The following is a 57,671-nucleotide window of genomic DNA, read 5'->3' on the forward strand; positions in this document are numbered from 1 at the left end:
CTGTCAGCTTGGACAGTTTTTCAGTCGGATTTACGTATGGATTGCGAAAAATGAAGATACCGCTAAAGGCCATTATCGTCATTGCCTTCTGTTCCGGCACTGTTATGTTTATTTCCATGCTGATCGGAAGCTTTCTCACAAAGTTTTTTCCCGTGTATGTGACTGAGAAGCTCGGCGGGCTAATATTGGTTGGAATCGGCGTATGGGTTTTATATCAATTTTTCAGGCCGGCAAAAGACAAAGACTACTTATTGCATGAAAAAACGCTGCTTAATTTAGAGGTTCGGTCATTGGGCATTGTGATCCATATTTTGAGAAAACCAATGAGTGCGGATATCGACAAATCTGGTGTGATTAATGGGATTGAAGCGGTGTTATTGGGATTCGCCCTGTCGATTGATGCCTTCGGAGCAGGTATGGGAGCAGCCATTCTCGGTTTTTCTCCCATTGCGATGAGCATAACCGTCGCGATTATGAGTTCGCTGTTTGTGTCAGTCGGCATCAATGCCGGCCATATTCTGTCTAAATGGAGATGGATCGATAAAATGGCGTTTTTGCCGGGGCTTCTGCTGATCACGATCGGGCTCTGGAAATTGTAAAAAGGAGTGGATATCTTGACCTTAGTCATTGGTTTAACGGGAGGAATAGCAAGCGGCAAAAGTACGGTTGCCAATATGCTGATAGATAAAGGAATCACTGTCATAGATGCGGATATCATTGCAAAACAAGCGGTAGAAAAAGGGATGCCGGCCTACCGGCAGATCATTGACGAATTTGGTGAAGACATTCTGCTCGAAAATGGTGATATAGACAGAAGAAAGCTTGGGGCGCTGGTCTTTACAAATGAACAGAAGCGTCTTGCTTTGAATTCAATTGTTCATCCTGCGGTCAGAGAGGAAATGCTCAAGCGGCGTGATGAGTCCATTGCAAATCAGGAGACATTTGTAGTATTAGATATCCCGCTTTTGTTCGAAAGCAAATTGGAGTCTTTAGTGGATAAAATTATTGTGGTCAGTGTGACAAAAGAGCTTCAGCTTGAACGCCTGACCAAGCGCAACCAATTAACGGAGGAAGAAGCGCTTAGCCGGATCCGCTCCCAAATTCCATTAGAGGAAAAAGTGTCAAGAGCGGATAACGTAATAGACAATAGCGGCACACTCGAAGAGACAAAACAGCAGCTTGAGGAAATTCTCAGCTGCTGGGCATAACAAAACACCGTTCATTATGAACGGTGTTTTTGTGATTAAAAATCAAAATTGTCCGGATCAGGACCGACGCGCAGATTTTCATTTAACGCATCAATTCGGTTCATGTCATCCTGTGATAATTCAAAATCAAATATGTTCGCGTTCGCTTTAATTCGATGTTCCTTTGTTGATTTAGGAATGGTGATGACACCGTGCTGTAAATCCCAGCGTAAAATGATTTGCGCGACGGATTTGTGATATGATTTTGCAATGTCTGTCAGTTCGGGATGATCAAGCAATTGTCCCTGCATTAAAGGTGACCATGCTTCCATTTGAATGCCTTGCTTCTCGCAATAAGCCATCAGCTCTTTTTGCGTGAGGCGCGGGTGGAATTCCACTTGGTTGATCATAGGCTTCATTTCAGCATCCTTCAGCAGATCCTCCAGGTGGTGGATTTGGAAATTGCTCACTCCGATCGCTTTGACACGGCCTTCTTTATACAGTGTTTCAAGTGCTCTCCAAGCTTCTTTATATTTGCCTTCCACAGGCCAGTGAATGAGGTATAGATCTAAATATTCCAAACCGAGTTTTGACAGGCTTGTTTCAAATGCCGCCAATGTTTCCTCATACCCTAAATCCGCATTCCACACTTTTGATGTGACAAATAGATCCTCTCTGGAGATGCCGGCTTCTTCAATTCCTTGCCGCAAGCCTTCCCCAACTCCCGCTTCATTTCCGTAGATTGCGGCAGTATCAATACTGCGGTAACCTTGAACAATGGCGGTTTTCACCGCATTGACGAGTTCCGATCCTTCTTCCACTTGGAATACACCGAGGCCGAACCACGGCATTTTCACCCCGTTATGAAGTGTTGCTGCTGCTTGTAAATGTGTTGTCATATTTGTTTCCTCCTTATTGAAATGTTAGGCTGCCTGCCGATCCTGTTTTTCCAGAAGACGGCTCCAGCCTGTTAAGATGACGGCTCCTGCTACCATTAAAGCTCCAATCCACGCGGTATGAATCAGCCCGATGGAATCGGTAATCACGCCTCCCAAAAAAGATCCTAGGGCAATTCCTGCGTTAAATGCTGCAATATTAATCGCGGATGCTACATCTACTGCGCTCGGTACAAAACGTTCAGCCAGCATGACGACATATACTTGCAGGCCTGGCACATTCATAAAGGCCAGCAAGCCCATAAAGAGAATCGTAATGAGGCCGGCAATTTTATAAGGAGCCGTAAATGTTAACGTAAACAGGACGAGCGCCTGTACGATAAACATATAAAACAGCGCGGCGATCGGATTTCGATTGGACAGTTTTCCGCCAATCATATTTCCGATAGCAATGGCAATTCCGTATACGAGCAGGATAATGGCTACAGTGCCGGCCTTAAAGCCCGTCACTTCCTGAAGCAGGGGAGACAGGTAAGTGAACACAACAAATGTTCCTCCGTATCCTAAAGCTGTTATGACAAATAAAAGCAGTAAACGGCCGTTTGTCACAAGCTTCAATTGATCCCGCATCGTTGTTTTCGTCCCTTTTCGTAAATTGGAAGGGACAAGAATGCCATTTGCAATGACAGCGATAATGCCGACGGCGATAATAACCATAAAGGCAAAACGCCAGCCGAGCTGCTGGCCTATAAACGTGCCGAAAGGAACTCCGGTTACTGTTGCGACGGTGAGTCCTGTAAACATAATGGAAATCGCACTCGCCCTTTTATTTTCAGGGACAAGATCAGCTGCGATCGTCGAGCCGATCGACATAAACACACCGTGTGAAAAAGCGGATATCACACGTGCTGCTAAAAGAATTCCGATGCTTGAGGCCGACGCGGCCATCGTATTCCCGGCGATAAAAATGATCATGATCCAAAGCAATAGCGTCTTTCGTGACATGCTTGAGGTCAATGACGTTAAAATAGGCGCGCCGAACGTAACACCCAGTGCGTATAGCGAAACGGTCAATCCCGCTGTTGTTACAGGAATGTGTAAATCATCAGATATTAACGGCAAAAGGCCGACGCTGATAAATTCGGTTGTCCCTATCGCGAATGCACTAATGGCGAGAGCCAGAAGTGCAGGAATGCTGCTTTTATTGGCTGAAGTCATTCAAGTTCCTCCTTTTCTGTTATGTGTTGTCTGATTGAAATTCTGCCGAACAAGCTATATAAATAAAAGAGCAGATTCAATTCAGCCGGCAAATGTGATTATGAAAGATATCATCAAAAAAGAAAAGTACGTACTTTTAAGTGCTATAGTCACTTTTTGGTGCCTGTAAGGAGAGTGAACCGCATGGAGAAGAAAAAATATAACATTTCAGTTGAAGCGACTCTTGAAGTAATAGGCGGGAAATGGAAATGCGTGATTTTATGCCACCTGACGCACGGAAAAAAACGAACAAGTGAGTTAAAGCGTTTAATGCCGAATATCACTCAAAAAATGCTGACCCAGCAGCTGCGTGAGCTGGAAGCTGACGGTGTCATTAACCGTATCGTGTACAATCAGGTTCCTCCTAAAGTGGAATACGAACTGAGTGAATACGGCCGCAGCTTAGAAGGCATTTTAGATATGCTCTGCGATTGGGGAGCAAATCATATCAACAAGGTATACGGCGATACTTTCTCTGTATTAGAAGAAAGTGTGCTCAATGATAAATTGAAACAGGAATCATAAGAAAATAAAGCAGGCAGTGCGCAGCGCTGGCTGCTTTTTTGATTCTTTATCCTCATATTGTGTGCAAGAAAACGTATGATACATCATAAATTAGCGTTATAATCGTTGATTTTTATCAATATGTACTGGCGAATTCTTTTTAATATGTTATACTAATTTCAGATGACAACAATTTAGAATGACATAATTGATGAGGGGTGACCAACGTGAAGGTAAAAGTAGCGATAAACGGGTTTGGAAGAATCGGAAGAATGGTCTTTAGAAAAGCAATGTTAGACGATCAAATTCAAGTAGTGGCTATTAACGCCAGCTATTCGGCTGAAACGCTGGCTCATTTAATAAAGTATGACACAAATCACGGACGGTACGACAAAGAGGTTGAGGCTGGAGAAGACAGTCTGATTGTGAATGGAAAAAAAGTACTCTTGTTAAATAGCCGTGATCCGCAACAGCTGCCTTGGCGGGAATATGATATTGACATTGTCGTTGAAGCAACAGGGAAGTTTAATTCAAAAGAAAAAGCGATGGGACATATTGAAGCGGGCGCGAAAAAAGTCATTCTGACCGCTCCGGGGAAAAATGAAGACGTTACCATTGTGATGGGCGTTAATGAAGACCAATTTGATGCTGAACGCCACGTCATTATTTCAAACGCGTCATGCACGACAAATTGCCTTGCACCGGTTGTGAAAGTGCTTGATGATGAATTTGGCATTGAGAGCGGTCTAATGACGACAGTGCACGCTTATACGAACGATCAAAAAAATATTGATAATCCGCACAAAGATTTGCGCCGCGCCCGGGCATGCGGTGAATCCATCATTCCGACGACAACAGGAGCGGCAAAGGCGCTTTCGCTTGTTCTGCCTCACCTGAAAGGAAAGCTTCACGGTCTCGCATTGCGTGTGCCTGTACCGAACGTCTCATTAGTTGATCTTGTTGTCGACTTGAAAACGGATGTAACGGCAGAAGAGGTAAACGAAGCATTCAAACAGGCTGCCAAAACGTCAATGTACGGAGTGCTTGATTATTCGGATGAACCGCTCGTGTCGACAGATTATAATACGAATCCGAATTCGGCGGTTATTGACGGGCTTACGACAATGGTGATGGAAGACAGGAAAGTAAAGGTTCTCGCATGGTATGACAATGAATGGGGCTACTCATGCAGAGTAGTTGATCTCATCCGCCATGTGGCGGCACGAATGAAACATCCATCTGCTGTATAGAATAAGGTCATGGACACAATTTAAGAAAAAACCCTTAACAGCATATTTCTGAAAAAACGCTTCTTGCAAATTAGACTTAAACACAGTATACTATTTTTCGTGAACTTCTTGCTTGAGACTGTTTCGGGATTACTTAAAGGGTTAGGACCTCTCCGGACTAACTTTCCCCCGTGGTAAATAGCCGACCCAGTTGTTGGAACTTCACTTTTTAATTCTTGTTAAGGGGGGTCCATGACTATGGAAACAATGGGGCGTCACGTTATCTCCGAGCTATGGGGATGCGATTTTGATAAGCTGAATGACATGGATTTTATTGAAAAAACGTTTGTAAATGCTGCTTTAAAATCAGGAGCTGAGGTGCGCGAGGTTGCATTTCACAAATTTGCACCGCAGGGCGTAAGCGGAGTCGTTATTATTTCCGAATCACATTTAACGATTCACAGTTTTCCTGAGCACGGATATGCAAGCATTGATGTTTATACTTGTGGAGACTTAGATCCTAATGTCGCTGCTGACTACATTGCAGAGGCATTACATGCTGATACAAGAGAAAACATTGAAATACCAAGAGGAATGGGGCCTGTGCAGATTAAACAGGCGCAAGCGAAAGTACTATAAAGTAAACACGAACACAAAGGGAGCTGGAGCTAGAAAGCCGTTACGCGCTTTTTAGCTTATGCTCCTTTTATTTTTATGAACAAACAGGGGTGGCTAGCTTTTTCTTTTTCCGTTTTTTTTGTAAAATAAGAAAGAGATATGTCATAAACCGCCTGATGCTGTTAGACACAGCCTAAACAACGGCTCTCCCGACAGATGCCTGTCACATCACTTATAGCCGGAGGCTGCCGAATATACATTGCAGGGAACGAAATAGTTGGGAGCTGATTTTATTGAAATGTCCTTCATGCCAGCATAACGGAACGCGCGTCCTCGATTCACGGCCTGTGGATGACGGAAAATCCATTCGCAGAAGACGGGAATGCGAAGCCTGCCATTACCGTTTTACTACCTTTGAGAAAGTGGAGGAAACCCCGCTCATCGTTGTTAAAAAAGAAGGCGTGCGAGAGGAATTCAGCAGGGAAAAAATGCTGCGCGGCCTTATTAAAGCATGTGAAAAAAGGCCTGTTTCACTCAAAACGCTGGAAGATATGTGTTTTGACATTGAAAAAGAACTGCGCAATCAAGGCTGCTCCGAAGTGAAAAGCGAGTTCGTCGGAGAAATGGTCATGGATCGCCTGGCTAAGGTTGATGAAGTCGCATACGTGCGGTTCGCGTCCGTCTATAGGCAGTTTAAAGATATTAATGTCTTTATCGATGAATTAAAAGATTTAATAAAGAAAGAGCGTTAAAGAGCTAAAAGGATTCTTCTAGCTCTTTTCTCATGTGCAAAATTGGCATTTGATAGATATTCGAAACGGTGTAAAATGAGAGGTAGAAACATAATCGGAAGGTTTGAGAATGTATGGCTGACTATTGGAAAGATGTACTGCCTGTAGACCCTTATGTGGTGAAGAGCAAATCAATGCTGCAGGATATTGACAGACAAATTATTACACAACTGTACCAGCCCTTAATCGGCCCTGTTGCATTCTCTCTTTATATGACATTGTGGGGAGAACTTGAACAAAACCGACTGTGGGGCGGAGAATCCACACATAGACAGCTGATGGGAATGACTCAGTCCAATTTGAAAACGATCCATCAGGAACAGGGAAAGCTCGAGGGCATCGGATTGCTGAAAGTATATATGAAAGAATCCGAGCGGCAGGAGCGCCTCTTTATATATGAACTGCTGCCGCCGCTGCGGCCGAATGAATTTTTCGAAGACGGCATGCTGAACGTTTTTTTATATAACAGAGTCGGAAAAACAAAATATCAGCAGTTAAAACAATTTTTTACGCATCCGGCGATTTCAGAAGACGCCAAAGAAATTACAAGGCCGTTTAACCATGCGTTTGAATCGCTGCAGCCGAGTGAATGGAAGCTTACATCCGATATGGAGGAAACGGTGAGACTGGCGACGGGAAGAGAGTATACAACTGTCGGACAGGCTCCGTCCTACACCGTTACAGAGGATGTGTTCGATTTTGATTTGTTTTTAGCGGGGCTTTCGGAGACGATGATTCCAAGAAAAGCAATGACACAGCAGGTGCGGGAAACGATTAAAAAGCTTTCTTATTTGTACGGCATTGATCCTTTGCAGATGCAAAATGTCGTCATGAGCGCGATCGATGAGCATGAAGTGATTACCACCGAAGCTTTAAGAAAAGCAGCAAGTGACTGGTACCAAATCGAGAGGAACGGACAGCTGCCGGACTTAGTGGAGAAAACACAGCCGGTACATCTGCGTGAAGGCGGAAAAGCGGCAGAAGAGGATTCGCTGGATAGTGAGCTGATCGCATTGCTGGAGGTCATCTCACCGAAAAAGCTTCTTCAGGATATCGCGGACGGAACCGAACCGTCAAAAGCAGATCTAAAAATTATAGAAGAAATTATGTTTGAACAGAAGCTGGAGCCAGGCGTCACAAATGTATTGATTTATTACGTCATGCTGAAAACCGACATGAAGCTGTCGAAAAATTATATACAAAAAATTGCCTCCCATTGGGCGCGCAAAAAAGTCAAAACGGTCAGAGAAGCGATGAAGCTTGCCATAGAAGAAAACCGCCAGTATCTCGAATGGGCTGAAGGGAAAACGAGCCAATCTTCTAAACGAAATCAAAAAGTGATTCGCGAAGAAAAACTTCCTGACTGGATGAAAGAAAAGAAAACGGCTTCCGATTCTGAAACCGGACAGCAAATGCTGCATGAACAGGACTTGGAAGAACAGAAGAAAAAGATGATGGAAGAAATGAAAAAACTGAAAAAATACTCTGCCTATTAAGAGCAGAGATGCGGGGTGAAGTAATACATGGAACCAATCAGCCGTTCCCTGCAGGGCGTAACCGGCAGACCAGATTTCCAAAAGCGTCTTGAACAAATGAAAGAAAAAGTGATGAAGGATCAAGACGTTCAGGCATTTTTAAAGGAAAATGAAGACGTCATCGATCAAAAAATGATTGAAAGAAGCTTAAATAAGCTTTATGAATATATTGGACAGAGCAAGCACTGCTCTTATTGTTCAGAAGACGAAAACAGCAATAATCTGTTGGAGGGCTACCATCCGAAGCTTGTGATGACCGGCCGCTCTATTGATATCGAGTATTACGAATGTCCAGTCAAACGAAAACTCGATCAGCAGAAAAAACAGAAGTCTCTCATGAAAAGCATGTATATTCAGCAGGATCTTCTCGGAGCGACGTTCCAGCAGGTCGATATTAATGACCCGAGCAGGCTTGCAATGTTCCAGCATGTCACGGATTTTCTGAAAAGCTATAATGAGACGGGAAAAGGGAAAGGATTGTATTTGTACGGCAAGTTTGGCGTAGGAAAAACCTTTATGCTGGCCGCTATTGCCAATGAGCTGGCGGAAAAAGAGTATTCCTCCATGATCGTCTATGTGCCCGAATTTGTCAGAGAGCTGAAAAACTCGCTTCAAGATCATTCATTGGAAGATAAGCTGAACATGGTAAAAACAACGCCTGTACTGATGCTCGACGACATCGGAGCGGAATCGATGACGAGCTGGGTCAGGGATGAAGTTATCGGGACAGTGCTTCAGCACAGAATGTCTCAGCAGCTGCCGACTTTCTTCTCTTCTAATTTCTCGCCTGATGAGTTGAAACATCATTTTACGTATTCTCAAAGGGGAGAAAAGGAAGAAGTGAAAGCGGCAAGATTAATGGAGCGGATTTTATATCTGGCTGCTCCTATCCGTCTTGACGGAGAAAACCGCCGCCATTAATAACCGCTGCGGTTCAAAGGGGAAGGAACTGAGGGTATGAAACTTAAAACGGCTGTTAAATGGCTGGCAGTGCTTGCGGGAGCAGGCTTGATTTTTTGGGCAAATAAAAGGTATTTAAATCTATCTCCGAAAGAAATCCGGATATGGGTTTTATCATTCGGCATCTTTGCGCCGCTTATCTTTATCGGGATATCGATCGTCAGGCCGCTTGTATTATTTCCGGTATCAGTTATTTCTATTGCGGGCGGACTGGCCTTTGGCCCGATTCTCGGCACGCTCTACACACTATTTGGGTCGATGTGCGCTTCGGCTGTCTCATTTTTTGCAGCCGGTCTGTTTGCGGCAAAAACCAACAGCCATCACGAAAGGCTGGAAAACATCCAGAAACAGATGGAGGAAAACGGTTTTTTCTATATCTTTCTTCTGCGGATCCTTCCGATTAATTTTGACTTCGTCAGCTATGCGGCAGGGCTTTCTAATGTCAAGCCGCTCCCATATTTTGCGGCGACGGCTGCGGGAATCATCCCTGGGACCGTTGCGCTGAACGTGCTGGGAGCAAGCTTTTTCACGGGCAATTTGCCCGCCTTCTTTCTCGTCCTCGGATTTTATATCATTTTTATGGCGCTGCCATTTATCTTCAGAAAGAAAATGCAAAGCTTGTTTCAAGAATCAAATTAAGATTTGCCGGTGACCTTTACGTCTATTTTAAAAACATCCCCCATATACTTGTAACAGATGCCGTAAGGGGGGACAAACATGCTTGAAATAATCTTTGAAGATGACCATGATACAGCCGCTTTTTTACATCTCATTCAGCATTCGGACGATCAGAAAAACATCATTGTCCGTGAAGGCATACGAAAAATCGGGATTCAAAAAGCTGAGCCGGCTTTCTCTATTCAGAGTTTTATGGAGCCGATTCTGGTCAAGTTTTTTTTAGATTGCAAAGAAGACGAGCATATGCTGTCGTTGATTGAAGAGACGTATTGTTTCACGGACCAGGATGAGCAGCAGCAAATCCTTCAGCTCGCACACAGTATTATAGAAGGAGAAGCTGATGTTCTTCCGTTTGAACCGATGAAGCCGCCGCGCAAGCAGTGTATTTCAGATGAGCTCCAAACGATTTGTTTAGAGGACGGGGTATTTTCAATTCGTTCCTTTCAAACCTTTCGCCTCGGACAGTACTACGAACAGCTTAGAGAAACTGTGGAAGCGGCAATAGACGAATATAAGATGGAGCAGGAGTACCAAAACTTTATTCAGACACTCAGAGACTATGTAATGGCTAAACCGCCGCGAATCAAAAGGGTGCACATTGTCCATGATGGTTCATTTACACTGTGGGAGATGCGCTATGTGCCGGAACGGGAAAAAATGAAATACATAGACAGGCGATTTGTCCGGGATCATCCCATGTACATTGACTCCCATTTGCTTGCGCCGCTGATCTCCATCGCGCCTGATGAGGTGATTCTCTATACAGACCAGCCCGAGCATATGATGGTAAGGACGATTCAAAACGTATTTCAAGAGCGTGTGCAAATGCTTCCGCTTCAGGCGTTTTCAAACGCTGAAGCACCGGTCAAGCACTCAGAGGGATAAGTGCCGGCAGCCTGTAAACATAAGGCTGCCGCTTGAAAAAAAGGAAATACAATCGTGTTGATTTTTTGGAACGAACAATTTATAATACATAGGAGATTAAGATTGACACACGTACTGATAAGGACATGAAGGAATGATACCGGCTTAAAGAGAGGGAAGTCACGGCTGCAAGCTTCCCAGCTAAGGACCATTCGCTTTACCGCCTTTGAACTTCAGCTGTGAACCCCTTTATAAGGAACAGTAATAGCTGACGGGAACTCCCGTTACAGAGTTTAGAGCCGCAGGTGCCGGTGTATTGGCTTGCGGAAAAAAGGGTGGAACCACGATTCCGTTTATTCAACCTCGTCCCTTTCATAGGGGGCGGGGTTTTTATATGCAAAAAAGGAGTGACAATGATGTCAGATATGGTAAAAATCACATTTCCTGATGGAGCAGTCAAGGAGTTTGCGAAAGGGACAACAACAGAAGATATCGCGGCATCCATCAGTCCGGGATTAAAAAAGAAATCATTAGCCGGAAAACTGAACGGAAAAGAAATCGATTTGAAAACGCCGATCAACGAAGACGGCACTGTGGAAATCATTACTGAAGGATCAGAAGAGGGTCTTGAGATTATGCGCCACAGTACGGCTCACTTGCTGGCACAAGCGATTAAACGCATTTACAAAGACGTGAAATTCGGTGTCGGTCCTGTTATCGAAAACGGTTTTTACTATGATGTAGAAATGGAAGAAGCGATTACGCCGGAGGATCTGCCGAAAATCGAGAAAGAAATGAAAAAAATCGTCAATGCGAACCTTCCGATCGTTCGAAAAGAAGTCAGCCGTGAAGAAGCGAAAGCCCGCTTTGCGGAAATCGGCGATGACCTGAAGCTTGAACTGCTGGATGCGATTCCTGAGGGAGAAACCGTATCGATTTACGAGCAGGGCGAATTCTTTGACCTGTGCCGCGGCGTACACGTTCCATCAACAGGAAAAATTAAAGAGTTTAAGCTGTTAAGCCTTGCAGGTGCATATTGGCGCGGTGACAGCAATAATCAAATGCTTCAGCGTGTATACGGAACAGCTTTCTTCAAAAAAGCTGATCTTGACGAGCATCTTCGCATGCTTGAAGAAGCAAAAGAGCGTGACCACAGAAAACTCGGCAAAGAATTAAAGCTGTTTGCGAATTCTCAAAAAGTCGGACAAGGTCTGCCGCTTTGGATGCCAAAAGGCGCGACAATCCGCCGCACGATCGAGCGCTACATTGTCGATAAAGAAATCAGCCTCGGCTATGAACACGTCTATACACCAGTGCTTGGAAGCAAAGAGCTGTATGAAACATCAGGACACTGGGATCATTATCAAGAAGGCATGTTCCCTCCGATGGAAATGGACAACGAAACACTTGTATTGCGTCCGATGAACTGCCCGCACCATATGATGATTTACAAACAAGACATTCACAGCTACCGCGAACTTCCAATCCGTATTGCGGAGTTGGGAACGATGCACCGCTATGAAATGTCAGGTGCGCTGTCAGGGCTTCAGCGCGTACGCGGAATGACGTTGAATGATGCACACATCTTTGTACGCCCGGATCAAATTAAGGATGAGTTTATCCGTACAGTCCGTTTAATCCAGGATGTATATGAAGATTTCGGTTTAAGTGATTACACATTCCGTCTGTCTTACCGTGATCCGGAAGACACAGAGAAATACTTTGATGATGATGAAATGTGGAACAAAGCGCAATCCATGCTGAAATCTGCAATGGACGAAATCGGCCACGACTATTACGAAGCAGAAGGTGAAGCGGCATTCTACGGCCCTAAACTTGATGTTCAGGTGAAAACAGCGATCGGCAAGGAAGAAACATTATCTACTGTTCAGCTGGACTTCTTGCTGCCTGAACGCTTCGATCTGACATATATCGGTGAAGACGGCAAGCAGCATCGTCCGGTTGTTATTCACAGAGGTGTGGTATCAACAATGGAACGCTTTGTTGCATTCTTAATCGAAGAGCATAAAGGCGCACTTCCAACATGGCTTGCACCGGTTCAGTTCCAAGTCATCCCGGTTTCTCCGGCTGTGCATTTGGATTATGCGAAGCAAGTACAAGAGAGCCTCCAGCGTGAAGGCCTGCGTGTAGAAGTCGACAGCCGTGATGAAAAAATCGGCTACAAAATCCGCGAAGCGCAAATGCAAAAAATTCCATACATGCTTGTGGTCGGTGACCAAGAAGCAGAAAACGGTGCGGTAAACGTCCGTAAATACGGAGAGCAGAAGTCTGAAACCATTTCACTTGATGATTTTGTGAAAAAGGCTGTAGCTGAAGCGAAGAAATAATACAAAAAAGCATGATCTCATGAAAGAGATCATGCTTTTTTATTTATGTTCTAAAATAGGAAACAAATCATGAAGGCTGCTGATGATGTGATCAGGCGTCACTTCTGTTTCATTTTTCTTATCCGTCCGGTTGATCCAAACGGTTTTGATTCCGGCTCTGGAAGCGCCTAAAATATCAGTATTCAAATTATCGCCGACCATGATGGCATCCTCTTTCTGGATCTTCATTAGCTGTAGGCAATGCTCGAAAATAGAAGCATCGGGTTTCCCTTTGCCAAAAGCGCCTGAGATGACAATTTCATTGAAATAAGGGGCGAGCTCAGGCACGCCGGCGAGCTTCTCCTTTTGCAGACTCGGATCGCCGTTAGTCAAAAGCAACAACTCGTACTTTCCTTTTAATTGATCAAGCACATCAAATGTTTCATCGTAAACAAACGGGCGTTTTCGGCGTTCCGCTGCAAAAAACTCTCCCAAATATTCACCATATGCCGTATCGTCGACACCAAGCGCTTTCAGGCCGTTTGTCCATGCGTTTCGTCTGTACTCCGGCACAATCTTATTCAGCTTCTGAAATCCTTCACTGATCGGCTCGGAGAAATTTGACCACAGCCCTTCAAACGGGTTAATGCCGATCATCACCGTATAAGGGTATGTCTCGTAAGACATGTACAATTCTCTCGCCGCTTCCCGAACAGCTGCTTCGAATTCCTCAGGGTCAAGACCATATTTTTTCTCGGCCTGTAAACATGTTTCTGCAAATGTTGTTCTGACGCTTTTCTCATCCCAAAGTAGTGTATCGTCTAAATCAAAAAATACGGCTTTCATGATCTTCTCCTCTGCTTCAGATTCAATTCTTTCTGCCAAAAGGCTCATGTTTATTCTACAATAGATAAAAGTCTTGTGAAATATGTTTTCAGACGATTTTAAAAAAATAGTCAGCCATGAAACGGTTTGCCGAAAAAATGATAAAATGAAATGGGAAAGAACAGGTGACACAGATGATTCAATTAATGATCATGATGCTGGAAAGGGTAGGGATTATCGTTATATTGGGATTTATTCTGGCCCACACTAAACTTTTCAGACAGGCACTTCAAAATCCGGAGGGCTACAAAGGAAAAGCTGTATTGATTTCTATTTTTTCTCTTTTCAGCATCATCAGCAATTATACCGGCATCGAAATTCAAAAACATATGATTGTGAATAATGATTGGGTGTTTACAATAGATCCGTCGGGCTCTATTGCAAATACCCGTATTTTGGGCGTGGAAATAGGCGGGCTTTTGGGCGGGCCGTTTGTAGGAGCGGGAATCGGTTTATTAGCAGGCCTTCATCGTTTTTCGCTCGGCGGCAGCACGGCTTTAAGCTGTGCGGTCTCATCCGTTTTAGCAGGGTTTCTTGCGGGATGGATCGGCAGGTATTTTACGAAGCGCTATCGAATGCCGACACCGCGTATCGCAGCCCTCGTCGGGATCGGTATGGAGACCTTGCAAATGGTCATTATTTTGCTGATGGCAAAGCCGTTCATTGATGCTTGGGAGCTTGTCAGCATGATCGGGATTCCGATGATCCTCATTAACGGAACAGGCAGCTTTATTTTCCTGTCGATTATTCAAGCCATTATTCGCAAGGAAGAACAGGCAAGGGCGCTTGAAACGCACAGGGTGCTGACCATTGCCGATCAGACGCTTCCTTTTTTCCGTCAAGGGTTAAATGAAAGCTCTTGTAAAAGTGTAGCAGCCATCATCCATAAGATGACCGGAACGGATGCGGTATCTCTGACGGACAATGAGAAAATACTTGCGCATGTCGGCGCGGGAATGGACCATCATATCCCATCTAAAAGCCTGATCACAGGCCTGTCTAAAAAGGTAATTAAAACAGGGCGTATCATGAAGGCTACTTCACAGGAAGAGATTGAATGCACCCATTCGGAATGCCCTTTGCACGCGGCGATTGTACTGCCTTTGACATCAAACGGCAACACAATCGGAACGTTAAAAATGTATTTTAAAAGCCCGGCCGGCCTCAGTCAGGTAGAGGAGGAGCTTGCCGAGGGGCTGGCCATGCTGTTTTCGACACAGCTTGAGCTCGGTGAAGCCGAGCTGCAAAGCAAGCTTCTGAAGGATGCGGAAATCAAAGCGCTTCAAGCACAGGTTAACCCGCATTTTTTATTTAATGCCATTAATACGATTTCTGCTTTATGCCGGACAGATGTTGAAAAAACCCGTAAGCTTTTGCTGCAGCTTAGCGTGTACTTTCGTTCTAATCTCCAGGGAGCAAGACAGCTGCTGATCCCGCTTTCAAAGGAGCTGAACCATCTTCAAGCCTATCTGTCATTAGAACAGGCGCGTTTTCCCGGGAAATATAAGATTGAGCTTGATATTGACAGCAGGCTGGAACAAATTGAGATTCCTCCGTTTGTCTTGCAGGTGCTTGTTGAAAACGCATTACGGCACGCATTTCCAAAAAAACAAGACATGTGCAAGGTAACGGTTTGTGTCTTATCTGACGAGTCATCCGTCTATATGAAGGTCACGGACAATGGGCGCGGAATTCCGCCGGACGTCTTGCCGGAATTGGGGAATAAACCGCTGCCTTCTAAGGAAGGAACAGGGACTGCGCTTTATAATCTGAATCAGCGGCTGATCGGTTTATTCGGGCAGCAGGCTGCATTACATATCAAGAGTGAGGTACATAAAGGGACAGAGGTTTCCTTTCAAGTACCTATGCAACAAATGAAAGAGGGAGAAGAACATGCTCAGGGTGTTAATAGTTGATGATGAGATTCTGGCAAGAGATGAACTGGCTTATTTACTCAAAAGGACAAATGAGGAATTAGAAATCAATGAAGCGGAAAATATTGAATCAGCGTTTGACCAAATGATGGATCAAAAGCCTGATTTGCTGTTTTTAGACGTTGACTTATCCGGAGAGAATGGTTTTGATATCGCAAAACGATTGAAGAATATGAAGAACCCCCCGGCTATTGTGTTTGCGACGGCCTATGACCAGTATGCACTTAAAGCTTTTGAAGTGGACGCTCTTGATTACTTAACCAAACCTTTCGATGAAGAAAGGGTTCGGCAAACAATGAAAAAGTATAAAAAGGTAAAGCGGGAGATTGATGAACCAGAACAGATCAGCCATGCCAGCCAGCATAAATTAGCCTTATCTGTCGGTGAATCGATTGTGATTGTGGATACGAAGGATATAATCTTTGCGGGAACCGAAGACGGCCATGTCCATGTTAAAACCTTTGATGTATCTTATTCAGTCAATGATACGCTCGTTGTCATTGAAAAAAAGCTGCCGGAAACTGATTTTCTCCGCGTCCATCGAAGCTTTGTCGTTAATACTGAGTACATCAAAGAGATACAGCCATGGTTTAATTCCACCTATAATCTGATCATGAAAGACGGATCGAAAATACCGGTCAGCCGGACATATGCCAAGGAATTAAAAAAGCTGCTCCATATTTGATGGGGCGGCTTTTTGTATTTCATCCTTTTTATGCTGCAACTCATCTTTAATATTCGGCAAGTTATCATGTAAGCGCTTAATAGAGAGGGATTCTTATTTATAATGAGGGTACAAAAGAGAAAGAGGTGAAGAAAATGAGTGCTAAAAAAGTGTACGGATTTTTAACACAAGCATTTATTTTTGCCGTCATTATGCTGGTTTCCAATATGATTGCCGCTTTTGTCCCAATTCCTATACCGGCGTCGGTTGTAGGTTTGGTCTTATTATTTCTCCTATTATGTTTGAAAGTGATTAAACTGGAACAAGTAGAAACGCTCGGAGCGTCTTTAACCTCATTGATTGGATTTTTATTTGTTCCATCAGGTATATCTGTTATGAATTCTCTTGGTGTGATGCAGCAATACGGCCTGCAAATCGTCCTTGTCATTCTTCTCGCAACGATTATTTTATTGGGGGCAACAGGATTGTTTTCTCAGCTTATTCTTACACTGAGCGGAAAACGCAAGACTGCTGATGACATAAAAGCAAAAACAGTACAGTCCCCGCAGAAGAAAAACGAACTTGTTCATCATTAAGAGAAGCAGGAGGTTCATGAAATGGAAAGCACAATGAGTCCATATTTCGGAATTGTCGTATCACTGGCCGCTTTCGGCATTGGCACCTTTTTATTTAAAAAAACAAAAGGGTTCTTCCTTTTCACTCCATTGTTTGTTGCGATGGTGCTAGGGATTGCATTTTTGAAAATCGGCGGTTTCTCTTACGCTGACTATAATAACGGGGGAGAAATCATTAAGTTTTTCTTGGAACCCGCGACGATTGCCTTTGCCATTCCATTGTACAAACAAAGAGATAAACTGAAAAAATACTGGTGGCAAATTATGTCCTCCATTATCGTAGGCTCTATCTGCTCTGTCACGATTGTCTATTTGCTTGCAAAAGGGATTCACCTTGATGAGGCTGTTATGAAAAGTATGCTTCCGCAGGCGGCAACAACGGCGATTGCGCTTCCTTTATCAAAAGATATTGGCGGCATCAGCGATATCACAGCTTTTGCTGTTATCTTTAACGCCGTCATTGTGTATGCGCTCGGCGCTTTGTTCTTAAAAGTATTTAAAGTGAAGAATCCCATTTCGAAAGGGTTGGCTCTCGGAACGTCCGGACACGCACTCGGTGTAGCTGTCGGGATCGAGATGGGTGAAGTCGAAGCCGCGATGGCAAGTATCGCTGTTGTCGTTGTCGGGGTCGTAACGGTTCTGGTTATTCCTGTGTTCGTGCAGCTGATCGGAGGATAAGCCAAGGCTGAACCCTTGGCTTTTTCTATTTTATGGTGCGTCTTCCGGATCGATATATCCTTGTTTAATGCCCCATTCCACTTGATCGTCATGCCACTTTTTTCGTTCTTCATAACCATAGCCGTCGTCATCAGGAAGCTCTGAAGCCGGCGGTTGAATGGCATCATCTGTCTGGCTCGGGGAAGATGGCGCATTTTGGCTGTTAGATGAGGAAGCCTCATTCTGCTGACGCTGTGCCTGCGCTTGCCGTTCTTTTTTGGCGTCCGCTTCCTGCTGTTTTTGGAGTGCTGCCTGACGCTGCCTTTCAAGCTCAGCTTGCCTTTCTGCTTCCGCTAATCGCTGTCTCCCTGCTGCAGCCTGTGCCAATCGTTGCTGTTCCGCTTCTTCCTCCTGTTGTTTCTTTCGTTTCGCTCTCTGCTCTTTTTCACGTTTTTTCGCTGCAGCGATTTGCCTTTGTTTCTCTGCTTCTTCCTTCGCCTTCACCTTTTCTAATTCAGTTGCGAGAGGATTCACCATTTTCAATGAAACGGGTTTTAGGTTTTTCAGCTCTTTCTCCAGCTTGTTTTCATGAAACGCTGCGGCTGTGATAACGGTCTCTTCTTTTGGCTCTGAAGATATGCTGTTGCTATTGGAGCAGCCGGTTACTATCAATGTTAAAAATAGAGTAAGCTGTATCAGTTTGTTCATGTGTCAGACTCCCTTCTCGTTCTTATATCGGCTTTTTTAGTGTGAGGTTCACTTTGTTTTGCATTTTTTCCTATATGTGGTTTTTGGTAAACTGCGAAATAAGGAGAAGGATGGGGTAGTATATTGATCTTCATATAACAGAATCTGGTGCAGAGCATCCGCAACTTCTGATTTTTATTTATGGCGGGGGTGTCAGCGGCTGGATGCGGGAAGATCAAATCAGCCATTTTCAACATTTGTGGCGCCGTTTTGATCTTTTCCAGACTCAGACAAAAATGCTTTATCTTCATGCCAGCCGATTCGAAACATACTATAAAGTAAGCAGTCAAATGAGTGCAGGTACGCTTTATCAAATACTAATATGACATGTACGATACCCGATTCGCTCAGACAAACCAGTGCCAGCCTGCTGGTGACGGTCGGGAAAAAGAAAGAAAAGTGATGAATGCATCGGCAGCTGAAATCGCAAAGATGAATGAAAGTTCGAGAACGCTATGTTTCCAGGGATCTTCCATGGAGCGTCGCTGGCTCAGCCGATGCTGTTTAACAAAATCCTGCATGATTGGCGATTGGCTGGAGGGTTCAGAACCTTGCATTCTGGATAAGAATAAAAGATTTTCTTTTTCTCTCTTGCACTCATAAATAACCCATGTTACAATGAGAAAGTTGTTCCGGATAAGTCATCCTTGACTAAACATCCGGCATTGTGTAGAATAGTTATTGAATTGAATATAAATCACAAGCAGAAGCACCCGCTTCTCACCTGATTGACACATTCATGTAGTTGGCAGGTTGACCGTACATTTTTATTGATACAGATGTTCGTAGTGTGGGTGTTTTATAATGCCCGCACTTTTTGTTTGCCTGCAGAATGCAGTCAAAAGAGTTGTGAATCAATTCGAAGAAACTATGGAGGTGGCTCATTATTAGCAAAGATCAATTGGTTAATGAGGGTATCCGTGCACGTGAGGTCCGCTTAATCGGACAAAATGGCGACCAGCTTGGAATCAAGTCCCGTCAGGAAGCACTTGAAATAGCCGGCCGCGCAAATCTTGACCTTGTGTTAGTTGCAGCAAATGCAAAACCGCCTGTCTGCCGCATCATGGACTACGGAAAGTTCAGATTCGAGCAGCAGAAAAAGGACAAAGAAGCACGCAAAAATCAAAAAATCATTAACTTAAAAGAAGTTAGATTAAGCCCGACAATCGATGAGCACGACTTTAACACGAAGTTGCGCAATGCGATTAAATTCCTTGAAAAAGGCGATAAAGTGAAAGCTTCTATCCGCTTTAAAGGACGCGCAATCACTCATAAAGAAATCGGCCAGCGTGTACTAGACCGTTTTTCTGAAGCATGTGCTGAGGTTGCGACAGTCGAAACAAAACCAAAAATGGACGGCCGCAGCATGTTCTTAATGCTCGCGCCGAAAAACGAAAAGCAATAAGGAGGAAATCCCATGCCAAAAATGAAAACTCACCGCGGATCTGCTAAACGTTTTAAAAAGACAGGTTCTGGGAAGTTAAAACGTTCTCATGCATACACTAGTCACTTATTCGCCAACAAATCTCAAAAGCAAAAGCGTAAGCTTCGCAAGAGTGCTGTTGTAAGCGCAGGAGACTTCAAACGTATCAAACAAATGCTTGCTAACATCAAGTAATCGGACAAGGAACAATTAGGAGGGAAATTTAATGCCAAGAGTAAAAGGCGGAACTGTTACACGTAAGCGTCGTAAAAAGGTTCTTAAATTAGCAAAAGGTTATTTCGGTTCAAAACATACATTATACAAAGTAGCTAACCAGCAGGTCATGAAATCTGGAAACTATGCTTTCCGTGACCGTCGTCAGAAAAAACGTGATTTCCGTAAGCTTTGGATCACTCGTATCAACGCAGCTGCTCGCATGAACGGTCTTTCTTACAGCCGTTTAATGCACGGTCTTAAGCTTTCTGGTATCGAAGTAAACCGTAAAATGCTTGCTGATCTTGCTGTAAACGATCTTACTGCATTCAATCAGCTTGCTGATGCTGCTAAAGCTCAATTAAACAAATAATGATATAGAGCCGCTCTTAGAGAGCGGCTTTTTTATATAAAGGATGAGGCAACATGATAATTGCTGTATATCTAGTTCTGATCAATCTGTGCGGTTTTTGGGTGATGGGCGCAGATAAACGAAGAGCGCAGCGCCACAAATGGAGAATTTCTGAAAACCGGCTGTGGCTGATCGCCATCGTGTTTGGAGCGCTTGGTGTCTGGCTCGGCATCTATTACAGTCCGTTTGATTTATAAAAAAGCAGAAAAGCGTTTACCGCTCTTCTGCTTTTTTTGCAAGTTTAATGGGCAGATCCCAGTCAATTTTACAATCCGGATATCGTTCCAGTACTTTTTCTTCAATATTCTCAAAATCTTTTGCGGAAAAGTTTTTTAGCTTCTCAGGAGACTCCGTCCATACAAAGATGGTGTGGATGAACAATGGATGATCCTTGGAAGGAATATGCTTTTCTCCTTCAAAAAGCACGCCTTTATACGTCAATTGAAAGTTCTTTCGGGTATTGTTCTGTTCATCGATAATATAAAAAAGTTCTTTTGATTGGGCCAGCTTCAGTCTTCTCTTTGGATTTGCGACATATTTGACCAAGGCATAAATACAGTAAGCAAATAGAGCAAGCAATAAAATCCGGAGAACCATGATAAACATTGTGTGAAGGCACCTCCCTCATTGTGATGATCTGATGTAATACGTAGAGCATAGAAAAAGGTTTCACTTTTTCTAAAAGAAGTTTGTTAAAAAAGATATACCCGCTTTTTAAGTGAAATAGTCGTATGGTTGCCGTCAGGTTTTGTATAATAATAATGCAGGACAGATGAAGGAGGTTTTTGGAATCATGGCAAAATTGGATGAAACGTTAACCATGCTGAAAGAATTAACTGATGCAAAAGGCATTCCGGGAAATGAAAGAGAAGTCAGGCAAGTGATGAAATCATACATAGAACCATTTGCTGATGAAGTGACAACTGACCGGCTTGGCAGTTTAATTGCAAAAAAAACAGGTGCGGAAAACGGTCCGAAAATTATGATTGCCGGGCATTTGGACGAAGTCGGCTTTATGGTGACACAAATCACCGATAAAGGCTTTATCCGTTTTCAAACTGTCGGCGGCTGGTGGTCTCAAGTCATGCTGGCTCAGCGTGTCACCATCGTGACGAAAAAGGGAGAGGTCACAGGTGTTATCGGATCTAAGCCACCGCACATTTTATCTGCTGAAGCGAGAAAAAAACCGGTCGATATCAAAGAGATGTTCGTTGATATCGGGGCTTCAAGCCATGAGGAAGCATTGGAATGGGGCGTACTCCCAGGTGATATGATCGTTCCGCATTTTGAATTCACGGTCATGAACAATGAAAAATTTCTTTTAGCAAAGGCGTGGGACAACCGTATCGGCTGTGCGATCGCCATTGATGTTTTGAGGAATTTAAAAGACACAGATCATCCAAACGTTGTGTATGGCGTTGGAACTGTACAGGAAGAAGTTGGCCTAAGAGGAGCGAAGACCTCTGCGCACACGATACAGCCTGATATTGCTTTTGGTGTTGATGTAGGAATAGCCGGAGATACGCCAGGGATTTCTGAGAAGGAAGCGCAAAGCAAAATGGGAGAAGGGCCGCAGATTATTCTGTACGATGCATCTATGGTCTCCCACAAAGGACTTCGTGACTTAGTTGTCAATACAGCAGAAGAAGCAGGCATTCCATATCAATTTGATGCGATCGCCGGCGGAGGAACTGATTCCGGGTCCATTCATTTGACGGCAAACGGTGTTCCGGCGCTGTCCATTACCATTGCAACACGATACATTCATACGCACGCTGCCATGCTGCATCGTGACGATTATGAAAATGCGGTAAAATTAATCACCGAAGTCATTAAGAAGTTAGACCGGCAAACGGTTGACGATATTACGTACCAATAAAGATACGGAAGAATCCGCCTTGTGAGGCGGATTCTATTTTTTTGTCTGTACAAATTTTGGTGGAGTGACTACAATAAAGGAGATACCGAAAAATTCCTGAATCTGATCACGTACGAGATGCAGCTCATTTGTAAGGAAAGGAGGATTCAATTTCACAATTTGTAAGCGCTTTCTAAAATAAGGGAGGTTTGAAAAAATTGAAAAAGAAAAAAGCATGGAAACGGTTCTTTCACTTTTCGAGTGCTGCTCTGACGGCGGGTTTGTTATTGACTTCCGCTTCTCCGGCATCCGCTGCATTTTGGGGAGCATCTAATGAATTGCTTCATGATCCAACGATAATCAAAGAGGGAAGCTCGTGGTACGCGTTTGGAACAGGCCTTACGGAAGAAAGGGGGCTGCGGGTTCTCAAATCGTCGGATGCTAAAAATTGGACCGTGCAAAAATCGATTTTCAGCACACCTTTATCATGGTGGTCCACTTATGTGCCGAATTACGGCCAAAACCAGTGGGCACCGGACATTCAATATTATAACGGAAAGTACTGGCTGTATTATTCAGTTTCTTCTTTCGGAAAAAATGTCTCTGCCATAGGCCTTGCTTCTTCAACAAGCATCAGCTCGGGAAGCTGGAAAGACGAAGGCCTGGTGATCCGGTCGACGAGCTCCGATAATTATAACGCCATCGACCCGGAACTCACCTTTGACAAGGATGGCAATCCGTGGCTTGCGTTCGGCTCATTTTGGAGCGGAATCAAGCTGACCAAGCTGGATAAGAACACGATGAAGCCTACCGGATCGCTTTATTCCATTGCGTCGAGACCGAGTAATAGCGGAGCGCTGGAGGCTCCTACCCTCACGTATCAAAATGGTTACTACTATTTAATGGTTTCATTTGATAAATGCTGTGACGGGGTAAATAGTACGTACAAAATTGCTTATGGGAGATCTAAAAGCATAACAGGGCCTTATCTTGATAAAAGCGGAAAAAGCATGCTGGAAGGAGGGGGCACCATCTTAGATTCCGGCAATGATCAATGGAAAGGGCCTGGAGGTCAGGATATTGTAAATGGAAACATACTTGTGCGCCATGCCTATGACGCGAAAGATAACGGCATTCCCAAGCTACTAATCAATGATTTGAATTGGAGTTCGGGCTGGCCGTCCTATTAAACTGATAAGCCGGGTGAATACCTGGCTTTTTTTAAAAAGAAAAGATTGACAGTATCCTACTGAATTACTATAATGAAGTTGTTCGTACAAATTAATGATAATTCACTAGTTTTTGTTTATTAGTACGTATCTATCAATTTAGAATTGGAAGCGTTTTATTTTATAAGAAAGGGGCAGTTAACATGCTTCAGACAAGAGATTATGAATTCTGGTTTGTAACAGGAAGCCAGCATCTATACGGAGAAGAAACGCTGCAGCTGGTAGACCAGCATGCAAAAAGCATTTGTGAGGGGCTTAGCGGCATTTCTTCCAGATATAAAATTAAGCATAAACCTGTTGTAACTTCCTCGGAAACCATCAGACATCTGTTAAGAGAAGCGGAGTACAGTGAGACATGCGCCGGTATTATTACATGGATGCACACATTTTCTCCTGCAAAAATGTGGATAGAAGGCCTTTCCTCTTATCAAAAACCGCTTATGCATCTGCATACTCAATATAATCGCGATATTCCATGGGGTACGATTGACATGGATTTTATGAACAGCAACCAATCCGCACATGGCGACCGCGAGTACGGGTACATCAATTCTCGTATGGGGCTGAGCCGTAAAGTTGTCGCGGGCTATTGGGATGATGAAGAGGTAAAGAAAGAAATTTCTCAGTGGATGAATACGGCGGCTGCGTTAAATGAAAGCAGACATATCAAGGTTGCCAGATTCGGAGATAACATGCGCCATGTTGCAGTAACGGACGGAGACAAGGTGGGAGCGCATATCCAGTTCGGCTGGCAGGTTGACGGCTATGGCATCGGGGATCTTGTCGAAGTGATGAATGGAATTTCTGACGATGAGGTCGAAACACTTTATGCAGAGTATGACAAGCTTTATGTCATCAGCGAGGAAACGAAACGAGACGAAGCAAAGATAGCGTCCATTAAAGAACAGGCGAAAATTGAACTTGGTCTAACCGCTTTTCTTGAACAAGGCGGATACACGGCTTTTACGACTTCATTTGAAGTGCTGCACGGAATGAAACAGCTGCCTGGGCTGGCCGTTCAGAGGCTGATGGAAAAAGGCTACGGGTTCGCCGGAGAAGGTGATTGGAAGACGGCTGCTCTCGTCCGGATGATGAAAATCATGGCTGAAGGTAAAAGAACGTCCTTCATGGAAGACTATACGTACCATTTTGAACCTGAAAATGAAATGATTCTTGGCTCACACATGCTTGAGGTGTGCCCGACAGTTGCTTTGGATCAGCCGAAAATTGAAGTACATCCGCTGTCTATCGGAGGCAAAGGTGACCCGGCGCGGTTTGTATTCAATGGCATCAGCGGATCAGCCATTCAAGCGAGTCTGGTTGATATCGGAGGGCGTTTCCGTCTCGTGCTCAATGAGGTAAACGGACAGGAAATCGAGAAAGATATGCCGAATCTGCCTGTCGCCCGCGTTCTCTGGAAGCCTGAGCCTTCATTAAAAACAGCGGCAGAGGCATGGATTTTAGCCGGCGGCGCACACCATACCTGCTTGTCTTACGAATTGACAGCGGAGCAATTGATGGATTGGGCGGAAATGGCGGGGGTTGAAAGTATCTTGATTTCTCGCGATACATCGATTCACAAGCTGAAACATGAATTGAAATGGAACGAGGCGCTTTACAGGCTTCAAAAGTAGAGAGGAGGATGTCACTTGGCTTACACAATAGGTGTTGATTTCGGAACATTATCAGGAAGAGCGGTGCTCGTTCACGTCAAAACTGGAGAAGAGCTGGCAGCGGCTGTCAAAGAATATCCACACGCCGTCATTGATACCGTCCTTCCCAAAACGGGTCAAAAGCTGCCGCGGGACTGGGCGCTTCAGCATCCGGCAGATTATCTGGAAGTCTTGGAAACAACGATTCCATCATTACTTGAACAGACTGGTGTTGATCCAAAAGAGATCATCGGGATCGGAATTGATTTTACGGCATGTACGATCTTGCCTGTCGACAGTGAAGGACAGCCATTATGTATGCTGCCGGAATTTGAAGAGGAGCCGCACAGCTATGTGAAGCTTTGGAAGCATCACGCCGCCCAAAAGCATGCTGATCGGCTCAATCAAATCGCCGAAGAAGAAGGGGAAGCTTTTTTACAGCGCTACGGAGGAAAGATTTCATCAGAATGGATGATTCCGAAGGTGATGCAGATTGCCGAAGAAGCGCTGCACATTTATGAAGCAGCTGATCGGATGATCGAAGCAGCTGACTGGATCGTGTATCAGCTGTGCGGCTCGCTGAAGCGAAGCAACTGCACAGCTGGTTATAAAGCGATTTGGAGTGAAAAAACGGGATATCCTTCAGAGAATTTCTTTGAAAAACTTCACCCTGCAATGAAAACGATTACAAAAGATAAGTTAGCGGGATCGATTCACTCAGTAGGGGAAAAAGCAGGCGGGCTGACGGAAAAAATGGCACAGCTGACCGGTCTCCTTCCGGGCACAGCAGTTGCTGTTGCGAATGTTGACGCTCATGTTTCTGTTCCGGCTGTCGGTATCACAGAACCAGGAAAAATGCTGATGATTATGGGAACCTCAACATGCCACGTTCTCTTAGGAGACGAGGTAAACATTGTGCCCGGCATGTGCGGGGTTGTGGACAACGGCATCCTTCCGGGATTTGCGGGGTATGAAGCCGGACAGTCCTGTGTGGGCGATCATTTTGAATGGTTCGTGAAAACGTGTGTCCCGCAAGCCTATAAAGACGAAGCGGAGAAAAAAAATGTCAGCATTCACGAGCTGCTGAGCGAGAAGGCAAACATGCAGGCGCCGGGGGAGAGCGGCCTCCTTGCCCTGGATTGGTGGAATGGAAACCGTTCAACCCTTGTTGATGCTGATCTAACGGGGATGCTGCTTGGCATGACGCTGCTGACGAAACCCGAAGAGCTTTACCGTGCGTTAGTTGAAGCAACAGCATACGGCACAAGGATGATTATTGAAACATTTAGAGAAAGCGGAGTGCCAATTGAAGAACTTTACGCAGCTGGCGGTATTGCTGAAAAAAACCCGTTTGTCATGCAGATTTATGCGGATGTCACAAACATGGATATTAAAATCTCAGGTTCACCGCAAGCCCCTGCCTTAGGATCTGCCATTTTCGGCGCGCTTGCGGCCGGTAAAGAAAACGGCGGCTATGATGATGTCACAGAGGCAGCGGCGCACATGGGGAAACTGAAAGATATTTCATATACGCCAAATGCTGAGCATGCCGCCGTATATGAAAAGCTATACGCTGAATATAAAGAGCTTGTTCAATATTTCGGAAAAGAGAATCATGTCATGAAGCGTCTGAAAACGATAAAAAATCTTCAATTTTCATCTGCCGCACAAAAGAATTCATAAAGGGTGATGAGCATGCTTGAAACGTTAAAAAAAGAGGTGCTGGCTGCCAACCTGAAGCTTCAAGAGCATCAGCTGGTGACCTTTACGTGGGGAAATGTGAGCGGTATTGACCGTGAAAAAGAGTTAATCGTCATTAAACCGAGCGGAGTCGAATACAGCGAGCTGACAGCCGATGACTTGGTTGTTTTGAATTTGGAAGGTGAGGTCGTAGAAGGCTCGCTCAAACCTTCTTCTGATACACCCACTCATGTTTATTTGTATAACGCGTTTCCAAATATCGGCGGGATTGTCCATACCCATTCTCAATGGGCGACAAGCTGGGCGCAAGCCGGAAGGGACATACCCCCTTTAGGCACGACACATGCCGATTATTTCGACAGTGCGATTCCGTGTACACGTGAAATGTACGATGAAGAAATCATTCATGACTACGAACTGAATACAGGCAAAGTGATCGCGGAGACCTTTCAGCACCATAAGTACGAACAGGTGCCGGGTGTGCTCGTTAATAACCACGGCCCATTCTGCTGGGGCACAGATGCCCTAAACGCCATTCATAACGCGGTGGTGTTAGAAACGGTTGCGGAAATGGCGTATCACTCTATGATGCTGAACAAGAATGTCAACCCGATCAATACTGTTCTCCACGAAAAGCACTTTTATCGAAAACACGGAGCAAATGCGTATTATGGCCAGTCATAATCCCGCAGTATCACCGGCCGGTTTTCTGATTGACTTGGACGGTACCGTATTCAGAGGAAACGAACTGATCGATGGAGCAAGAGAAGCCATCAGTACACTTCGAAATATGGGAAAGAAAATCGTCTTTTTGAGCAACCGGGGAAATATCTCCCGTGCCATGTGCAGAAAAAAACTGCTTGGTGCCGGAATAGGTGCAGATGTAAACGAAATTGTCCTGTCATCAAGTGTGACAGCAGCCTTTTTAAAAAGGAACTACCGTTTTTCAAAGGTATGGGTGCTTGGAGAACAGGGCTTGATTGATGAACTGAGGCTGGCAGGCGTCCAGACAGCAGATGAACCGAAGGAGGCGGATTGGCTTGTCATCTCGCTTCATGAAACACTCACCTACGAAGACTTGAATCAAGCCTTTAAAGCGGCCGCCGCAGGCGCTCGTATAATTGCCACGAACAAAGACCGCTATTTTCCTAATGAGGAGGGGAATGCCATCGACGTCGCCGGAATGATAGGGGCGATAGAAGCTTCTGCTCAGGCGAAGACGGAGCTTGTCGTCGGAAAGCCATCGTGGCTGATGGCGGAGGCTGCCTGTACTGCGCTGGGGCTTTCTGCACATGAATGTATGATTATAGGGGACAGCATTGAATCTGATATCGCAGCGGGAAAGCTGTATGGCATGAAGAGCGCTTTAGTGCTGACTGGTTCAGCGAAACCGGGTGAACAGCATTTGTATACGCCGGATTATGTACTGGAGTCGATTAAGGATGTAACCAAACTGGCTGAGGAGGGGATTCTGCTATGAATCATATCGCAGCTGACGTTCAGCGTGCTTTTGAACACGCGGGGGAGATGACATTTCCTGTAGAAGTAGAAGAAATTGTTCTAGAAAAACAAGCAGCCGATCGGTTGTTGGATTATGTAAAAAGAAAGAATGATCAGCGTATCGTCCTTGTCTGTGATCGGAATACGCACCGTATAGCGGGGATCGAGTTAGAAGATCGCTTGATAAAGGAAGGGCTTCAGGCGGAGTGTCTGATCATTCCGGAAAATGAAGCGGGAGATGTGGCGGCAGATGAACGGTCACTCATTCATGTGCTGGTCCATACGAAAAAATCAACAGATATCATGATCGCAGTCGGTTCGGGGACTATCCATGATATTGTGCGTTTTGCCGCCTTCCAGAGGGGGCTGCCGTTTATTTCTTATCCGACCGCCCCATCCGTTGACGGATTTACATCAGCCGGTGCGCCCATTATTTTATACGGTACGAAAACCACCATCCAAACGAAGGCCCCGTCCGCGCTGTTTGCTGATCTTGACATCTTAAAATCGGCGCCGCAGCCTATGGTGGCGGCTGGATTTGGGGATATGCTAGGCAAAATGACGTCTCTGGCTGATTGGAACATTTCTCATCAGCTCGCTGGTGAGCCATATTCATCAACAGGCGCAAAGCTCGTACAAGAAGCACTTGATGCCTGTATCGAAAACGCTGAAGACATTGCGATGAAAACGGAAACGGGCATCCGGGTCCTGATGGAGTCCTTGATTGTATCAGGACTTGTCATGCTGGCTTTGGATCATTCCCGTCCTGCTTCAGGAGGGGAGCATCATATTTCCCATTGGATTGAGATGGAATTAATGGAGAAAAAACGGCCTCAGATTCTCCATGGGGCAAAAGTGGGCTGTGCGGCCGTTTTATTGACTGACACGTACAGAAAGCTGATCCAAGCCGAAGGGCTGAACGAATTTTCTCCGCGTCAGCGGGAAGTCATTCAATCGGCTTATGAAACGCTGCCGGAAGGAAAAAAGCTGGCCGGCTGGCTGAAATCTGCCGGAGGCCCTGCGTATTTTGACGAAATCGGTGTCGGGCAGGATTCCGTCAAAAATGCCTTCAGACACGCACACACCTTAAGAGACCGCTGCACCGGATTAAGGCTCATCAATGAAAACAAAACGCTTGTCAATCATGGTCTTTATGAATAGCCCGCACCTCGAATGGAAGGGGTAACATAGATGAAAAAGATGACTGTCTGTTTTCTTGCGCTCATGATGGTTTTGACATTATTTATCGCTGGGTGTTCAGCGGAACGGTCATCCGGTAAACCGGGTGAAACGGAGCTGACTTTTTGGACATTTAACGGACTTCATGAGCAGTTTTATGTGGAAATGGTGAAAGAGTGGAACAAGAAATATCCTGACCGTCAAATTAAACTGAATACGGTCGTCTATCCGTATGGCCAAATGCACGATAATCTGTCGATTTCCTTAATCGCCGGGGAAGGCGTGCCTGACATTGCAGATGTAGAATTGGCCCGGTTTTCAAACTTTCTGAAGGGCACCGATGTGCCGCTTGCCGATTTGTCCCCGCTTATTGAAAAGGACCGGGATAAATTCGTAGAGGCGCGTCTTACGTTGTACAGCAAAAACGGCAAGCTATACGGGCTGGATACTCATGTAGGAACGACAGTTATGTTCTATAACATGGATATTATGAAAAAAGCCGGCATCAACCCGGATGATATTAAAACATGGGATGATTACCGCAAAGCCGGACAGAAAGTGCGCAAAGCGACCGGAAAGCCAATGGGAACGGTGGAAACAAATGATTCAGCAACATTTTTATCAATGATTTCACAGCAAAACTCAGGGTATTTTGATAAAAATGGAAAGCTGATCCTGAATAATGACACCAACGTAAAAACGCTTCAGTATTTAAAAGACATGATTAATGATAAAACAATGATCGCTGCACCAGGCGGCGGGCATCACAGTGAAGAATATTACGGTTTTATGAACCAAGGCGGAGCGGCTTCTGTTCTGATGCCGATTTGGTATATGGGAAGATTCATAGATTATATGCCTGATCTGAAAGGGAAGATTGCCATTCGGCCGCTTCCGGCATGGAAAGAAGGAGGCGACCGTTCAGCGGGTTTGGGCGGCACAGCCACCGTTGTGCCAAAGCAGGCCAAACATGTCGAATTAGCGAAAGAGTTTCTCGCCTTTGCGAAGGGTTCTGAAGAAGGAAACAAAAAGCTTTGGAGTGTGCTCGGGTTCGATCCGCTTCGCTGGGATGTCTGGAGCTCCAAGGAATTGAAAGAGAAAAACCAATACACGGATTACTTCCAAAACGGAACAGGCATTTTTTCTGTGCTGCTCGATATCAAGGATGAAATCAATCCGATTTATTTACATGAGGATTTTGCCAAGGCTTCAGACCTTGTCAACAGAAGCGTATTATTCGACGCGCTCAAATCTCAGCAAAAGACGCCAAAACAAGCCTTGGACAGAGCGGCAGGTGAACTGAAACAGAAATAGAATCTCATTCAAAAAGTGAAAGCGGGGAGGTTCTCATGAAACCTGTGAAAACGGGAACGGCTCATCCCGTTCCTTCGGCTGCGAAAGAATCAGGCTGGCGAGGTATTTTTTATTCGAAAAAAGCGGCGCCTTATCTGTTTACAGCGCCATTTGTTTTATCCTTTCTTGTTTTTTTTCTATACCCCATCATTAGTGTCTTCATCATGAGCTTTCAAAGAATATTGCCTGGAGAGGTGACGTTTGTCGGGTTATCCAATTACACCGCTCTTAACAACCCGACGTTTTATACCGCCCTTTTTAATACGCTGGAATATACGTTTTGGACGCTGATTGTGCTGATTCCAGTTCCATTGCTGTTAGCCATATTCTTGAATTCGAAACTGGTCAAATTCAGAAACATTTTCAAATCAGCGTTATTTATACCTGCACTGACTTCTACCATTGTGGCTGGTATCATTTTCAGGCTGATCTTTGGAGAGATGGAAACATCTTTAGCCAATTCGATTTTATTGAAACTCGGCTTTTCACCGCAGAACTGGATGAACAATGAACATACCGGCATGTTTTTGATGGTGCTGCTTGCTTCGTGGAGATGGATGGGAATTAACATCCTTTACTTTTTGGCCGGACTGCAAAATGTGCCGAAAGAGCTGTACGAAGCCGCTGATATTGACGGAGCAAATACGTTGAAAAAATTTATGCACATTACGCTGCCGTTTCTGAAGCCTGTATCCGTCTACGTTTTAACCATCAGCATCATTGGCGGGTTCAGGATGTTTGAGGAAAGCTACGTCCTTTGGCAAAATAATTCCCCGGGTAATATCGGCCTGACGCTTGTCGGATATTTATATCAGCAGGGCCTTGCTTACAATGAAATGGGATACGGGGCGGCCATCGGCATTGTCCTTTTGATTGTCATACTTGTTGTCAGCCTGATTTCATTAAAACTGTCAGGCTCGTTTAAGGGGGAGGGGTAAATGTTGCAGCACAGTCCTCAGTTTCGGGTGTACAGAATCGCGCTTACTCTATTTTTTATCATGCTGAGCCTGTTGTATATTTTCCCGATTTTCTGTCTGCTTTTAGGATCATTAAAGCCGTCATCTGAGCTTTTGCGGGTGGGGCTGAATGTTGACATTGATCCAAAAGTGATGAGTCTTGATAACTATACATTTTTGTTTAACGGCGGCAGCATTTATTTTAAATGGTTTTTTAACAGCCTTGTGCTCGGTCTATTAACGACAGTGCTTACTCTGTTTTTCTCGTCGATGATCGGATACGGGCTAGCGGTTTATGAATTTAAAGGCAGAAATATCATCTTTGTTCTTGTGCTGATTATTATGATGGTTCCGCTGGAAGTGATGATGCTCCCGTTGTTTAAGCTTACAGTCGGACTGCATTTGATCGATTCGTATACGGGTGTCATTTTGCCGTTTATCGTTTCGCCTGTAGCTGTTTTCTTTTTCCGGCAATATGCACTCGGCCTTCCGAAAGATCTGCTGGATTCAGCAAGGATGGACGGATGTACGGAATTCGGCATTTTTTTCAGGATTATGGCGCCTCTGATGAAACCGGCATTCGGAGCGATGATTATTCTCCAGTCTTTAAACAGCTGGAACAACTTCTTATGGCCCTTGATTGTGCTTCGGTCGAAAGAAATGTTTACGCTTCCAATCGGGCTGTCCAGCTTGCTTAGCCCTTACGGAAACAACTATGACATGCTCATATCCGGCTCAGTATTTGCCATTTTGCCGGTGATTATCATTTTCTTGTTTTTCCAAAAATACTTTATCTCCGGCCTGACAGTAGGCGGAGTCAAAGGATAATGAAGGAGGAAACGTGTAATGAAAAAAGCGAGAGTGATTGTGGACAAAGAATATAAAATTGGTGAAGTCGACAAACGGATTTACGGGTCGTTCATCGAGCACATGGGGCGTGCTGTATACGAAGGCATATATGAACCTGATCATCCTCAGGCTGATGAAAACGGGTTTCGCAAGGATGTTCAGGCGTTAATCAAGGAATTGCAGGTTCCGATCATCCGCTATCCGGGCGGAAACTTTTTATCAGGGTATAATTGGGAGGACGGCGTCGGACCTGTCGAGAACCGCCCGAGACGCCTTGACTTAGCATGGCAAACGACAGAAACCAATGAAGTGGGAACGAATGAATTTTTAACTTGGGCAAAAAAGGTGAACACAGAAGTCAATATGGCTGTTAACCTCGGCACGAGAGGGATAGATGCTGCCCGCAATCTCGTAGAATACTGCAACCATCCGAAAGGCTCTTACTGGAGTGATTTGAGAAGATCGCATGGCTATGAGCAGCCGTACGGCATCAAAACGTGGTGCCTGGGTAACGAAATGGATGGCCCGTGGCAGATCGGCCACAAAACAGCTGACGAATACGGACGGCTTGCCGCGGAGACGGCAAAGGTCATGAAATGGGTTGACCCATCAATTGAACTTGTTGCCTGCGGCAGCTCAAACAGCGGCATGCCGACCTTTATCGATTGGGAAGCAAAGGTGCTGGAGCATACGTACGAGCATGTCGACTATATTTCTCTCCATACGTATTACGGAAACCGGGATAACAATCTGCCAAACTATCTGGCTCGTTCCATGGATCTCGATCATTTTATTAAATCTGTTGCTGCAACCTGTGACTATGTAAAAGCAAAAACACGCAGCAAGAAAACAATCAATCTCTCTCTGGACGAATGGAATGTATGGTATCACTCAAATGAAGCTGATAAAAAAGTAGAACCGTGGATTACTGCGCGGCCTATTTTAGAAGATATTTATAACTTTGAAGATGCCTTATTGGTGGGCTCATTGCTCATTACGATGCTGCAGCACGCAGACCGTGTGAAAATCGCGTGTCTTGCACAGCTTGTAAATGTCATCGCGCCAATCATGACGGAAAAAGGCGGAGAAGCATGGAGACAGCCGATTTTCTATCCGTACATGCATGCTTCTGTCTACGGCCGAGGAGAGTCGCTGCAACCGCTTATTTCTTCACCGAAGTATGACTGCTCTGATTTTACTGATGTGCCGTATGTTGACGCCGCTGTCGTATATTCTGAAGAGGAAGAAACACTGACGATTTTTGCGGTGAACAAAGCTGAAGATCAAATGGAAACTGAAATTTCCCTCAGAGGCTTTGAATCGTATCAAATCGCAGAGCATATCGTACTTGAGCATCAGGATATTAAAGCGACAAACCAGCATAACAGAAAAAATGTCGTCCCGCATTCCAACGGAACATCGTCTGTCAGCGAAAACGGCTTAACCGCACATTTCACGCCGCTTTCATGGAATGTGATCCGTCTGCAAAAACAATCATAATAGCAACATGAGCCGGAGATCTGTCTCCGGTTTTTTATTTTTTCTTAGTAAATATGATTCAGTACCTTGTAATGTTCAGTAGCGGATGTTACCATGTGAGGGATGGTGGAAAATATAAACAAAATTAGGGCCGCAGGGAGGATTTGATCATGAATGCTCAATTTAAAAAGGGAGCATTAGAGTTATGTGTGCTTGTATGTATTGCTGAAAAAGACCAATACGGATATGAGCTGTCTCAAAACATTTCCCGGTATATGGCTATTGCTGAAGGCACCTTATATCCTCTTCTAAGAAGACTGACGAAAGAGGAGTATTTAGAAACATATATGGCTCCGTCTTCTGAAGGGCCTGCCAGAAAATATTACACGTTGTCAAAGCTTGGTGTCATGCGAATGAAATTGCTGCTGGCAGAATGGGATCAGTTCACAGCATCCGTCAACCAAATCATTGATACGGCAAGGGGAGGAGAACGATGAATCAAGAACAGTTTTTACAGGAGTTAAGTAAAGCGTTACAGCCGCTTTCTGAAGAAGAGCGGAATGAGATCTTATTTGATTTTGAGGAACATATTACCGAAGGGATGAAAGAAGGCAGGCCGGAAGCGAACATTATCAGGGAACTCGGCTCCCCAAAACAAATTGCAAAGGAATTGGTGCCAGATGTGACGGAAACTGCTCCAGCAGTGCAGCGCCCTAAGAAGAACCTCTTCCAGATGGCATGTTCAGCAGCAGCGATAAGCATCTTGAATTTGATTTTTGTGCTGGGACCAGCTATTGGCATTTTTGGAGTGTACGTAGGTTTCTGCGGGGCAGCGCTTGCACTCTCTGTATCACCAATTATGTTTGTCGGCATGGTGATGTTTCAAATGAATACGCACATGATGCTGGAGTTCTTTTTATCACTCATGTTTGGCAGTCTGGGACTGCTATCTTGTATAGGGCTGTGGCATATAGGAAAGCTGCTGTATAGCGTGAGTTTACGATATATCAGATATAATTTAAAGCTGGTGACGGGGGCGCAGACATGAAAAAAATCATAATAGGATTGATCGCAGTATTTGCAGTCGGGGTAATCGGAGCTGTCATCTCTGCAGCTGCCTCGGATTTTACAAAAGAAGAGGTGAAAGCTGCCGAAACTTATGATCCTGCAGATATTAAAAAAATTGAGGTAGCAACGAGCTCGATGAATGCAGAGGTCAAAAGCGGGCAAACGGATGATATTCAGGTAGCTGCTGAAGGACAAGTCAGTGATAAAAGCAAAAAGCTGTTCGATGTGACCCAAGATGGAAAATCATTAACAATCAATCAAATAGCACGCGAGAATATCATCTCTTTTATACCGTGGGGCAGCGAAAAGGATATGAAAATCACAATCACGATTCCGAAAAAGAAGTATGATGAGATAACCGTAACGACAACCTCTGGCGATATTCTGATAGAAAATGCGCAAACGGATCAATCAGCTGCTGACTCTACATCAGGAAATATTGAGCTGAAGCATACACGCATCGAAAACGAGCTGACGCTAAAAACAACGAGCGGAGATGTTCAAACTGATCAAAATTCATTCGGCCAAGGTGAGGTAAAGACAACAAGCGGATCAATAAAAAGCAGCCACACAACAGCTGAAAAGGTGAACTATAAGACAACTTCCGGGGATATTGATCTTCTTCAGGATCATCAGAACGAAGAGGTCGACATCGTCACTACGAGCGGAAGTGTGTCAGTAGGGTATCAGAAAGAACCTGCATCTTTGGCAGTGGATTTTCAGGCTGACTCAGGTGATGCTGCGGTCAATCTCGACCACATCCTGTATAAAGAAAAGACAGAGCACCGTGTTGTAGGTTATGTAGGTGATAGCCCCTCTAACCGTTTAAAAGTTCGTACAACCTCTGGAGACATTGAACTAAACTAACTGCCTCAAGCCGGCCCATTCCAGCCGGCTTTTTTGAATAGGAAAAAATGACCGCTTTTTGCTCTGAAATTATGATATATTTATGAAAAACAGCAAAGGGGTTGGGGAGAAATGAATGCGGTTACAATTGTGATAGCGTCAATGTGTATATTGGCTATCGCCTATCGTTTATACGGAACATTTATGATGGTGAAGGTTCTCAAAGTGAATGATGATAAGCCAACGCCTGCACATGCGCTTGAGGATGGAAAAGACTATGTGCCTACAAATAAATGGGTCTCATTCGGTCATCATTTCGCGGCCATTGCGGCGGCCGGGCCGCTGGTCGGACCGATTCTCGCGGCGCAGTTCGGTTATTTGCCGGGATTATTATGGCTGTTAATCGGGGCGGTGATAGGGGGAGCCGTCCATGATATTGTTGTGCTGTTCGCGTCAATGCGTCAAAACGGAAAGTCGCTGTCGGAAGTGGCGAAGGATGAGCTTGGTCCTGTTGCCGGCTTTTGTACGGGACTGTCCATGCTGTTTATTATTACCATTACGATGGCAGGCCTGTCGATGGTTGTGCTGCACGCGCTTGAACGGAATCCGTGGGGGACATTTGCTGTAGGGATTACGATTCCGATTGCGATGGGTGTCGGCTTGTTTTATAAGAAAACAGGGAATTTAAAGCTGGCGTCTTCTATCGGTTTTCTATTTTTAATGGCCGGAGTGTTTATCGGGCCTTGGGTGCAGACTACCGCATTTGGTGATCTGTTAACCCTTGATACGAGAACGCTTGCAATCGCGTTGCCGATTTACGCTTTTTTTGCAGCGGCACTGCCGGTCTGGCTGCTGCTCGCACCGCGCGATTATTTAAGCAGTTTTATGAAAATCGGTGTGTTTATCGCTTTAATTGCGGGTGTGTTTGTCGTGAATCCGTCCATTCCATTTCCGGCTTTTACGGAGTTTATAAAAGGCGGCGGGCCTGTGCTTGCGGGTCCTGTCTGGCCATTCATCTCGATTACAATAGCCTGCGGCGCGATCTCGGGGTTCCATGCCTTTGTCGGTTCCGGCACCACGCCGAAAATGCTTAATAAATGGAGTGATATGAAGCCGGTTGCTTTCGGTGCAATGCTTGTTGAGTGCCTTGTCGGCATTATGGCGCTGATTGCGGCGACTGCTTTGCAGCCTGCAGATTACTTTGCGATCAACAGCACGCCTGAGGTTTTCCGTACGCTCGGCATGGATGTTGTGCATTTGCCTGAACTGAGCAGGGAAATCGGTTTGGACTTAGAAGGCAGAACAGGGGGAGCCGTCACGCTTGCGGTAGGAATGACTTATATTTTTACCGGAATTCCGTTTTTCAGCCATCTGGCCTCATACTTTTTCCAATTTGTCATTATGTTTGAAGCGGTGTTTATTTTAACGGCAATCGACGCCGGCACGCGTGTGGCACGCTATTTGATTCAAGACTTCTTCGGAGAGGCGTATAAGCCGCTGAAGAAAACGGACTGGATTCCCGGATCTGTATTTGCCAGTGCGCTTGCCTGCTTTATGTGGGGCTATTTGCTTTACTCAGGTGATATCGGATCCATTTGGGCGCTGTTTGGCGTTTCCAATCAGCTGATGGCTTCAGTGGGTCTGATTATCGGAGCAACCATTGTGCTGAAAATCGCCGACAAACGCCGTTACATCCTCACCTGCCTCATTCCGCTCGCCTATTTATATGTGACTGTGAATTACGCGGGCTATTGGATGGTGCGCTATGTGTATCTCAATCCAGACGCTGCGGGTTACAGTGTCCTGAATGGCGTTTTGTCTATCATCATGCTGCTGTTAGGCTTCATCATTATCCTGGCGGCAGTGAAAAAATGGGCGCAGATGTGGAGAGATCCCAGCTTAAGAATGGAAGCCTCTATACCGGGATAAAAGGAAAAATGGAAACCTTAAGGAGGAAAAGAAATGAATTTATCAATGAAGTATATCATCCTGTATGTATCGGACAGCCAGCGCTCGATTCATTTTTATCAGCATATTTTGGGGCTGCCGATCCGCGCGGAACACGGCACATATGTAGAGTTTGATACCGGCTCCACCATTTTGGCGCTCAATACACGAGAAAGTGTCAAGGAAATGACGCCGTTAGATATACCGGAAACACCCGTTTCTTCACAAACATTTGAAATCGGGTTTGTCACTGAAAGTGTAGAAGCGGTCATCAAAAAAGTAAGAGAACACGGCATAACCATTATCGGGGAGCCTAAAGTGAAGCCATGGGGACAGACGGTCGCTTATATCGCCGACCCTGATGGACATTATATTGAAATTTGCAGTCCGATGGAATGAAGCACAAAGCCCAAAACAGTTTCTGTTTTGGGCTTTCTTATGATGTTAGCGGTCCGGCGGCTTCTAATAGCAAATCAGCAAGGTGAACAGCTCGGACCCTGTCGTTTAATCCCTCTCGTTCAATGCCGAGCTTCATCTGCAAAAGACATCCTGGATTGGCTGTTACAATGACCGCTGCTTCAGTTGCTTTGACAGCAGCCATTTTACTGTCCAGTATTTTCATTGACATGTCTGCTTCAACAATATTGTAAATTCCCGCTGATCCGCAGCAGCTGTCCGCTTTATCCATTTCTCTGAATTCAGCTCCCTTGATGCTTTGAAGAAGCTTTCTGGGCTCCGAAGATGTATGCATTACATTTCTCAGGTGGCATGAATCTTGATAGGTAATCAGCTTAGGTGTTTCAAGCTCCAAGTCTTTTTGGTGAAAATCAAGCTCAATCAAAACCGATGAAAAATCTTTTAGCTTCTGCACAAATGAAACAGCCCGCTCCGACCACTCGGGATCATCCTTCAGCAAATGGCCGTATTCAGTGAGAAAGGCTCCGCATCCGCCCGCGTTTGTAATGACAACATCTGCGTCTAGCGCTTCAAACGCGGCGATGTTTTGTTTCGCAAGCTCTTTTCCCGCATTTTTTTCGCCGCTGTGTCCATGCAGTGCGCCGCAGCATGCCTGCTCAGGCGGAATGACAATTTCACAGCCTGCCAGCTGCAGCAGTTTCAGCGTGGCATTGTTTGTCGGCAAAAACATCGTATCCATTAAACAGCCTGAAAAAAAGGCAACCCTTTTTTTAGCTGGGCCGACCGCCGGCAGTAAACGCGGCCGATGCTTCATTTCTTCACGTTTAGGCACATCCGGAAGAACGGCTTCCATCGTGCGCAAATGCTCAGGCAGAATGCGGAGCATGCCGGTTTTTCGCACAGCCGTCTGCAGCCCTGACCGCTGGTACAACCCAATGAGACTCACAGCCGAACGCATGCGGTTTTGATGCGGAAAGAGCTCCTGAAAAGCCGCTTTTCTCATAACACGCGCGCTGAGCGAGTGCTTTTTATTTTGGTGGATAATATCTCTTGCTTCCTCCAGCAGCTGTCCGTATTTAACGCCTGATGGGCATACCGGTTCACACGCGCGGCAGCCGAGGCAAAGAGACAGTGAACGCTCGACATCTTCATCCGGTTCAATCACACCGTCGGCGACTGCTTTCATTAAGGCGATTCGCCCGCGCGGCGAGTGAGATTCCTGAAAACCGGATTCGATATAGGTTGGGCAAGAAGGCAGACAGAAACCGCAGCGCATACAATTCAAAAGTTCGCTTTCATCCATACGCTCTTTAAACTCATGTTGGATCTGTTTCATTTCTTTTTCTGTTGTCATCTTTCCGTCACCACACGTTTTCTGGCATCTTTCGCAAACACTTTGCCCGGGTTTAAGATATTTTTTGGATCAAATGCCGCTTTCATTGCTTTCATTGCGGCGATGCCTTCTTTTTTCAGCTTCATTTCCAAGTAAGGCGCTTTCATGGCACCGACTCCGTGCTCCCCGGTAATCGTGCCGCCAAGCTCAATCGCTTTTTCAAAAATCTCGGCAAAAGCCTGTTCGACTCGCTCCATTTCATCTTTATTTCTTATGTCTGTCGTGCATGTCGGATGAAGGTTTCCATCCCCGGCATGGCCAAAGGTGCAGATCGAAATATCGTATTTCGCGGCAATGTCATTAATGGCTTTTACCATATTTGCGATTTCTGACCGCGGTACAGTCGCATCCTCCAAAATGGTGGTCGGCTTTAAACGGGCAAGTGCAGAAAGCGCTGAACGCCGGGCTTCAGTGAGGGCGAATGCTTCCTCATCTGTTTGTGCAGTTTGAACGGAGACGGCAGCGCCTTTTTTGCAAATTGCCTCAATTTTTTCCATGTCACGAGCCACGGTCTCAGCTGTTCCGTCCTGTTCGATCAAAAGAACCGCTTTCGCATTTGTCGGAAGGCCGATCTTGGCATAATCCTCAATCACCAAAAGGGTAGGCTGATCGAGAAATTCAAGCGTAGCCGGTATAATTTTTTCGGCAATAATGGCTGACACTGTTTGAGCAGCGGCATCAATATTTTCATAAAGGGCGAGCAGCGTCTTCTTTGTTTCTGGCTTCGGCACGAGTTTGAGAATCGCTTCTGTCACAATGCCGAGTGTCCCTTCTGAGCCGACAAAAAGGCGCGTGAGATCATACCCGGCTACATCCTTTGCAAGTTTTCCACCAGTGCGGATCATATCTCCGTTTGCCAAAACAACCTCCAGCCCGATGACGTAGTCACGGGTGACGCCGTATTTTAAGCCGCGGAGACCGCCGGAATTTTCGTTGATGTTTCCTCCGAGGGTTGATATTTTCATAGAACTCGGATCAGGCGGATAGAACAACCCCTTGCTTTCAACCGCACGAATTATATCCAAGGTAATAACGCCAGGCTGGACTGTGGCCGTCAAATTCTCTTCATCAATCTCAAGAATCTGATTCATATGCTTAAAGAGAAGAACAAGCCCGCCTTCAGTAGGGCACGTGCCCCCGCACAGGTTTGTCCCCGATCCTCTCGGAACAATCGGTACACGGTGCTCACTGCAAATGTTTAAAATACGTGATACTTCATGTGTATCTCTCGGCGCAATCACTGCATCCGGCATAGACTGAAATTGCGGTGTCGCGTCATATGAATACACGAGACGGCCGGCTTTCGAGTCATCATAGTTTTCCGGTCCGACGATTTGGATCAGCTGTTCTTTTACATCTTTGGTGATCATGTTCACCCATCCCCCTATCAAAAAACGCTTTCAATCTATTGTAAAAGAAAAAAAGCAAAGCTTTCCATGTAGGGACATACAAAAAATGAAACTGAAACTCTCTCTATTTTGTATCTTGACCTAAAAAGTAAAGCGCGACATACATCGTGACGATGTCCTCTGTACGCTGAAAACTTAAACCCGTCAGCTGTTCAGCCTTTGACAGGCGATAGCGGAGCGTATTGATATGAATATGCATCTCTTCAGCCGTTTTTTTCAGGGACAAATCGTAATGGAAGAGAGTTCGTATCGTATTCATAAGCTCTTCGTTTCGGAGCGCTTCCTGAAACACTCTTTGCGGAAATTCATGTCGTGTACCCGGGCTGATCTCAGTCAGGCACATATCAAGCTTCAGGTCTTCCTCGCATACGGCGGTTTTGCGTTTAAGGCTGACGGCTAGCGCTTTTTCTGCCTGTTCGTATGACTGCGGCAGGCCGGAGCCGCTGACAGCCCTCCCAACGCCGGCAGCTGCGCGGCTGTTTCCGAGGCGTTCAGCCAATGAACAAATAAGCTGAATTTGCCGCAAAAGCTGCTCCTTTTGTTCATGCTTCGGCACTTCGTGATTAATCAGAATACGTTCATTTCCCCATCTGATGAATAGATCGGATGGAAACACTGATTTCCAGGCGCGTGTCATTTGATCAATATCGCCCGGTGACCATTCGTGCCCTTGAATGAGGATCATCTGGCGGAGGGAGGTAAGGTCAACGCCAAGAAGCTGCGCTTTTTCGAGAAAACCCGGAGACCATTCTTTTAATTGCAGCCAGTCGATCATAAAGGATTCCAGCATTCTCTCGCGCCACTGGGTCTGCTCCAGATGCCACGATTCTTTAATGAACAGCTCTGTCATTTTCCTGAGCAGCTCCCCGTACGGCTGAATCTCAGCAGGTTCTCCCGTCAGTCCGAACACGGCGATGACATCACGCTCAGAAAATACGGGGAGGTTTAACCCCGCCTTTACCCCTTCGAGTCTCTTTTCATCTTCTTTTGTAATGATCACATTGCGTTTCTCTTTCGCGCAGATGAGCGCTCCTTCATGAAATAGCCCGACTCGCTCATCATTTGTGCTTGCGATAATGAGGCCGTCTGTGCTGACAATAATGACTTCACGTTCGTACATTTTTTTCACTTCGGCAATGATTTTTTTCGCTAACAGCGGTTGTAAAAACATGGCGGCGATCCCCCTCATGTTTTTATTATATAAGAAAAAAACCGGGCGCTGTCACCCGGTTTTGATGTGCTATTGGGCAGGTTTTAATCCGCCTTCCAGCGTCTTTAACATTTCTTGTTTCTCACTCTCAGATGCGTGCTGCCAAATGACTTCAAACAAAACGCCGAGTCCCGGAAGCATTTTTTCTTCACCGCTTTGAATCGCGTCCACAATTGTGTGCTCAAGCTGCTCCTGATCATTGCCGGTTACATTGGCAATGACGGCATGACGTAAATTAAGATCCATATGAAGCGCTCCTTTTTTCTAAAAATGTAATACGTATATTCTAACCCTGCACCCGGTTTATTATGTGCTGTTCTTGCGATATAATAACATCATGTTAAAAAAAGGAGAGCCACACAGACAGTGAAACAAATAGAATCGGCAAAAAACCAAAAAGTGAAGGATTGGAAAAAACTTCACACAAAAAAAGAACGAACAAAAACGAATACCTATTTGATTGAAGGAGAACATCTTGTTGAAGAAGCCCTAAAGAGCCCGGGCGCGGTGAAAGAAATCCTTGTCAAGGATGAAGCGAACATCCCGCCGAATCTTGATATGGGCATCCAGTGCTACGTGCTGAGCGAAGACGCGTTTTCAGCTGTTACAGAAACGGAAACACCGCAGCGGATCGCCGCTGTTTGCCATATGCCGGAAGAACATCTCGCGCCGCCTAAACGTGTGCTGCTGATTGACGCTGTTCAAGATCCGGGGAATCTCGGCACGATGATTCGCACGGCGGACGCAGCCGGTTTGGATGCGGTTGTGCTCGGTGACGGCACGGCGGATGCGTTTAACGGAAAAACGCTGCGATCCGCGCAAGGCTCCCATTTTCACATTCCTGTTGTGAGAAGAAATTTACAATCATACGTGGATGAATTAAAAGCAGAGGGCGTAAAAGTGTACGGCACAGCACTGCAAAACGGGGCGCCTTACCAGGACATTTCACCATCCGGTTCATTTGCTTTAATCGTCGGCAATGAAGGGGCAGGGGTGGATGCCGGATTGCTGGAAAAAACAGATTTAAACCTGTACGTCCCGCTGTACGGGCAGGCTGAATCACTGAACGTTGCAATTGCGGCGGCTATCCTGATGTACCACTTGCGAGGATAGTGTTGCGCCGAGCGGAGTATTTCACTATAATAGAACATAATATTTGAAAAACCGTGACAGAGGATCTCGATTTCTGATCAACTGCCTTCCAGGGAGAAAATGCCGCAGACTGAGAGCATTTTTAAAGCAGCCGGAAATTGGTTTCACCTCTCGAGTTGTCACCGGGACCGCGCACCTTGCGCGTAAAGGTGAACCGGAATCTGATTCCGTTATGTCAATGAAGCTGACGACAGCATCAGTCTGTCTGAAATAAGGGTGGTACCGCGGCCACAACTCGTCCCTTGTCCTATAAGGGGCGGGTTTTTTTGTTTTCTAAAGACATATAACGGTTTGTTTACATAAAAGGAGGATGCAAAATGGAAGAAAAGCTAAAACAGCTGGAACAAGAAGCTTTAGATCAAGTAGAAGCGGCAAGCTCATTGAAGGTTGTCAATGATATTCGGGTTCAATATCTCGGAAAAAAAGGGCCGATCACAGAAGTGCTGCGCGGAATGGGCAAGCTTTCTGCGGAGGAGCGTCCGAAAATGGGCGCTCTTGCCAATGAGGTAAGAGAACGAATCGCCAATGCGATTGCAGCTAAAAACGAAAAGCTTGAGGAAGAAGAAATGAAACAGAAGCTTGCGGGACAGACAATTGACGTCACACTCCCGGGTAATCCTGTCGCAATCGGCGGACGCCATCCGCTCACTGTTGTCATTGAAGAAATTGAAGATCTATTTATCGGCATGGGCTATACCGTTGAAGAAGGCCCTGAGGTCGAGACGGACTACTACAACTTCGAAGCGCTCAACCTGCCGAAAGAACACCCTGCCCGCGATATGCAGGACAGCTTTTACATCACAGAGGAAATGCTGATGAGAACGCAAACCTCTCCTGTTCAGACGCGGACGATGGAAAAGCACAAAGGCAAAGGGCCTGTTAAAATCATTTGTCCCGGAAAAGTATACCGCCGCGATAATGATGACGCGACGCACTCTCACCAATTTATGCAGATTGAAGGGCTTGTTGTTGATAAAAACATCAGCATGAGTGATTTAAAAGGAACCCTTGAACTGGTTGCGAAAAAAATGTTCGGGCAAGACCGTGAAATCAGACTTCGCCCAAGCTTCTTCCCGTTTACCGAGCCTTCAGTAGAAGTAGACGTAACGTGCTTTAAGTGCGGAGGAAACGGCTGCTCTGTATGTAAAGGAACAGGCTGGATTGAAATCCTCGGCGCCGGCATGGTTCACCCGAATGTGCTGGAAATGGCCGGTTTTGATCCGAAGGAATATCAGGGCTTTGCGTTCGGAATGGGTGTTGAGCGCATCGCGATGCTGAAATACGGCATCGATGATATCCGCCACTTCTATACAAACGATGTCAGATTTATTTCGCAGTTTAAACAGGCGTAAGAGGAGGATGCTAGAATGTTTGTTTCTTATAAATGGTTAGAGGATTATGTTGATTTAAAAGGCATGGATCCGGCTGTTCTTGCTGAGAAAATAACAAGAGCCGGTATTGAAGTTGAAGGAATTGAGTATAAAGGAGAAGGCATTAAAGGCGTTGTCATCGGCCATGTGCTGGAGCGCGAACAGCATCCAAACGCCGATAAGCTGAATAAGTGCCTTGTAGATATCGGAGCTGAGGCACCCGTCCAAATCATTTGCGGCGCGCCAAACGTGGATAAAGGGCAAAAAGTTGCAGTCGCTACAGTCGGAGCGGTGCTGCCGGGCAATTTCAAAATCAAAAAAGCCAAGCTTCGCGGTGAAGAATCAAACGGCATGATTTGTTCTTTACAAGAGCTCGGTATTGAGAGCAAGCTTGTGGCGAAGGAATATGCGGAAGGCATTTTCGTTTTCCCAAATGATGTTGAAGCAGGAAGTGATGCGTTAGCTGCTTTACAGCTTGACGATGCTGTCTTAGAGCTCGGTTTAACACCGAACCGCGCGGATGCGATGAACATGCTTGGTGTTGCTTATGAGGTTGCAGCGATTTTAGACACAGAGGTAAAGCTTCCGCAAACGGATTACCCAGTCGCTTCAGAACAAGCGTCAGACTACATTTCTGTCAAAGTTGAAGACCAGGAAGCAAATCCGCTGTATGCAGCAAAAATCATTAAAAACGTAAAAATTGCTCCGTCACCGCTTTGGATGCAGACGAAACTGATGAATGCAGGCATTCGACCGCATAACAACGTCGTGGATATCACAAACTTTGTTTTATTGGAGTACGGACAGCCGCTTCACGCGTTTGATTATGACAGATTTGGCTCTAAGGAAGTCGTAGTCAGAAAAGCTGTTGAAAATGAAACAATCTTAACACTCGACGATCAGGAACGAAAACTGTCTGCTGATCACCTTGTCATTACAAACGGGTCGAAAGCACAAGCCGTTGCTGGTGTTATGGGAGGAGCAGAATCAGAAGTCCGGGAAGACACAACAACGATTTTGCTTGAAGCTGCGTTCTTCAACGGGCAGACGGTTCGCAAGGCTTCAAAAGATCTTGGTTTGAGAAGTGAATCGAGTGCAAGATTCGAAAAAGGCATTGATCCTGCGCGTGTGCGCCTTGCGGCAGAACGTGCGGCACAGCTGATCCACCTGTATGCCGGCGGTGAAGTGCTTGCCGGAACTGTTGAAGAAGACCATCTCACAATCGAAGCGAACAACGTTCATGTATCGGCTGAAAAGGTGAACAGCGTTCTCGGCATGACGATCAGCAAAGAAGAACTGATCAGCATTTATAAGCGTCTTGGCTTTGCTGTCGGAGAAGCAAATGACTTACTCGTTGTGACTGTTCCGTCACGCCGCGGTGACATTCGCATCGAAGAGGATTTGATTGAAGAAGCAGCAAGATTGTACGGCTACGACAACATTCCGTCCACACTTCCTGAAACAGAGGGAACAACAGGCGGATTGACGCCTTACCAGGCAAAACGCCGTAAAGTCAGACGTTTCCTTGAAGGGGCCGGCTTATCACAAGCGATTACCTACTCATTAACAAACGAGAAAAAAGCGGCGGCATTTGCGATTGAAAAATCATTTAACACTGTCCTTGCGCTTCCGATGAGTGAAGAAAGAAGCATTCTCAGACACAGCATTGTTCCGAATCTGCTTGAATCCGTTTCTTACAACCTGGCAAGACAAACTGATTCGGTTGCATTGTACGAAGTCGGTTCCGTTTTCCTGACGAAGGAAGAGGATACAAAACCTGTTGAAACGGAGCGCGTGGCAGGAGCGGTAACCGGTTTATGGCGCAAGCATCTGTGGCAGGGCGAGAAAAAACCGGTCGATTTCTTTGTCGCAAAAGGAATTGTTGAAGGGCTGTTAGATAAACTGAACGTCCTGGGCAGCATTGAATTTGTGCAATCAGAAAGAAAACAGCTGCACCCGGGCAGAACTGCGAACATTCTTTTAAACGGTTCTCTTATCGGCTTTATTGGCCAAGTCCATCCTTCACTGGAAAAAGAACTGGATATTAAAGAAACGTACGTGTTCGAACTTGATCTTCACACGCTGCTTACAGCAGACACGGCGCCGCTCGTGTACACGGCGATTCCGAAATATCCGTCTGTGACACGTGATATCGCGCTGGTGACGGATAAATCAGTGACAAGCGGCCAGCTCGAGAGCGTCATCAAAGAGGCGGGCGGCAAGCTTCTGAAAGAAGTAACCGTCTTTGACGTCTACGAAGGAGAGCATATGGAGGAAGGCAAAAAGTCAGTCGCTTTCTCACTCCAATATGTAAACCCGGAGCAAACGCTGACTGAAGAAGAAGTGGCAAAAGCGCACGACAAAGTGCTGAAAGCGTTAGAAAACACTTATCAGGCCGTATTGAGAGGCTAATAAAAAAGCTTGCAGATATTCTCTGCAAGCTTTTTTCTATGAACGTTTTTTATCCGCCAGGCGCTGCGCTTTCTGCGTATTGGCAAAATGGAGTTTTGTAAAGGTTCGGAGAGCGGATAACCCTTTTTTGAGAATCAGTTTGGCGGCCGCTTCATCTACATGAGGGCCGGCCCCTTTCGGCAGTGTCATTCCCGCCTCGCGCGAAAGCTTATCCATTTCCATTAAAAAGGAATATCTCGCAATAATCGATGCAGCAGCCACTGACAGGTGAATGCCTTCGGCTTTTGTGCTGAAATAGGTGCGCTCCTGTACAATGTCTCTTCCCTTTAAATGGTTGTAGTAGACGCCGGGCTCGGCGAATTGGTCGATCAGAATCGCCTCAGGTTTTACTCCGTCCATTTTTCGCAAAAGATGGGTTATGGCCTGATTATGCAAGAGAGCTTTCATTTTTCCCTGACTCATGCCTCGTTCCTGCATGCTGTTGTACTTTTCGTTTTTTAAAACGAGCAGGCTGTACGGAATGGTTTTGATCAGGCTTCGGGCGATCTCAATGATTTGCGGGTCCTTTAGGTGTTTAGAATCCTTCACACCGAGTTCCTTCATTAAAGAAAGCTTTGTTTTATCAACGTATGCGCAGACAACCGTCATTGGGCCAAAGTAATCTCCGGTTCCAACCTCATCAGAGCCGATGACAGACATGCCTGCGATGTCTGTTGGAGGGGCGTAGCGTGAATCAGCCGGCTTTTTTGCCGTTTTTTTCTTTTCCTGCGGCTCAGCAGTTCCCCAGCGGGCAGATTCTGCCTCTGCGTTTTTGCCCTGAAACAATACCTTCCCTGACTTATAAGCTGTAATGGTACAGCCTGCCGGTTTTGCCTGGAAAATGGCACCCTGCGGCACAGATGCAGTAAGTGAACTGTTATACGCTGTTTTCATTTGGTCAATAGCAGACATTGGTACTTTTATCACAGAATGGGACACGTAATAATCTCCTTTTTTTACACGATTCACTGTATCTACCAGTGTATCATAACAGCGGGAGGCTCGTCTTTCCATTCATTTAATAAACGTGTTATGATAGGAACTAGGATTCTCACGGAATGGAGGAGAAACGTTGTCTGACGGCAAAAAAACGAAAACAACCGTTGACATTTACGGCCAGCACTTCACTATGATCGGTGAAGAAAGCAGAGCCCATATGAGATATGTGGCCGGAATTGTTGATGATAAAATGAGAGAAATTAATCAAAAAAATCCATATCTTGATATAAATAAACTTGCAGTGCTGACAGCGGTAAATGTGGTGCACGACTATGTGAAATTAAAAGAGCAATATGAAAAACTGGAGCGTCAGCTTAAAGAAAAGGATTGAACAACTATGCTAGATATCATCATCTTAATCTTGCTCCTGATGGGGACTTTACTGGGATTAAAACGCGGTTTTATCCTCCAGTTTATCCGCTTGACGAGCTTTATTCTTTCGATCGCGTTTGCGTCTTTATTCTATAAAAATGTCGCACCGCATTTGAAGTGGATTCCCGCGCCCGATTTTTCAGCGGGACAGCCGGCGTTTTCTTTTTTCTCGGGAAATCTGGAAGCAGCCTACTATAATGCGATTGCGTTTGTCGTTCTATTTATTATCGCTAAAATCTTACTGAGAATCATCGGCTCATTCCTAAGTATTGTAGCGGGCATTCCTGTGATTAAACAAATCAACCAAATGCTCGGTGCCGTTCTCGGTTTTATGGAAGTCTATTTATTTACATTTGTGCTGCTGTATGTTGCTTCCGTACTTCCGATAGACGGCTTACAGCAAATGATGGGGCAATCGTCTCTCGCAAATGTCATGATCAACCATACACCGTATTTGTCAGGGCTTTTACAGGAGCTTTGGACGCAATACGGAGGATAAAAAACTTCTCTTGTCCGGAGAAGTTTTTTTCAAGTATGATGGAAACATATGTGAACGTCTGGGGGTTATTCTATGCATAAAAAAGATATTATCCGGCTGCTGGAAACCATTGCAGTCTACATGGAACTGAAAGGGGACAACCCGTTTAAAGTTTCCGCATTCCGAAAAGCAGCGGCAGCCCTGGAACAGGACGACCGCAGTTTATCAGAAATGGACGACATGATGTCGCTGTCCGGTATCGGAAAAGGCACGTACAGCGTCATAAAAGAATATATAGATGAAGGAAAGTCAAGTACGCTTGAATCTCTGCAGCAGGAGGTGCCGGAAGGGCTGGTGCCTTTATTGAAGCTGCCGGGGCTCGGCGGCAAAAAAATCGCAAAGCTGTATAAAGAGCTCGGCGTACATGATGCAGAATCATTGAAGGAAGCCTGCGAACAGCAGAAAGTCCAAGGGCTTGCGGGATTCGGCAAGAAATCCGAAGAAAAAATATTGCAGGCGCTCGGGGAAGCCGGAAAACAGCCTGAACGTTTTCCGATTGGCTATGCGCTCCGGGTCGCGCGGGAAATTGAAGAGCATCTTTCTCGATTGACAGATATCATCAAATATTCCCGTGCCGGAAGTCTCCGAAGAGCACGCGAAACCGTCAAAGATCTGGATTATATTATTGCGACGGATCATCCCGCTGAAGTAAGAGAGCAGCTGCTTACGCTGCCAAACATCAAAAGCGTCATTGCTAGCGGGGACACGAAGGTATCGGTCATTCTTTCCTTTGAATATGAAACAAGTGTCGATTTCCGTCTCGTGACGGGAGAACAATTCCCGACAACTCTTCATCATTTTACGGGATCGAAGGACCACAATATCAAAATGCGGCAAATTGCAAAAGAACGCGGTGAACGGATCAGTGAGTACGGCGTCGAGACGGTTGAAACAGGAGAAATCAAAACCTTCCCGAGTGAACGGGAATTTTACGCACACTTCGGCTTGCCCCTGATTCCGCCGGAACTCCGTGAAAGCGGACAAGAGGTGGAAACCTACAATGACAGCATTGAACTCATAGAGCACGAGCAAATCAAAGGCGATCTCCACATGCACTCCACATGGAGCGATGGTGCCTTTTCGATCAGGGAAATGGCTGAAGCATGCATGAAAAAAGGCTATCAGTACATGGCCATCACTGATCACTCCCAATATTTAAAGGTCGCCAACGGGCTGACTGCTGAAAGGCTCAAGCAGCAGGCGAAAGAAATTGACGCGCTGAATGCTGAGTTTGAGAGCTTCCGTATTTTTAAAGGCGTTGAGATGGATATTCTTCCTGACGGCACACTTGATTATGATGACGATGTGCTGGCGGAAATGGATCTTGTCATTGCATCCATCCATTCAAGCTTTAATCAGCCGGAGCACGTCATTATGAAGCGGCTTGAGACGGCACTGACCAACAAGCATGTCGACATTATCGCACATCCGACCGGACGCCTCATCGGCAGACGTGCCGGTTACGAAATCGATATCGACAAACTGATTGAGCTCGCGAAGAAAACAAATACGGCGCTTGAACTCAACTCTAACCCTGCGCGTCTTGACCTGCGGACAGAGCATTTAATCAAAGCAAATGAACAAGGGGTTACATTGGTCATTAATACCGATGCCCATAACATCGAGATGTTAAACGATATGAAAACCGGCGTCACTGCCGCGCGCAAAGGCTGGACGGAAACGAAAAACGTCCTGAATGCCCGGTCGCTTGAAGACGTACAGGCATTCCTGAAGCGCAACGATTAAGTAAGGAGGCTCACACAACCGTGCAGCAAAAAGTATTATCATCTCTTGAATTCCATAAAGTGAAAGAACAGGTAATCGAGCACGCCGCTTCATCGCTCGGAAAAGAAATGCTTCTCCAGCTAAAGCCTTCTGCTTCGATTGACGAAATCAAAAAACAGCTGGATGAGGTAGATGAAGCCTCTGCGATCATCCGGCTGCGAGGCCAGGCACCGTTTGGCGGCCTTACCGATATCAGAGGGGCATTAAGACGGGCGGAAATCGGCAGCGTTCTCAGTCCCTCGGAATTCACTGAAATATCAGGACTGCTTTACGCAGTCAAACAAATGAAACACTTTCTCGGACAAATGGCTGAAGACGGAGTCGACATTCCGCTGATGCAGCAATATACTGAACAGCTCATTACACTGCCCGATATAGAACGAGAAATTAATTCCTGCATAGATGATCACGGCGAAGTGCTTGATCACGCGTCAGAAACGTTAAGAGGAATCCGCACGCAGCTCAGAACGCTCGAATCGAGAATCAGAGACCGGTTAGAGTCCATTCTGCGTTCCTCCTCTGCTTCGAAAATGCTGTCTGATACGATTGTTACAATCCGAAATGACCGCTTTGTTATCCCGGTCAAACAAGAGTACAGATCAAGCTACGGAGGCATTGTGCATGACACCTCTTCTTCTGGCGCGACTCTGTTCATTGAACCGCAGGCGATTGTAGATATGAACAACTCGCTTCAGCAGGCGAAAGTGAAAGAAAAGCAAGAAATTGAACGGATTTTACGCGTGCTGACAGAGCATACGGCGGAGCACACAGAGGAGCTTTTTAAAGATTTGCAAGTCCTGCAGACGCTTGACTTCATTTTTGCAAAAGCGAAATACGCAAAAGCGGTCAAAGCTACAAAACCGACCATGAATGACAGCGGATTTGTCCGTCTGAAAAAAGCGCGCCATCCATTGCTTCCGCCTGATCAGGTGGTCGCCAATGACATCGAGCTGGGCGGCGATTTTTCAACCATCGTGATTACAGGACCGAATACCGGGGGGAAAACAGTTACTTTAAAAACACTGGGGCTGTTGACCTTAATGGCGCAATCGGGTCTTCATATTCCGGCAGATGAAGGATCGGAAGCCGCTGTATTTGAGCATGTGTTCGCTGATATCGGCGATGAACAGTCGATCGAGCAAAGCTTAAGTACATTTTCTTCCCATATGGTGAACATTGTCGGCATTTTAAAACAAGTCAACGAAAACAGCCTTGTGCTCTTTGATGAACTGGGCGCGGGTACAGACCCGCAAGAAGGCGCGGCACTCGCCATGAGCATCTTGGATGAAGTCCACCGCACCAATGCCAGAGTATTAGCGACGACGCATTATCCGGAGTTAAAGGCGTATGGCTATAACAGAGAAGGCGTCATGAACGCCAGTGTCGAATTTGACATTGAGACCCTTTCACCAACCTATAAGCTCTTAATCGGTGTACCGGGACGAAGCAACGCTTTTGAAATTTCTAAACGGCTCGGGCTTCCGGACCATATTATCGGGCAGGCGAAATCAGAAATGACGGCCGAGCATAATGAGGTCGATACGATGATTGCGTCTCTTGAACGAAGCAAAAAACGGGCGGAAGAAGAGCTTTCTGAAACAGAGGCGTTCAGAAAAGAAGCCGAAAAGCTGCATAAAGAGCTGCAGCAGCAAATCATCGAACTCAACAGCAAAAAAGACAAATTGATGAAAGAGGCCGAACAGCAGGCGGCTGAAAAAGTTAAAGCGGCCACAAAAGAAGCTGAAGACATCATTCACGAATTACGCTCGATTAAAGAAGAACACAAGTCCTTCAAGGATCACGAGCTGATTAACGCGAAGAAACGGTTAGAAGGCGCTATGCCGACCTTTGAAAAGTCCAAAAAACCGGAAAAACCGAAAACGCAAAAACGCGTCTTGAAGCCGGGGGATGAAGTAAAAGTCCTTACTTTCGGGCAGAAAGGAACATTGCTTGAAAAAACCGGCGGCAATGAATGGAATGTTCAAATCGGCATTTTAAAAATGAAAGTGAAAGAAAAAGACCTTGAATTTATCAAATCGGCTCCGGAACCAAAAAAAGAAAAACTCATTACGGCGGTTAAGGGCAAAGATTACCACGTATCGCTTGAACTTGATCTTCGCGGCGAGCGCTATGAAAATGCCCTCAGCCGTGTTGAAAAATACTTGGATGACGCGGTGTTAGCGGGATATCCAGGAGTGTCCATTATCCACGGCAAAGGTACCGGCGCTTTAAGAAAAGGCGTGCAGGATCTCCTGAAAAATCACCGCAGCGTTAAAAACTCCCGTTTCGGTGAAGCTGGTGAGGGAGGATCAGGCGTTACAATTGTTGAACTAAAATAAAAGGGAGTATGGTCATGAGTGATTTTTGGGAAAACGAGCTTGTGGAAATCGCGGCGTATTACAGTGTCGCGGTTCTCTGCCTCGTCCTCTTTTTGACTGTGTTTGAGCTGGTGACAGCTTATAAAAACTGGGAAGAGATTCAAAATGGAAATCTCGCTGTGGCAATGGCAACAGGCGGGAAAATTTTAGGGATAGCAAATGTGTTCCAGCACTCCATCTCTCAGCACAATTCTCTGCTGCAAATGATCGGCTGGGGTGTGTACGGATTTGTTATGCTTTTGATCAGCTACTTCATTTTTGAGTTTTTGACACCGCGGTTTAAAATTGATCAAGAAATTGAAAATGATAACCGGGCTGTCGGCTTTATTTCATTTGTCATTTCTGTCGGGCTCTCATTTGTTGTGGCAGCCGGAATATAAGGGGACGGAGAATAGATGGAAAAGCTTGCAAAAATACTGCTCGCCGCGGCGGGAATCTTTTTGTTGATTGGTTTTATTTATCTGTTCGTATGATGAGAAAAAGAAAGATTTTCCTTTCTTTTTCTTTTTTTTGCCGTCCATCTGCTATAATAATAGGGTGAACTCTAAAATCGAAAGGGGAGGTTTTATGCAGTCTCAAAAGCCGTGGCTTGCTGAGTATCCCGACGAAATCCCGCATGAGCTTCCGTTGCCGAACCAAACCCTGCAATCCATCCTGACAGACTCCGCCGCAAGATTCCCTGACAATACAGCCGTATCTTTTTTCGGAAAAAAACTCACCTTTCATGACATTTTGACGGATGCTCTTAAACTCGCAGCTTTTCTGCAGCAAAATGGCCTGCAAAAAGGAGACAGAGTGGCTGTCATGCTGCCCAACTGTCCGCAGTCCATCATTTCCTATTATGGGGTGCTGTTTGCCGGCGGTATCGTGGTGCAGACAAACCCGCTCTACACCGAGCATGAGCTCGAATACCAGCTGAGAGACGCAGAGGCCAGGATGATCATCACCTTAGATTTGCTTTTCCCGAAGGCAATAAAAATGAAAACGTTATCAATTGTAGATCAGATATTGGTGACGAGTATAAAAGACTATTTGCCGTTTCCAAAAAATATTCTCTATCCGCTTACGCAAAAACAAAAAGTGCACATTGACTATAATGAAAACGACAATATTCATACCTTTGCTTCGAGCATGAAGCAGGAAAAAACAGAGCTGATCACAATTCCGGACATTGACCCTGAACATGATATCGCCGTTCTGCAATACACTGGGGGTACGACGGGAGCGCCCAAAGGAGTCATGCTCACGCACAGAAATATTTTAGCCAATACCGAAATGTGTGCGGCTTGGATGTACAACGTAAAAGAAGGCGATGAAAAAGTGCTTGGCATTGTCCCATTTTTTCACGTCTATGGGCTGACGGCAGTGATGAATTATACGATTAAACTAGGATTTGAAATGATCCTGCTTCCCAAGTTCGATCCGCTGCAAACGCTCAAAATCATCGATAAACAAAAACCGACACTGTTTCCCGGCGCGCCGACGATTTACATTGGCCTCTTGCATCATCCCCAATTACAGCAATACGATCTGTCATCCATTAAAAGCTGCCTCAGCGGATCAGCCGCTCTCCCTGTCGAGGTGAAGCAGCAATTTGAAAAGCTGACTGGCGGAAAGCTTGTGGAGGGATATGGTTTATCCGAGGCATCTCCGGTGACACACGCTAATTTTATCTGGGGAAAAAACAAACCCGGCAGTATCGGCTGTCCCTGGCCTAATACAGACGCAGCCATTTACTCTGAAGAGACTGGCCAATTTGCCGCTCCGTATGAGCATGGTGAGATTGTCGTAAAAGGCCCGCAGGTCATGAAGGGGTACTGGAACAAGCCGGAGGAAACGGCTGCTGTCTTAAGGGACGGGTGGCTTTTTACCGGAGACATGGGCTATATGGATGAAGATGGATTTTTCTATATTGCCGACCGGAAGAAGGACATCATTATCGCAGGCGGCTATAATATTTACCCGCGGGAAGTTGAAGAAGCGCTGTACGAACATGAAGCGATTCAGGAAATTGTCGTTGCAGGCGTGCCTGATTCGTACAGAGGGGAAACGGTAAAAGCGTTTGTCGTGTTAAAGAAAGGCGCACAAGCCGACGCAGCAGAACTGGACGCTTTCGCCAGAGCCCGTCTCGCACCCTATAAAGTGCCGAAAGCCTATGAATTCAGAAAAGAGCTTCCGAAAACAGCGGTTGGGAAAATTTTAAGAAGGCGTTTACTTGAAGAAGAAACCGAAAATCATCATATCAAGTAACAAATAGAGCCAGAAAAAGAGAACATTTATGAATAAACTTGACAAACCGGAAAATCCTTCTTATCATAAAATTATGAATGAATAGTCATTCATTTCTATAGGAAGGAACGATGAAAATTGAAGCAAAAACGGCCAAAGTATATGCAGATTATTGATGCAGCAGTTGAAGTAATTGCGGAAAACGGCTACCACCAGTCACAGGTATCTAAAATCGCCAAACAAGCCGGAGTAGCGGACGGCACCATCTATCTTTATTTTAAAAATAAAGAAGACATTTTAATTTCTCTGTTTAAAGAAAAAATGGGCCAATTCATTGAGCGGATGGAAGAGGACATAAAAGAAAAGGCAACAGCAAAAGAGAAATTGTCGCTCGTGATTTCAAAGCATTTCTCACTCTTGGCGGGAGACCATAACCTCGCCATTGTCACTCAGCTTGAGCTCCGCCAATCCAATTTGGAGCTGCGGCAGAAAATTAATGAAATATTAAAGGGCTACTTAAATATTTTAGACGGCATTCTGACGGAAGGAATACAATCAGGCGAGTTAAAAGAAGGCCTCGATGTCCGCCTCGCCCGGCAAATGATTTTTGGAACGATTGACGAAACCGTGACGACCTGGGTGATGAATGATCAAAAGTATGATCTGGCTGCTTTGTCAGACAGTGTTTTAGAATTACTGGTATCCGGAATTCACAATAAGTAAAGGAGTTCTGCCCTATGAATGCAATATCACTCGCAGTTGATCAATTTGTTGCAGTTATGACGATTCACAATCCGCCGGCAAACGCGCTTTCCAGCCGGATATTAGAAGAGCTGTCCTCCTGTCTTGATCAGTGTGAGACAGATGCCGGCGTGCGGTGCATTATTATACACGGGGAAGGAAGGTTCTTCTCCGCAGGCGCTGATATCAAAGAATTTACATCACTGAGAAACAGTGAGGATTCCTCAATGCTGGCTGAACGCGGCCAGCAGCTGATGGAGAGAATGGAGAGCTTTCCAAAACCGATTATCGCAGCGATTCACGGAGCTGCCCTCGGCGGGGGGCTGGAGCTTGCAATGGCCTGCCATATCAGAATTGCGGCAGAAGATGCCAAGCTGGGGCTTCCTGAGCTTAACCTCGGCATTATTCCCGGTTTTGCAGGTACACAGCGGCTCCCGCGATACGTTGGTACAGCAAAAGCATTGGAGCTCATTGGATCAGGAGAACCGATATCGGGGAAAGATGCGCTTGACCTCGGACTTGTGACAATCGGAGCAAAAGATGAAGCAGAAGTGCTTGAAAAAGCGAAAACGCTTGCTGGCAAATTTGCAGAAAAAAGTCCGCAAACGATGGCGTCTCTGCTTGAGCTTCTCTATACAAACAAAGTGTATTCCTATGAAGGCAGCTTAAAGCTTGAAGCAAAGCGTTTTGGAGAAGCGTTTGAGTCGGAGGACGCCAAGGAAGGCATTCAGGCATTTCTCGAAAAAAGAAAGCCTCAGTTCAAAGGCGAATAAAAGGGGATATGATCATGAATCTATTTGTACTGATGAAACGGACGTTTGACACAGAAGAAAAAATCGTCATTGACGCAGGAAAGATTCAGGATGACGGGGCTGAATGGATTATCAATCCGTACGATGAGTACGCGATTGAAGAAGCCATTCAGCTGAAGGAAAAACACGGCGGCACCATCACCGTTGTTACTGTCGGCGGCGAAGAAGCGGAAAAGGAGCTGCGTACAGCGCTTGCCATGGGATGTGACCAAGCCGTTTTAATCAACATAGAAGATGATCTCGAAGAACCCGACCAGTATTCCATTTCTCAAGTTTTATACCACTATATGAAGGATCAGGAGTTTGACCTTATTCTCGGAGGAAATGTCGCGATCGATGGAGGCTCAGGACAAGTGGCGCCTCGCCTGGCAGAGCTTTTGGA

At 45.6% G+C, this 57,671-nt stretch carries 57 protein-coding genes, 1 pseudogene and 1 other annotated feature (2 of these 59 cut by a window edge); of the genes and pseudogenes, 47 read left to right on the forward strand and 11 right to left on the reverse strand.

The window, feature by feature from the left end:
* Positions 1-599 (forward strand): annotated as a pseudogene (gene ytaF, locus CJU60_RS15400) (sporulation membrane protein YtaF); its annotated part reaches 52 nt to the left of the window's first position; the annotation flags it as partial.
* Between the two features lie 15 nt (positions 600-614).
* Positions 615-1,208, forward strand: coding sequence for a dephospho-CoA kinase (gene coaE / locus CJU60_RS15405; RefSeq protein ID WP_095714231.1), 594 nt, complete (start codon positions 615-617; stop codon positions 1,206-1,208).
* Between the two features lie 35 nt (positions 1,209-1,243).
* On the opposite strand, the gene CJU60_RS15410 is transcribed toward coaE, so the two are convergent.
* On the reverse strand, positions 1,244-2,086 hold the full coding sequence (locus CJU60_RS15410; protein ID WP_095714232.1) for an aldo/keto reductase: 843 nt from the start codon (positions 2,084-2,086) through the stop codon (positions 1,244-1,246).
* Positions 2,087-2,110: 24 nt separating this feature from the next.
* On the reverse strand, positions 2,111-3,301 hold the full coding sequence (locus CJU60_RS15415; RefSeq protein WP_044153909.1) for an MFS transporter: 1,191 nt from the start codon (positions 3,299-3,301) through the stop codon (positions 2,111-2,113).
* Between the two features lie 183 nt (positions 3,302-3,484).
* Between CJU60_RS15415 and CJU60_RS15420 the strand changes: the two genes are divergently transcribed.
* The 9 genes from CJU60_RS15420 to thrS all read left to right on the forward strand — a co-directional run bounded on the left by CJU60_RS15420 (position 3,485) and on the right by thrS (position 12,867).
* Positions 3,485-3,865, forward strand: a complete 381-nt coding sequence (locus CJU60_RS15420) for a winged helix-turn-helix transcriptional regulator (RefSeq protein WP_024122445.1) — start codon at positions 3,485-3,487, stop codon at positions 3,863-3,865.
* Positions 3,866-4,071: 206 nt separating this feature from the next.
* On the forward strand, positions 4,072-5,094 hold the full coding sequence (locus CJU60_RS15425; protein ID WP_024122444.1) for a glyceraldehyde-3-phosphate dehydrogenase: 1,023 nt from the start codon (positions 4,072-4,074) through the stop codon (positions 5,092-5,094).
* A gap of 237 nt (positions 5,095-5,331) precedes the next feature.
* Positions 5,332-5,712, forward strand: coding sequence for an adenosylmethionine decarboxylase (gene speD, locus CJU60_RS15430; RefSeq protein ID WP_003223584.1), 381 nt, complete (start codon positions 5,332-5,334; stop codon positions 5,710-5,712).
* A gap of 272 nt (positions 5,713-5,984) precedes the next feature.
* A complete protein-coding gene (nrdR, locus tag CJU60_RS15435; protein WP_010335260.1) occupies positions 5,985-6,443 on the forward strand; it encodes a transcriptional regulator NrdR in 459 nt (152 codons plus the stop codon).
* Positions 6,444-6,556: 113 nt separating this feature from the next.
* On the forward strand, positions 6,557-7,978 hold the full coding sequence (gene dnaB, locus CJU60_RS15440) for a replicative helicase loading/DNA remodeling protein DnaB (protein ID WP_095714233.1): 1,422 nt from the start codon (positions 6,557-6,559) through the stop codon (positions 7,976-7,978).
* Positions 7,979-8,005: 27 nt separating this feature from the next.
* Entirely contained in the window at positions 8,006-8,938 is a 933-nt protein-coding gene (dnaI, locus tag CJU60_RS15445; RefSeq protein ID WP_095714234.1) for a primosomal protein DnaI, read from the forward strand.
* A 36-nt stretch (positions 8,939-8,974) separates the two neighbouring features.
* Positions 8,975-9,616, forward strand: a complete 642-nt coding sequence (locus CJU60_RS15450) for a TVP38/TMEM64 family protein (RefSeq protein WP_044153927.1) — start codon at positions 8,975-8,977, stop codon at positions 9,614-9,616.
* Positions 9,617-9,694: 78 nt separating this feature from the next.
* Positions 9,695-10,540: a putative sporulation protein YtxC gene (gene ytxC, locus CJU60_RS15455; protein ID WP_095714235.1), complete on the forward strand. Its 846-nt coding sequence runs from the start codon at positions 9,695-9,697 to the stop codon at positions 10,538-10,540.
* 395 nt (positions 10,541-10,935) lie between these two features.
* Positions 10,936-12,867, forward strand: coding sequence for a threonine--tRNA ligase (thrS, locus tag CJU60_RS15460; protein WP_059335574.1), 1,932 nt, complete (start codon positions 10,936-10,938; stop codon positions 12,865-12,867).
* Between the two features lie 39 nt (positions 12,868-12,906).
* Here the strand turns inward: thrS and CJU60_RS15465 are convergent, their stop codons facing one another.
* Positions 12,907-13,692: an HAD family hydrolase gene (locus tag CJU60_RS15465; RefSeq protein WP_095714236.1), complete on the reverse strand. Its 786-nt coding sequence runs from the start codon at positions 13,690-13,692 to the stop codon at positions 12,907-12,909.
* A gap of 173 nt (positions 13,693-13,865) precedes the next feature.
* Between CJU60_RS15465 and lytS the strand changes: the two genes are divergently transcribed.
* From lytS to lrgB, 4 genes are all read left to right on the forward strand, one after another.
* Positions 13,866-15,647 (forward strand): two-component system sensor histidine kinase LytS, encoded by a 1,782-nt coding sequence (gene lytS, locus CJU60_RS15470; RefSeq protein WP_095714237.1) that lies wholly within the window; start codon positions 13,866-13,868, stop codon positions 15,645-15,647.
* A complete protein-coding gene (locus CJU60_RS15475; RefSeq protein ID WP_024122438.1) occupies positions 15,625-16,350 on the forward strand; it encodes a LytR/AlgR family response regulator transcription factor in 726 nt (241 codons plus the stop codon). The genes lytS and CJU60_RS15475 overlap by 23 nt, the downstream gene beginning before the upstream one ends.
* Before the next feature lie 134 nt (positions 16,351-16,484).
* Positions 16,485-16,925 carry an antiholin-like murein hydrolase modulator LrgA gene (lrgA, locus tag CJU60_RS15480; protein ID WP_095714238.1) on the forward strand — a complete coding sequence of 147 codons (441 nt, stop codon included), beginning with the start codon at positions 16,485-16,487 and terminating at the stop codon, positions 16,923-16,925.
* Positions 16,926-16,946: 21 nt separating this feature from the next.
* The gene (gene lrgB / locus CJU60_RS15485) at positions 16,947-17,642 is read left to right on the forward strand and encodes an antiholin-like protein LrgB (protein ID WP_038954251.1); all 696 of its coding nucleotides are present in this window, start codon (positions 16,947-16,949) and stop codon (positions 17,640-17,642) included.
* A gap of 30 nt (positions 17,643-17,672) precedes the next feature.
* On the opposite strand, the gene CJU60_RS15490 is transcribed toward lrgB, so the two are convergent.
* On the reverse strand, positions 17,673-18,329 hold the full coding sequence (locus CJU60_RS15490; protein WP_095714239.1) for a hypothetical protein: 657 nt from the start codon (positions 18,327-18,329) through the stop codon (positions 17,673-17,675).
* A 734-nt stretch (positions 18,330-19,063) separates the two neighbouring features.
* Positions 19,064-19,194, forward strand: a sequence feature (ribosomal protein L20 leader region).
* 57 nt (positions 19,195-19,251) lie between these two features.
* Between CJU60_RS15490 and infC the strand changes: the two genes are divergently transcribed.
* The 4 genes from infC to CJU60_RS15520 are packed head-to-tail and all read left to right on the forward strand — an operon-like array spanning position 19,252 to position 20,613.
* Positions 19,252-19,773 carry a translation initiation factor IF-3 gene (gene infC, locus CJU60_RS15505; protein ID WP_071543361.1) on the forward strand — a complete coding sequence of 174 codons (522 nt, stop codon included), beginning with the start codon at positions 19,252-19,254 and terminating at the stop codon, positions 19,771-19,773.
* A 12-nt stretch (positions 19,774-19,785) separates the two neighbouring features.
* Complete coding sequence (gene rpmI, locus CJU60_RS15510) at positions 19,786-19,986, forward strand: 50S ribosomal protein L35 (protein ID WP_003222418.1); 201 nt, start codon at positions 19,786-19,788, stop codon at positions 19,984-19,986.
* 31 nt (positions 19,987-20,017) lie between these two features.
* On the forward strand, positions 20,018-20,377 hold the full coding sequence (rplT, locus tag CJU60_RS15515) for a 50S ribosomal protein L20 (RefSeq protein WP_003222420.1): 360 nt from the start codon (positions 20,018-20,020) through the stop codon (positions 20,375-20,377).
* A gap of 53 nt (positions 20,378-20,430) precedes the next feature.
* Complete coding sequence (locus tag CJU60_RS15520) at positions 20,431-20,613, forward strand: DUF1294 domain-containing protein (RefSeq protein WP_483294931.1); 183 nt, start codon at positions 20,431-20,433, stop codon at positions 20,611-20,613.
* A gap of 16 nt (positions 20,614-20,629) precedes the next feature.
* Here the strand turns inward: CJU60_RS15520 and ysdB are convergent, their stop codons facing one another.
* Positions 20,630-21,022: a sigma W pathway protein YsdB gene (ysdB, locus tag CJU60_RS15525; protein ID WP_024122432.1), complete on the reverse strand. Its 393-nt coding sequence runs from the start codon at positions 21,020-21,022 to the stop codon at positions 20,630-20,632.
* Positions 21,023-21,209: 187 nt separating this feature from the next.
* On the opposite strand from ysdB, the gene CJU60_RS15530 reads away from it, so the two are divergent.
* The 16 genes from CJU60_RS15530 (at position 21,210) to CJU60_RS15610 (ending at position 38,432) form a co-directional block, all read left to right on the forward strand.
* The gene (locus CJU60_RS15530) at positions 21,210-22,295 is read left to right on the forward strand and encodes a M42 family metallopeptidase (protein ID WP_095714242.1); all 1,086 of its coding nucleotides are present in this window, start codon (positions 21,210-21,212) and stop codon (positions 22,293-22,295) included.
* A gap of 197 nt (positions 22,296-22,492) precedes the next feature.
* Entirely contained in the window at positions 22,493-23,464 is a 972-nt protein-coding gene (gene abnA, locus CJU60_RS15540; protein WP_095714244.1) for an arabinan endo-1,5-alpha-L-arabinosidase AbnA, read from the forward strand.
* Between the two features lie 182 nt (positions 23,465-23,646).
* A complete protein-coding gene (gene araA, locus CJU60_RS15545; RefSeq protein ID WP_095714245.1) occupies positions 23,647-25,137 on the forward strand; it encodes an L-arabinose isomerase in 1,491 nt (496 codons plus the stop codon).
* A 15-nt stretch (positions 25,138-25,152) separates the two neighbouring features.
* The gene (gene araB / locus CJU60_RS15550; protein WP_095714246.1) at positions 25,153-26,838 is read left to right on the forward strand and encodes a ribulokinase; all 1,686 of its coding nucleotides are present in this window, start codon (positions 25,153-25,155) and stop codon (positions 26,836-26,838) included.
* A gap of 12 nt (positions 26,839-26,850) precedes the next feature.
* A complete protein-coding gene (gene araD, locus CJU60_RS15555; protein WP_024122427.1) occupies positions 26,851-27,540 on the forward strand; it encodes an L-ribulose-5-phosphate 4-epimerase in 690 nt (229 codons plus the stop codon).
* Positions 27,518-28,336, forward strand: a complete 819-nt coding sequence (locus tag CJU60_RS15560; protein ID WP_095714247.1) for a sugar-phosphatase AraL — start codon at positions 27,518-27,520, stop codon at positions 28,334-28,336. The genes araD and CJU60_RS15560 overlap by 23 nt, the downstream gene beginning before the upstream one ends.
* Positions 28,333-29,517, forward strand: a complete 1,185-nt coding sequence (gene egsA / locus CJU60_RS15565; RefSeq protein WP_095714248.1) for a sn-glycerol-1-phosphate dehydrogenase — start codon at positions 28,333-28,335, stop codon at positions 29,515-29,517. Before CJU60_RS15560 ends, egsA begins: the two co-directional genes overlap by 4 nt.
* A 30-nt stretch (positions 29,518-29,547) precedes the next feature.
* The gene (gene araN / locus CJU60_RS15570; RefSeq protein WP_024122424.1) at positions 29,548-30,849 is read left to right on the forward strand and encodes an arabinooligosaccharides ABC transporter substrate-binding protein AraN; all 1,302 of its coding nucleotides are present in this window, start codon (positions 29,548-29,550) and stop codon (positions 30,847-30,849) included.
* Between the two features lie 35 nt (positions 30,850-30,884).
* Complete coding sequence (araP, locus tag CJU60_RS15575; RefSeq protein WP_095714249.1) at positions 30,885-31,826, forward strand: arabinooligosaccharides ABC transporter permease AraP; 942 nt, start codon at positions 30,885-30,887, stop codon at positions 31,824-31,826.
* Complete coding sequence (gene araQ, locus CJU60_RS15580; protein WP_044153972.1) at positions 31,827-32,672, forward strand: arabinooligosaccharides ABC transporter permease AraQ; 846 nt, start codon at positions 31,827-31,829, stop codon at positions 32,670-32,672.
* Positions 32,673-32,690: 18 nt separating this feature from the next.
* Positions 32,691-34,193, forward strand: coding sequence for an alpha-L-arabinofuranosidase AbfA (gene abfA / locus CJU60_RS15585; protein ID WP_095714250.1), 1,503 nt, complete (start codon positions 32,691-32,693; stop codon positions 34,191-34,193).
* A 149-nt stretch (positions 34,194-34,342) separates the two neighbouring features.
* A complete protein-coding gene (locus tag CJU60_RS15590) occupies positions 34,343-34,669 on the forward strand; it encodes a PadR family transcriptional regulator (RefSeq protein WP_095714251.1) in 327 nt (108 codons plus the stop codon).
* Complete coding sequence (locus CJU60_RS15595) at positions 34,666-35,220, forward strand: HAAS signaling domain-containing protein (protein WP_024122420.1); 555 nt, start codon at positions 34,666-34,668, stop codon at positions 35,218-35,220. Before CJU60_RS15590 ends, CJU60_RS15595 begins: the two co-directional genes overlap by 4 nt.
* The gene (locus CJU60_RS15600; RefSeq protein WP_095714252.1) at positions 35,217-36,107 is read left to right on the forward strand and encodes a DUF4097 family beta strand repeat-containing protein; all 891 of its coding nucleotides are present in this window, start codon (positions 35,217-35,219) and stop codon (positions 36,105-36,107) included. Before CJU60_RS15595 ends, CJU60_RS15600 begins: the two co-directional genes overlap by 4 nt.
* Before the next feature lie 111 nt (positions 36,108-36,218).
* Positions 36,219-38,015 (forward strand): carbon starvation protein CstA, encoded by a 1,797-nt coding sequence (gene cstA / locus CJU60_RS15605; RefSeq protein WP_095714253.1) that lies wholly within the window; start codon positions 36,219-36,221, stop codon positions 38,013-38,015.
* A 33-nt stretch (positions 38,016-38,048) separates the two neighbouring features.
* Entirely contained in the window at positions 38,049-38,432 is a 384-nt protein-coding gene (locus CJU60_RS15610) for a VOC family protein (protein ID WP_044153993.1), read from the forward strand.
* A 37-nt stretch (positions 38,433-38,469) separates the two neighbouring features.
* On the opposite strand, the gene CJU60_RS15615 is transcribed toward CJU60_RS15610, so the two are convergent.
* From CJU60_RS15615 to sspI, 4 genes are all read right to left on the reverse strand, one after another.
* A complete protein-coding gene (locus CJU60_RS15615; protein WP_095714254.1) occupies positions 38,470-39,804 on the reverse strand; it encodes a (Fe-S)-binding protein in 1,335 nt (444 codons plus the stop codon).
* Positions 39,801-41,213, reverse strand: coding sequence for a glycolate oxidase subunit GlcD (glcD, locus tag CJU60_RS15620; RefSeq protein WP_095714255.1), 1,413 nt, complete (start codon positions 41,211-41,213; stop codon positions 39,801-39,803). Before glcD ends, CJU60_RS15615 begins: the two co-directional genes overlap by 4 nt.
* Positions 41,214-41,316: 103 nt before the next feature.
* The gene (locus tag CJU60_RS15625; RefSeq protein WP_095714256.1) at positions 41,317-42,423 is read right to left on the reverse strand and encodes a CdaR family transcriptional regulator; all 1,107 of its coding nucleotides are present in this window, start codon (positions 42,421-42,423) and stop codon (positions 41,317-41,319) included.
* 69 nt (positions 42,424-42,492) lie between these two features.
* A complete protein-coding gene (gene sspI / locus CJU60_RS15630; RefSeq protein WP_010335228.1) occupies positions 42,493-42,708 on the reverse strand; it encodes a small acid-soluble spore protein SspI in 216 nt (71 codons plus the stop codon).
* 120 nt (positions 42,709-42,828) lie between these two features.
* Here sspI and CJU60_RS15635 point away from each other — a divergent pair, with 120 nt between their 5' ends.
* Positions 42,829-43,575, forward strand: coding sequence for a TrmH family RNA methyltransferase (locus tag CJU60_RS15635; RefSeq protein WP_095714257.1), 747 nt, complete (start codon positions 42,829-42,831; stop codon positions 43,573-43,575).
* Between the two features lie 24 nt (positions 43,576-43,599).
* Here CJU60_RS15635 and CJU60_RS15640 read toward each other — a convergent pair whose 3' ends face one another.
* Positions 43,600-43,848 carry a hypothetical protein gene (locus CJU60_RS15640; RefSeq protein WP_081638352.1) on the reverse strand — a complete coding sequence of 83 codons (249 nt, stop codon included), beginning with the start codon at positions 43,846-43,848 and terminating at the stop codon, positions 43,600-43,602.
* A gap of 83 nt (positions 43,849-43,931) precedes the next feature.
* Here CJU60_RS15640 and pheS point away from each other — a divergent pair, with 83 nt between their 5' ends.
* Together pheS and pheT are read left to right on the forward strand one after the other, a co-directional pair.
* Entirely contained in the window at positions 43,932-44,966 is a 1,035-nt protein-coding gene (gene pheS, locus CJU60_RS15645; protein ID WP_059335559.1) for a phenylalanine--tRNA ligase subunit alpha, read from the forward strand.
* A 15-nt stretch (positions 44,967-44,981) separates the two neighbouring features.
* Positions 44,982-47,396: a phenylalanine--tRNA ligase subunit beta gene (pheT, locus tag CJU60_RS15650; RefSeq protein WP_095714258.1), complete on the forward strand. Its 2,415-nt coding sequence runs from the start codon at positions 44,982-44,984 to the stop codon at positions 47,394-47,396.
* 36 nt (positions 47,397-47,432) lie between these two features.
* Here the strand turns inward: pheT and rnhC are convergent, their stop codons facing one another.
* A complete protein-coding gene (gene rnhC / locus CJU60_RS15655) occupies positions 47,433-48,374 on the reverse strand; it encodes a ribonuclease HIII (protein ID WP_095714259.1) in 942 nt (313 codons plus the stop codon).
* A 133-nt stretch (positions 48,375-48,507) separates the two neighbouring features.
* Between rnhC and zapA the strand changes: the two genes are divergently transcribed.
* The 9 genes from zapA to etfB all read left to right on the forward strand — a co-directional run.
* The gene (zapA, locus tag CJU60_RS15660; protein ID WP_024122410.1) at positions 48,508-48,765 is read left to right on the forward strand and encodes a cell division protein ZapA; all 258 of its coding nucleotides are present in this window, start codon (positions 48,508-48,510) and stop codon (positions 48,763-48,765) included.
* A 6-nt stretch (positions 48,766-48,771) separates the two neighbouring features.
* Entirely contained in the window at positions 48,772-49,305 is a 534-nt protein-coding gene (locus CJU60_RS15665; protein WP_095714260.1) for a CvpA family protein, read from the forward strand.
* A gap of 72 nt (positions 49,306-49,377) precedes the next feature.
* Positions 49,378-51,090, forward strand: coding sequence for a DNA polymerase/3'-5' exonuclease PolX (gene polX / locus CJU60_RS15670; RefSeq protein ID WP_095714261.1), 1,713 nt, complete (start codon positions 49,378-49,380; stop codon positions 51,088-51,090).
* 20 nt (positions 51,091-51,110) lie between these two features.
* Positions 51,111-53,468 carry an endonuclease MutS2 gene (locus CJU60_RS15675; RefSeq protein WP_095714262.1) on the forward strand — a complete coding sequence of 786 codons (2,358 nt, stop codon included), beginning with the start codon at positions 51,111-51,113 and terminating at the stop codon, positions 53,466-53,468.
* 14 nt (positions 53,469-53,482) lie between these two features.
* On the forward strand, positions 53,483-53,887 hold the full coding sequence (locus CJU60_RS15680; protein ID WP_010335217.1) for a DUF350 domain-containing protein: 405 nt from the start codon (positions 53,483-53,485) through the stop codon (positions 53,885-53,887).
* Between the two features lie 187 nt (positions 53,888-54,074).
* Complete coding sequence (locus tag CJU60_RS15685; RefSeq protein ID WP_095714263.1) at positions 54,075-55,757, forward strand: AMP-binding protein; 1,683 nt, start codon at positions 54,075-54,077, stop codon at positions 55,755-55,757.
* A 117-nt stretch (positions 55,758-55,874) separates the two neighbouring features.
* Positions 55,875-56,459 carry a fatty acid metabolism transcriptional regulator FadR gene (gene fadR / locus CJU60_RS15690; RefSeq protein WP_095714264.1) on the forward strand — a complete coding sequence of 195 codons (585 nt, stop codon included), beginning with the start codon at positions 55,875-55,877 and terminating at the stop codon, positions 56,457-56,459.
* A gap of 14 nt (positions 56,460-56,473) precedes the next feature.
* Entirely contained in the window at positions 56,474-57,250 is a 777-nt protein-coding gene (locus CJU60_RS15695) for an enoyl-CoA hydratase (RefSeq protein ID WP_095714265.1), read from the forward strand.
* A gap of 14 nt (positions 57,251-57,264) precedes the next feature.
* A protein-coding gene (etfB, locus tag CJU60_RS15700; protein ID WP_024122404.1) for an electron transfer flavoprotein subunit beta crosses the window boundary here: on the forward strand, positions 57,265-57,671 show its 5' portion. It continues 367 nt past the right edge of the window; only the first 407 of its 774 coding nucleotides appear in the window; its start codon is at positions 57,265-57,267; its stop codon lies off the right edge, out of view.

The sequence above is a fragment of the Bacillus sp. 7705b genome (assembly GCF_002289525.1).
Taxonomy (GTDB): domain Bacteria; phylum Bacillota; class Bacilli; order Bacillales; family Bacillaceae; genus Bacillus; species Bacillus halotolerans.

Bases quoted from the DNA above. Each gene is read 5' to 3' on its own strand.
- rplT (WP_003222420.1), top strand. From the start codon at position 20,018: ATGCCAAGAGTAAAAGGCGGAACTGTTACACGTAAGCGTCGTAAAAAG.
- CJU60_RS15560 (WP_095714247.1), top strand. From the start codon at position 27,518: ATGCGTATTATGGCCAGTCATAATCCCGCAGTATCACCGGCCGGTTTT.
- araP (WP_095714249.1), top strand. From the start codon at position 30,885: ATGAAACCTGTGAAAACGGGAACGGCTCATCCCGTTCCTTCGGCTGCG.
- sspI (WP_010335228.1), bottom strand. From the start codon at position 42,708: ATGGATCTTAATTTACGTCATGCCGTCATTGCCAATGTAACCGGCAAT.
- lrgB (WP_038954251.1), top strand. From the start codon at position 16,947: ATGGAAAGCACAATGAGTCCATATTTCGGAATTGTCGTATCACTGGCC.
- pheT (WP_095714258.1), top strand. From the start codon at position 44,982: ATGTTTGTTTCTTATAAATGGTTAGAGGATTATGTTGATTTAAAAGGC.
- rpmI (WP_003222418.1), top strand. From the start codon at position 19,786: ATGCCAAAAATGAAAACTCACCGCGGATCTGCTAAACGTTTTAAAAAG.
- araD (WP_024122427.1), top strand. From the start codon at position 26,851: ATGCTTGAAACGTTAAAAAAAGAGGTGCTGGCTGCCAACCTGAAGCTT.
- pheS (WP_059335559.1), top strand. From the start codon at position 43,932: ATGGAAGAAAAGCTAAAACAGCTGGAACAAGAAGCTTTAGATCAAGTA.
- cstA (WP_095714253.1), top strand. From the start codon at position 36,219: ATGAATGCGGTTACAATTGTGATAGCGTCAATGTGTATATTGGCTATC.
- thrS (WP_059335574.1), top strand. From the start codon at position 10,936: ATGTCAGATATGGTAAAAATCACATTTCCTGATGGAGCAGTCAAGGAG.
- CJU60_RS15665 (WP_095714260.1), top strand. From the start codon at position 48,772: ATGCTAGATATCATCATCTTAATCTTGCTCCTGATGGGGACTTTACTG.
- CJU60_RS15625 (WP_095714256.1), bottom strand. From the start codon at position 42,423: ATGTTTTTACAACCGCTGTTAGCGAAAAAAATCATTGCCGAAGTGAAA.
- lrgA (WP_095714238.1), top strand. From the start codon at position 16,485: ATGAGTGCTAAAAAAGTGTACGGATTTTTAACACAAGCATTTATTTTT.
- ysdB (WP_024122432.1), bottom strand. From the start codon at position 21,022: ATGTTTATCATGGTTCTCCGGATTTTATTGCTTGCTCTATTTGCTTAC.
- CJU60_RS15590 (WP_095714251.1), top strand. From the start codon at position 34,343: ATGAATGCTCAATTTAAAAAGGGAGCATTAGAGTTATGTGTGCTTGTA.
- lytS (WP_095714237.1), top strand. From the start codon at position 13,866: ATGATTCAATTAATGATCATGATGCTGGAAAGGGTAGGGATTATCGTT.
- glcD (WP_095714255.1), bottom strand. From the start codon at position 41,213: ATGATCACCAAAGATGTAAAAGAACAGCTGATCCAAATCGTCGGACCG.
- CJU60_RS15595 (WP_024122420.1), top strand. From the start codon at position 34,666: ATGAATCAAGAACAGTTTTTACAGGAGTTAAGTAAAGCGTTACAGCCG.
- CJU60_RS15680 (WP_010335217.1), top strand. From the start codon at position 53,483: ATGAGTGATTTTTGGGAAAACGAGCTTGTGGAAATCGCGGCGTATTAC.
- speD (WP_003223584.1), top strand. From the start codon at position 5,332: ATGGAAACAATGGGGCGTCACGTTATCTCCGAGCTATGGGGATGCGAT.
- CJU60_RS15695 (WP_095714265.1), top strand. From the start codon at position 56,474: ATGAATGCAATATCACTCGCAGTTGATCAATTTGTTGCAGTTATGACG.
- CJU60_RS15475 (WP_024122438.1), top strand. From the start codon at position 15,625: ATGCTCAGGGTGTTAATAGTTGATGATGAGATTCTGGCAAGAGATGAA.
- CJU60_RS15615 (WP_095714254.1), bottom strand. From the start codon at position 39,804: ATGACAACAGAAAAAGAAATGAAACAGATCCAACATGAGTTTAAAGAG.
- CJU60_RS15420 (WP_024122445.1), top strand. From the start codon at position 3,485: ATGGAGAAGAAAAAATATAACATTTCAGTTGAAGCGACTCTTGAAGTA.
- abfA (WP_095714250.1), top strand. From the start codon at position 32,691: ATGAAAAAAGCGAGAGTGATTGTGGACAAAGAATATAAAATTGGTGAA.
- egsA (WP_095714248.1), top strand. From the start codon at position 28,333: ATGAATCATATCGCAGCTGACGTTCAGCGTGCTTTTGAACACGCGGGG.
- polX (WP_095714261.1), top strand. From the start codon at position 49,378: ATGCATAAAAAAGATATTATCCGGCTGCTGGAAACCATTGCAGTCTAC.
- CJU60_RS15600 (WP_095714252.1), top strand. From the start codon at position 35,217: ATGAAAAAAATCATAATAGGATTGATCGCAGTATTTGCAGTCGGGGTA.
- araA (WP_095714245.1), top strand. From the start codon at position 23,647: ATGCTTCAGACAAGAGATTATGAATTCTGGTTTGTAACAGGAAGCCAG.
- dnaB (WP_095714233.1), top strand. From the start codon at position 6,557: ATGGCTGACTATTGGAAAGATGTACTGCCTGTAGACCCTTATGTGGTG.
- araQ (WP_044153972.1), top strand. From the start codon at position 31,827: ATGTTGCAGCACAGTCCTCAGTTTCGGGTGTACAGAATCGCGCTTACT.
- CJU60_RS15450 (WP_044153927.1), top strand. From the start codon at position 8,975: ATGAAACTTAAAACGGCTGTTAAATGGCTGGCAGTGCTTGCGGGAGCA.
- dnaI (WP_095714234.1), top strand. From the start codon at position 8,006: ATGGAACCAATCAGCCGTTCCCTGCAGGGCGTAACCGGCAGACCAGAT.
- CJU60_RS15465 (WP_095714236.1), bottom strand. From the start codon at position 13,692: ATGAAAGCCGTATTTTTTGATTTAGACGATACACTACTTTGGGATGAG.
- CJU60_RS15685 (WP_095714263.1), top strand. From the start codon at position 54,075: ATGCAGTCTCAAAAGCCGTGGCTTGCTGAGTATCCCGACGAAATCCCG.
- CJU60_RS15610 (WP_044153993.1), top strand. From the start codon at position 38,049: ATGAATTTATCAATGAAGTATATCATCCTGTATGTATCGGACAGCCAG.
- CJU60_RS15415 (WP_044153909.1), bottom strand. From the start codon at position 3,301: ATGACTTCAGCCAATAAAAGCAGCATTCCTGCACTTCTGGCTCTCGCC.
- araN (WP_024122424.1), top strand. From the start codon at position 29,548: ATGAAAAAGATGACTGTCTGTTTTCTTGCGCTCATGATGGTTTTGACA.
- ytxC (WP_095714235.1), top strand. From the start codon at position 9,695: ATGCTTGAAATAATCTTTGAAGATGACCATGATACAGCCGCTTTTTTA.
- CJU60_RS15490 (WP_095714239.1), bottom strand. From the start codon at position 18,329: ATGAACAAACTGATACAGCTTACTCTATTTTTAACATTGATAGTAACC.
- CJU60_RS15410 (WP_095714232.1), bottom strand. From the start codon at position 2,086: ATGACAACACATTTACAAGCAGCAGCAACACTTCATAACGGGGTGAAA.
- CJU60_RS15530 (WP_095714242.1), top strand. From the start codon at position 21,210: ATGGCAAAATTGGATGAAACGTTAACCATGCTGAAAGAATTAACTGAT.
- CJU60_RS15520 (WP_483294931.1), top strand. From the start codon at position 20,431: ATGATAATTGCTGTATATCTAGTTCTGATCAATCTGTGCGGTTTTTGG.